Origin of the sequence: Hydrogenophaga sp. RAC07 (assembly GCF_001713375.1) — a bacterium.
Taxonomy (GTDB): Bacteria; Pseudomonadota; Gammaproteobacteria; order Burkholderiales; family Burkholderiaceae_C; genus Hydrogenophaga.
In genome coordinates this window covers 114408-170317 of sequence record NZ_CP016449.1, presented here as the reverse complement: position 1 = coordinate 170317, position 55910 = coordinate 114408, and the positions used below count along the sequence as shown (strand labels likewise).

Below are 55910 nucleotides of genomic sequence, written 5' to 3'. Positions count from 1 at the left end.
TCGCTGGAGGTCACATCCACATCGATCAGGCGCCCGTCTTTCGAGGCGTGCTGCCAGCGCCGGGTCAACCGTAAGCCGTCGGCGCCCACAGGATCGCTGTCGATCTGCTCGGCGGTGAGGCGCTGGCCCTGCGGTGAGCGGCGGATGTCCAGAACGGTGAGCCGCAGGAATTCGTCGCGCGCGTAGCCGTAGCGCGCGATGGCCGCTGCGTTGACGGCCAGCAGACGTTTGCTGGCCTGGTCGAACACCCACATCGGCTGGGGATGGGCGTCGAACAGCAGGCGGTAGGTGTTGTCTCCCTGCGGAGCGGCATCGGTGGGAGACATGGGCGTCATTGTGCGCGCCGCCGGCACACTCAGGGTGACAACCGCTGAACCGGCCCCGCCAGGCCCGCCCGCTCCAGCCACCCGAACGCCGAGTCCACCGTCACCGTCTCGATGCGGTCGGCAAACCGCTTGTCATTGGGGTGGTCGTCGAACGCGATGTGGGCAGAGCTCACGCGCGCGCCGAGCCGCGTGAGCGCGCCCAGCTGCAGTGTGGTCGCCTGGTAGCCCTTGAAGCGCAGCCAGGCCTGGGCCTGCTCGCGGCTGCGCACGCCCGGCTCGGCGGCCGAGGCCAGGGTCTCCAGCGCCCACTGGTTGGACTGCTGGTAACGCGTCGCCCACGGGTAGCTCAGCATGTTGTAGGCCCGGGTGTGCAGCGCGGTGCTGCGGGCCGGGTCGGTGAGCACGGCGTGCAGGGGGGCCTGCAGCGCGGGCGCGGGCACCATCCACGCGGCCTCGAAGCGCCAGAGGTCGTCGAGAAAAAACTCGCCCAGACCTTGGCGGTAGAGCGCGCCTTCGGCCGAGCCGCAGCGGTTGAGCTTGTGCAGCACGCGCCACGGGCCTTCGGGCGTTTTGTAGGCCCAGCCCAGATGGGAGTAACGCAGCTGGTACTTGCTCAGGTCTTGCCCGGCGCGGGCCAGCACCACCACGCGCGCTCCGCTGCGGGCGTGTTCGGCGTCCAGCGCCTGCGAGGTGCGCAGCGCGAGGTCCATGCCCTGCTCGATGCTGCGGGCGGTGAGCGGTCGGGCGTCGCAGGAGCGGCCGGCGTGGGCGGCGGGTGCGGTCAGCAGTGCGCAGGCGGTGGCGAAACTGGCGAACCATCGCCAGACAGTGGCTTGCGTCATGACCGGCTCCTCAGTGCGTGATGCGTTCGTTGTGCAACAGCGCACGGCCCAGCTCGTTCGGAATGAAGGCCAGCACCTCCCCGGCGGCCTAGAGCAGCACGCCGGTGCCGATCACGCTGACCACCACCGCCGTGCCCACGCCCACCGACACGGCCGAGGCCGCGCGGCCCGAGACCTCCACGCTGGCGCGCGCGCCGTCCGACACCCGCTCCAGCACATAGACCGTGCCGCTGGCGGTGACCTCCACCGCTTTGACCACCAGCGCAGCCCCGGCCACCGAGAAGGCCACCGGCACCACGCTCACCGCCGCCGCCCCCACCGATGCAGCCCCCACCACCGAGGCCACCGGCAAGGCCGACAGGGCCACCGAGGCTTCGCTCTGCGCGCGGGCCGGACCGGTCGCCAACGCCGCAGCCATCGCCAGGGCGGCGCTCAGTGCGCGCCATGAAAAACGCATCGTGTTCATGTTCAAGCTCCTTGAAGAATATGGATGGGAATTCATTCGGCAGCGCGTTCGTTCAGCACTTGCTGGCGGCCCGCCATCTCGCCGCGCACGCGGGCTTCGCTCAGGTCGGCCTCGTGCCGGTCGCGCAACGTCTTGGCCAGCGTGAAGGCCGAAGTCACCAGGTAGAGCCAGCTCACACCGAGGTAGGCGCGGTAGGTGTCGTTGATCTCCATGCGCAGCAGGCCCCAGCCGGTCAGCCCCATGGCCACGGCAAAACCGCCCCACACCACCAGGCGCCACATCGGCGTCTCGGGCACACCGGAGAGCGTGGCCTGGTGGCCATCGCGCACGGCCTTGGACAGCAAGAACACGGTGGACAGACAGAACACATAGCCCATCACCATGAAGGCCCGGTCCAGCGCCTGACCCGGCAGGTAGGCGAGGCCCGTGGCGCACAGGAAAACCGCCACGCCGAACGAGGCCCAGACCTGGAACTGCCAGGCGCGGGTGTCGCGCATCACGATGAGGGGGGATCGGTTCGAAGCCATGAAAAACCTTTGCGGTTGTTGAAGGTGGCGCGATGGTGGGACGACTCCCGTCGAAGAGTCGCAAAATCCTGACCTGGTAGATCCAGACATGCAGCCGGGTATCGAAAAACGCAACTTTTTGGGATCGGCGAGGGCCTTGTGATCTTTGGTCTACTCGCCAGACAACTTTGCCGCCCGCGCGGTGTCTCATGGCACATATGAAAAAACTTCTGCTCTGTCTCTCCTGCCTGCTGTTCACCGCAGGCGCATCGGCACAAGCGCTCTGGCAAGGAGTGCCCGTGGGCGCCACGCCGGCCGAGGTGCGCGCGCGGGTGCCCGAGGCACAGGCGCCCGCCACAGCCCCCGCATCGAACAGCGACGGTGTGCAGCTGGAGATCCCCGCCTTCGAGCTCGCCGGGGCGCCGTTCAAGGTGTCGTTTGTGTTCAAGGCCGACCAGTTGCAGCGCATCACGCTGCTGGCCAATGCCGGCTCGGCCGACGAGGCCCGCGCGCTGGCCCAGCGCCTGACCACCTCGCTGCGCTCGCGCTACGGGCTGGAGATGAGCACCAAAAGCCGTGGTTCCACCTCGTCGCTGACCATCGACCGCCAGTGGAACTTCCGGCGCACCGTCGTGCATCTGGAGGTGGTGGACGGGTCTTTCGTGCGGCTGGACTACAGCGGCCAGGCACCCGTGCGCAACAACCGTCTGTGACGAGTTGCAGCTGTCGCGGCCATGTAACCGCTTTCACAGATAATTGAAACCAAATTACACCCGGGCCATGTGAAGCCCGGCCATCCACCGACAGGAGACACCCTTCATGCCCATGCGCGCCACCAAGATCGTCGCCACCCTCGGCCCCGCTTCCAGTCACCCGGACCTGCTCGAAGCCATGATCCGCGCCGGGGTGAACGTGGTGCGGCTGAACTTCTCGCACGGCACGGCGCAAGACCACATCGACCGCGCCACGCTGGTGCGCGAAGCGGCTCAGCGCGCAGGGCGCGAGGTCGGCATCATGGCCGACCTGCAGGGCCCCAAGATCCGCGTGGGCAAGTTCGCCGACGGCAAGGTGATGCTGGTGCCGGGCGAAAAATTTGTGCTGGACGCGTCGCGCACCGAACCCGGCAACCTCGAAGGTGTGGGCCTGGACTACAAGGAACTGCCGCGCGATGTGAAGGCCGGTGACACCTTGCTGCTCAACGACGGCCTGATCGTGCTGACCATCGACAAGGTGGTGGGCCCGGCGGTGCACACCACGGTGAAGCTCGGCGGTGAGCTCTCCAACAACAAGGGCATCAACAAGCAAGGTGGTGGTCTCACCGCGCCGGCGCTGACCGCCAAGGACATGGACGACATCAAGACCGCCATGGGCCTGATGGCCGACTACGTGGCGGTGAGCTTCCCGAAGAACGCCACCGACATGGAGCTGGCGCGCCAGCTGTGCAACGTGGCCGGTGCGGCCACCGGCCACAAGCCCGCGCTGATCGCCAAGATCGAACGCGCCGAGGCGATCCCGGAACTGGCCAACATCCTCAAGGTGTCCGACGGCATCATGGTCGCGCGCGGTGATCTCGCGGTGGAAGTGGGCAACGCGGCGGTGCCCGGCCTGCAGAAGCACATGATCAAGATGGCGCGCGAGATGGACAAGGTGGTGATCACCGCCACGCAGATGATGGAATCGATGATCGTCAACCCGGTGCCCACACGCGCCGAGGTGAGCGACGTGGCCAACGCCGTGCTCGACGGCACGGACGCGGTGATGCTGAGCGCCGAGACGGCCGCCGGCAAGTACCCGCTGGAAACGGTGATGGAGATGGCCAACATCTGCTCGGAAGCCGAGAAAGCCGAGTACAGCGAACTGTCGGCCGACTTCAAGGGCAAGACCTTCCGGCGCATCGACCAGTCGATCGCCATGGGTGCGTTGTTCACCGCGCACCATCTGGGCGCCAAGGCCATCGTGGCACTCACCGATTCGGGCTCGACCGCGCTGTGGATGAGCCGGCACAACGTGCGCATGCCGATCTACGCCATGACGCCCAACCTCTCGACCCAGCGCCGCATGACGCTCTACCGCAACGTGCGCCCGCTGCTGATGGACAACAGCGCCGACCGCGACTCCGCGCTGGCCGATGCCGAAGCCCACCTGAAGAAGCGCGGCATCGTGCAGTCGGGCGACGTGTACGCCATCACCGTGGGCGAGCCCATGGGCCAGGCCGGCGGCACCAACACACTCAAGATCTGCCAGGCTGGGTGAAGCAAGCACCCCCCTGCGCCGCTGACGCGGCTTCCCCCCTCGCTGCCTCTGGGTGGAGGCACCTCGCTCACTGCGTTCGCTTCTGAATCCGTTGACTGACAGCCTGCGTACACCTGGGATGACTTCTCCGCAACCCGCACCCCCATTGCCATCTGGCCGCCGCCGCTGGCTCACCCTGCTGGGCCTGGCGCCTTTGCTGCAGGCCTGCTCGCCGCTGCGGCTGATCAACGCCACCGTGCCGTCGAACACCCACACGGTGCTGCGCGACGAGGCCTACGGCAGCGCCGGGCGCCAGCGCATGGACGTCTACTTGCCGGTGAACGCCGAGCCCGGCGCGCCCATGGCGGTGTTTTTCTACGGTGGCAGCTGGAGCAGCGGTGAACGCGCCGACTACAAGTTCGTCGGTGAAGCGCTGGCCTCGCGCGGCATCGTCACCGCGATCGCCGACTACCGGCTGAGCCCCGAGGTGCGCTACCCGGTGTTCCTGCAGGACTGCGCGCAGGCCGTGCGCTGGTCGCGCGACAATGCCCTGCGACTGGGTGCATCGCCGGATCGCCTCTACGTCACCGGCCACAGCGCGGGCGCCTACAACGCCGCCATGCTGGCGCTGGACGCGCGCTGGCTTTCGGAGGTGGCCATGCAACCGGCCGACCTCGCGGGCTGGGCGGGTCTGGCAGGCCCCTACGACTTCCTGCCCATCGGCATTCCCGCTGTGCAGCGCGCCTTCAACTGGCCCGACACGCCGGCGAATTCGCAGCCGCTGTTTCATGCCCCGGCCGGCAACGGTCTGAAACACCGTGTGCTGCTGCTGGCCGCCAAAAGCGACACGCTGGTGAACCCGCAACGCAACACCCTGGCCATGGCGCAGGCCCTGCGGCAGCGCGGCACACCGGTGGAACTGGAGCTCTTCGACCGGGTGAGCCACACCACGCTGATCGGGGCCATGGCCCCGCCGCTGCGCGGCCTGGCGCCGGTGCTGGACCGGTTCAGCACATTTCTGCAGCAACGCCCGACCTGACGCCATTGGGCACGGCGCCGCGAGCGCCGTAAAATCCCCGGTTACCAACCGGTTACCAACTGACTTAAGGGATTCTCATGGCGCTCGTTTCCATGCGCGAACTGCTCGACCACGCCGCGATCCACGGCTACGGCATTCCAGCGTTCAACGTCAACAACCTCGAACAGGTGCAGGCTGTGATGGCCGCCGCCCACGAAGCCGGCGCGCCGGTGATCCTGCAGGCCAGCGCCGGTGCGCGCAAATACGCCGGCGAGCCCTTCATCAAACACCTGATCCAGGCCGCGGTGGAGTCTTATCCACACATCCCGCTGGTGATGCACCAGGACCACGGCCAGAACCCGGACGTGTGCCGCGGCGCGATCGACCTGGGCTTCAGCTCGGTGATGATGGACGGCAGCCTGGAAGGCGATGGCAAGACCATCGCCAGCTACGAATACAACGTCGACGTCACCCGCAAGGTGGTCGACATGGCCCACAAGCTGGGCGTGACCGTTGAAGGTGAACTGGGCTGCCTGGGCAGCCTGGAAACCATGCAGGGCGACAAGGAAGACGGCCACGGCACCGACGCGGTGATGACGCGCGAACAGCTGCTGACCGACCCCGAGCAGGCCGCCGACTTCGTCAAGCGCACCCAGCTCGACGCGCTGGCCATTGCCATCGGCACCAGCCACGGCGCGTACAAGTTCACCCGCAAACCCACCGGCGACATCCTCGCGATCGACCGCATCCAGGAAATCAACCGCCGCCTGCCCAACACCCACCTGGTGATGCACGGCTCCAGCTCGGTGCCGCAGGACCTGCTGGCCGTGATCAACCAGTACGGCGGCAAGATCAAGGAAACCTACGGCGTGCCGGTCGAAGAGATCCAGAAAGCGATCCAGTTCGGCGTGCGCAAGATCAACATCGACACCGACATCCGCCTGGCCATGACGGCCGCGGTGCGCAAGTTCCTGGCCGAGAACCCCGAGAAGTTCGACGCCCGCGAATGGCTCAAGCCCGCGCGCGAAGCCGCCAAGGCGATCTGCAAGCAGCGCTACATCGAGTTCGGCTGCGAAGGCCAGGCCGGCAAGATCAAGGGCGAATCGCTCCAGGTCGTGGCCGCGAAGTACGCCAAGGGCGAACTGGCCCAGGTCGTGCACTGAACGGTTTTCGGCTCAAGCGCCCGTCACAACGCCACCCTCGCGGTGGCGTTGTGCATTCAGTCCTCCCAACCAGCCGCCTGAATGGCCGCCACGATGTCGCGGCCTGTTTTCACGAGCGCCGGGCCGAAGTCGTCGTGCAGCAAGGCACCTTGCAATCGCGAGGCCGGCCCACCCACGGTGAGCGCCAGCGGTTCGCGGCCATCGCCCAGGTCCAGCCCCACGCCGATGGCGGCAATCTCGCTTTCCCACTCCGACTCGGACACCGCGTAGCCGCGCTCGGTCCAGTCGATTTCGGCTCGCCGGAGCCCGGCCTCGCGCGCTGGCCAGCGCTCGGGGTCCTGCGCCCGCAGGCGCCGCGCCACCACCGCCTGCATGCCCGGCGAGGCCGAGCACCAGATGGCGCGGCCCATGGCGGTTTCCGCGAACGGCAGGCGCGTGCCCACATCGAGCCCGAGGATGAGGCGCGCTGTGCTGCGGCAATGCGCCACATAGACCACCGAGGTGTCGTGCCGCAAACCCAGGGAAATGGCGGCCTGCGTGTGTTCGGCCAGCGTTTCCATGAAGGGCCGCGCGATGTGCCCGATCTGGAAGTTGGACAGCACGCTGAAGCCCAAGGACAGCACCGCCGGGCTCAGCGCGTATTCGCCGGTGGCCGCTCGGTGACGCAAATAACCCAGGCTGGTGAGCGTGAAGGTGAGGCGAGACACGGTGGCCTGCGGCAGGCCGGTGCGCCGCGCCAGCTCCTGGTGTGCCAGCCAGCGGTCGGCCGGGCTGAAGCAGCGCAGCACCGTGAGGCCGCGCGAGAGAGCGGTGACGAAACGGCGGTCGTCGGCCGGATCGGCCTCGGCGAGCGGGGTGGGTGGTGTCTGGCGCTGGCGCCCCATGTGGGTCCTGTTTTCTGCAGATCGGAATATGCGGCGACCAGGACGCGCCCTGTATTCCGCAGAACGGAATTTTGAACGACCACTGGAGCGGTCGGCATGCTCGCTTTCCCTGATCAGCGTTTACATGGGATGGGGGGCACCGTATATTGGTTTGCACGACAGTCAATTTTCCGCCCAGCGGAATGTCAGAGATTTTCCGCACCGCCACCCGCATGACGTCCCCCACCCCGGCCCACTGGCCACCCGGCCTGCCGCAGCACCTCGCGCTGCCGCAGACCCACGTCTTCTACAACCTGGAAGTCTCGGCCCGGCGTTACCCCGACAAGCCCTTCATCGTGTTTTACGACTCGGTGCTCACCTACGCGGGCTTCCTGCGCGAGGCCGAACACCTCGCCGGCCACCTGCAGCAGGTGGGCGGCGTGCGAGCCGGCGATCGGGTGTTGCTCTGCATGCAGAACAGCCCGCAATGGGCGCTGGCGTTCTACGCCATCCTGCGCGCGGGCGCTGTGGTCGTGCCGGTGAACCCGATGAACCGCGTGGAAGAGCTGCGCCACTGCGTCACCGACAGCGGTGCACACGTGGCCCTGGTGGCGCAAGACCTGCTGCCGCAGGTGCGTCCCTTGCTGACGGCCGACGGCGACGGCCTGCGCCATGTCGTCGTGGCCACCTACAGCGATCACCTGCACGTGCCCACCGACCTCGCGGTGCCCGACTTCGTGGCCGCGCCGCGCCAGCCGTTGAACGAGCCCGGCCTCGTGGCCTGGGCCGACGCGATCGCAGCCGAACGGACCCCAGGGCCGCTCGCCACCGGCCCCGAAGACCTCTGCGCCATGCCCTACACCTCGGGCACCACCGGCCTGCCCAAAGGCTGCATGCACACGCACCGCAGCGTGATGAGCACCTTGGTCGGCGGCGTGCGCTGGTTCGGCACCGCCACCGACGCGGTCTGCCTCTCGGTGCTGCCCTTCTTCCATGTCACCGGCCTCACCGGCAGCCTGAACGGCCCGCTCTACGTGGGCGCCACCATCGTCGTGCTGGCACGCTGGGACCGCGAAGTGGCGGCCATCTGCATGCAGCGCTACCGCGTGACGATGTGGCAGGCCATCAGCACCATGGTGATCGACTTCCTGGCGCACCCACAACTGGAGCGGTTCGACCTGAGCAGCCTGCGCTGCGTGCGCGGCGGCGGCGCGGCCATGCCCGAGGCACTGGCCGCCCGCCTGAAGGCGTTGACTGGGCAGGACTACATCGAGGGTTACGGCATGTCCGAAACCATGGCCGCCACCCACATCAACCCCACGCACCGGCCCAAACGGCAGTGCCTGGGCATGCCGGTGTTCGACGTGGACGCGCGCGTGGTCGACCCCGACACGCTGGCCACGCTGCCTCCCGGTGAAACCGGCGAGATCGTGGTGCACGGCCCCCAGGTGATGCAGGGCTACTGGCGCAACCCGAAGGCCACCCAGGACGCTTTTGTCACACTCGACGGCCTGCGTTTCCTGCGCACCGGAGACCTCGGCCACGTGGACGAAGACGGCTACTTTTTCATGACCGACCGTCTCAAACGCATGATCAACGCGAGCGGCTACAAGGTCTGGCCGGCGGAGGTGGAAGCGCTCATGTACCACCACCCCGCGATCCAGGAAGCCTGCGTGATCGGCGTGCGCGACGCGCGCCGCGGTGAGAGCGTGAAGGCGCTGGTGGTGCTGAGGCCCGAGCACCGCGGCCACGTGACCGAACAGGACGTCATCGACTGGGCGCACGGCCACATGGCCGCCTACAAGAGCCCGCGCACCGTGGAATTTGTGGAGACGCTGCCCCGCTCGGGCAGCGGCAAGGTGATGTGGCGCGAATTGCAGGAACAGCAGGCCGCGCGCGATGCCAACGCCCTTCCCCCGTAGCCCCTCCCACCCGACACCCCATTGATCACCCGCGCGGCGCGAAGCGCCGCAACCACCGCCAGAACGGCATTCCCCCAGAAGGAGACCAGCATGAAGAACACACCATCCATTCCCCCGTCCAGCGGCCGTCGCGCGCTGCTGCTCGCCGCGGTCACCGCCACGGCCGCGGCCGGCGTTGCGCCCTGGAGCGTGGCCAACGCGCAAGCCCAGGCCTACCCCAGCCGACCGGTCACGCTGATCATCCCGTGGCCCGCCGGCGGCTCCACCGACCGCCACCTGCGCACCCTGGCCGAACTCGCCTCCAAGCACCTCGGCCAGCCCATCGTGGTGGAAAACAAGCCCGGTGCCGGCGGCACCCTGGGCCCGAGCACCATGGCGCAGACCGCCAAGCCCGACGGCTACACCATCGCCCAGTTCCCGCTGGGTATGTTGCGCATGCCGCACATGCAGAAGACCAACTGGAACCCGCTGACCGACTTCAGCTACATCATCGGCGTCTCGGGCTACACCTTCGGCCTCACGGTGAAGGCCGACTCGCCCTACAAGACTTTCAAGGACTACGTGGAGGCCGCACGCAAGCAGCCCGGCACGATCAACTACGGCTCCACCGGCACCGGCAGCAGCCCCCACCTGCTGATGGAAGAGGTGGCCGACAACGCCAAGGTGCAGTTCATCCACGTGCCGTTCAAGGGCAACGCCGACCTGCAGTCCGCCCTGCTGGGTGGCCACGTGATGGCCCAGAGCGATGCCACCGGCTGGGACAAGTTTGTCGACAGCGGCGAGATGCGCCTGCTGGTGACCTTTGGTGAGCAGCGCACCAAGCGCTGGCCCGATGTGCCCACCGCGCAAGACCTGGGCTATAACGTGGTGTCGACTTCGCCTTACGGTCTGGTGGGCCCCAAGGGCATGGACCCGGCCATCATGAAAACGCTGCACGATGCGTTCAAGAAGGCCATGGACGAACCGCGTCACCTGGAAGTGCTGGGTCAGCTCAATCAGGCCATGTGGTACCGCAACGGTGACGAGTACCGCCAATGGGCAGCCACCACGTACGCCAAGGACAAGGCCCTGATCGAGCGGCTGGGCCTGGCCGCGAAATAAGGGGTGGCCCGGGGGCTCGTCAACTTGCGATAATCCTTCGGAATGGTTCAAAGCCCGTTGGCTGTTCAACGGGCTTTTTTCTTGTCCCGCCTTTCCCCGATCCGATCATGACCACTGCCCTGCACACCTCGGCCCTCACCTCCCTGCCCTTGCTCGCACGCGGCAAGGTGCGCGACAACTACGCCGTGGGCGACGACCGCATCCTGATGGTGGCGAGCGACCGCATCAGCGCCTTCGACGTGATCATGGGCGAGCCGATTCCCGGCAAGGGCGAGCTGCTCACCAAGCTGTCTTTGTTCTGGTTCGACAAGCTCGGCCCCCAGGGTCTCGACATCTGCCCGATCCACCTCACCGGCGACGCGCCCGAGAGTGTGGTTTCCGCAGCCGAAGCACCCCAGGTCACCGGCCGTTCGATGCTGGTGCAGCGCTTGAAGCCCATTCCGGTGGAAGCCGTGGTGCGCGGTTACCTCGCTGGCAGCGGCTGGAAGGAATACCAGGACAACCAGGCCGTATGCGGCGTGAAGCTGCCCGCCGGTTTGCAAAACGCATCGAAGCTGCCCGAGCCGATCTACACACCGGCGGCCAAGGCCGAGATGGGCGAGCACGACGAGAACATCACGTTTGAGCAGACCGTGGCCATGATCGGCCCCGAGCTCGCCGCGCAGATCCGCGACGTGTCGATCGCGCTCTACAAGGCCGCGGCCGACATCGCGCTCCAGAAGGGCATCATCATTGCCGACACCAAGTTCGAGTTCGGCCTGGACAAGGCCGGCAAGCTGGTGCTCATGGACGAGGTGCTCACGCCCGACAGCTCACGCTACTGGCCGGCCGAGAGTTATGTGGTGGGCCAGAACCCGCCCAGCTACGACAAGCAGTTCCTGCGCGACTGGCTGGAGACAGCGCAAGTGGGCGGCAAGCCCTGGGACAAGACGCCGCCCGCGCCGCGTCTGCCCAAAGAGGTGATCGAGAAGACCGCTGCGAAATACCAGGAAGCCCTCACGCGCCTCATGGGCTGAACGTCGCCCCCACGCTCCGCCGCTGCGCGGGTCGCTGCCCCCCAAGGGGGCTGATCCGGCTTGGGGCGGCCCTGCGCCGGATCTAGCTCAAGACGACCGAAGAAAGACGGCGCCGGTAAGTCGCCACCGTCGGGTCTTCCGGGGGCACCTGGCCTTCGGCCACCTTGGGTTTGGGCGGCTCGATGATGTCCAGGATGGCGATGAAGGTCTTGCGCGCGAGGTCTTCGCTCCAGGCCTTGTCGCGCATCAGGATTTCCAGCAACTCGTCCATCGCAGGCACCCACTGACTGTGCGCCATCAGCAACTGCGCGAGTGCAAAGCGCGAGGCAAAGTCGCGCTTGTTGGTGGCAATGGCGGCCTGCAGTTCCGCAGCGCGGGCTTCGGGGTCGGCCACATCGGCCGCTGCGTCGCGCGCAGCCATCCAGCGCTGCAGCGAATCGAGCCGGCGCACCGCGGCGGCCTTGGCGATCACGGGCGCAAACGCCACCTTGGCGTCGTCGTCCAGGCCCAGCTCCAACTGCAGCTTCACCAGATCGAAGCGCGCGTCGTCGTTGTTCGGGTCGGTTTTCACCGCCTCCTGCAGTTTTTCCAGCGCACCTTCGAGGTCGCCCTCTTCAATGGCATCCAGCGCTTCCTCTTCCACCGCCACCGCTTCGAGCTCGTTGGCAGCAGGCAGGTGCTTGTCGAGGAATTCCTTGATCTGGCCTTCGGGCAATGCGCCCATGAAACCGTCGACCGGCTGGCCGTTCATGAGCAGCACGCAGGTGGGGATGCTGCGGATGCCGAAGGCGGCGGCGAGTTGTTGCTCCTGGTCGGAGTCGATCTTGACCAGCTTGAAGCGCCCGGCGTAAGCGGTTTCCACTTTTTCCAGCAGCGGGCCGATCACCTTGCAGGGGCCACACCAGGGGGCCCAGAAATCGACCAGCACGGGCGTGTGGTGCGAAGCCTCGATGACCTCGGCTTCAAAATTGGCGATGGTGACGTTGATCATGGGGAGGGGGCCTGAAGGAGAAGCGGGGCGCTGTGGAGCGACCCGTAAAATCGACACTTTACCGGAGAGCGCCATGCCTGTTCATGCGCGCCACCGGGCACCGCTCCCGACGGGGCGCATTGGCCAAAGGCACTTCATGAACCCCATCCAGGTGGGCGTGGTCATGGGCTCCAGCAGCGACTGGGACACCATGCAGCACGCCGTGCAGATCCTGCAGGAATTCGGCATTTCGTTCGACGCCCGTGTGGTCTCGGCGCACCGCATGCCCGACGACATGTTCACCTACGCCGAAAGCGCGGCCGGCAGGGGCATGAAATGCATCATCGCGGGCGCGGGTGGCGCGGCCCACCTGCCCGGCATGCTGGCAGCCAAGACGGTGGTGCCGGTGCTCGGTGTGCCGGTGGCCAGCAAACACCTGAGTGGCGTGGACTCGCTGCACAGCATCGTGCAGATGCCCAAGGGTGTGCCGGTGGCCACGTTTGCCATCGGCGCGGCCGGTGCGGCCAACGCAGCGCTGTTCGCCGTGGCCATGCTGGCCAATGAAGACGCCGCGCTGCGCGAGAAGCTCGAAGCCTTTCGCGCCCAGCAGACCGCCGCCGCACGCGGCATGACCCTTCCCTTGTGACACCACGCCCATGAGCCTCAAGACCATCCTCCCCGGCAGCACCTCGCCCACCGGCCAGCAGATCACGCTCGGCGTCATGGGCGGCGGCCAGCTCGGGCGCATGTTCGTGCAGGCGGCCCAGGCCATGGGTTACTTCACGGCGGTGCTCGATCCCGATCCCGCCAGCCCGGCCGGCCTGATCAGCCACTTCCACATCCAGACGCCGTTTGATGACGAGCAGGGCCTGGCCCAGCTGATGCAGCGTTGCGAAGCCATCACCACCGAGTTCGAGAACGTGCCCTCGCCCGCCCTGGTCACGCTGGGCGCACACCGTCCGGTGGCGCCCTCGGCGAGCTGCGTGGCGGTGGCGCAGGACCGCATCAAGGAAAAAGCGCACTTCGTGCAGTGCGCACCGGTGAGCGGCGTGTTCCCGGCGCCCTACGCAGGCATCACCACCGACGCGCTGCTGGCCGCGGTGCCGGCCGACCTGCTGCCCGGCATCCTGAAAACGGCGCGCCTGGGCTACGACGGCAAGGGCCAGGTGCGCGTGTCCACGCGCGAAGAACTCGCCGCCGCCTGGGTTGGCCTGAACAAGGTGCCTTGCGTGCTGGAAAAGCTCATGCCCTTGCGCGGCGAGTGTTCGGTGATCGTTGCGCGCGGCGCCGATGGCCAGACCGTGAGTTTCCCGGTGCAGAAGAACACGCACCACGACGGCATTCTCGCCATCACCGAGGTGTACGAGGGCGCGCTGGACCCGGCCCTGGCTGCGCGTGCGCAGGCCAGCACGGTGGCCCTGGCCAACCACCTCAACTACGTGGGTGTGTTGTGCGTGGAGTACTTCCTGGTCGACACCGCCAACGGCGTGGACCTGATCGTCAACGAGATGGCGCCGCGCCCGCACAACAGCGGCCACTACACCCAGAACGCCTGCGACATCTCGCAGTTCGAAGCGCAGGTGCGTACCCTCGCCGGCCTGCCGCTGCCCACACCGCGCCAGCACAGCCAGGCCATCATGGTCAACCTGCTGGGCGACCTGTGGTTTGCGCCCAATGCCGTGCGCGAGAAAGTGAGCGAACGCGGTGTGTCGCCGCCCTGGGCGCAGGTGCTCGCTCTGCCGGGCACCCACCTGCACCTCTACGGCAAGCTGAGCGCACGCCCGGGTCGCAAGATGGGCCACCTCAACATCACCGCGCCCACCGTGGCCGAGGTGCGCGAGACCACGGCCCAGGTGCTCAAGCTGCTCGGTCTGCCCCCGCTGGACGCCTGACCCATCCATGCCGCTGCTGTTGAACGCCACCGATGCGTCCGCCGTGGCGCAAGCAGCGCAGCGGCTGGCGGCGGGCTCGCTGGTGGGCATGCCGACCGAAACCGTGTATGGCCTGGCGGCCAATGCCGACAACGCCACCGCGGTGCACCGCATCTTTGAAGCCAAGGGCCGCCCGGCCGACCACCCGCTGATCGTGCACCTGGCGCCCGGCACCGGCGCACAAGGCTGGCGCGCCGGGGTGGACCACTACGCGCGGGACGTGCCGGCTTTTGCCGTTGCACTCATGAACGCCTTCTGGCCCGGCCCGCTCACGCTCATCCTGCCGCGCCGCGAAGGCGTGGCCGCCGTGGCCGCTGGCGGACAGGATTCGGTGGGTCTGCGCTGCCCGGCCCACCCGGTGGCGCAAGCGTTGCTCACGGCGGCCGCCGCGATGGGGGTGAACGGCGTGGCCGCGCCCAGCGCCAACCGATTTGGCCGCGTGAGCCCGACCACCGCCGCCCATGTGTCCGAAGAATTCGCGGCGCTGTCGGACGCCGACCTGCTCATCCTGGACGGCGGTGCCTGCCCGGTCGGCATCGAGTCCACCATCGTCGACGCCACGCGCAGCCACCCGGTGCTGCTGCGACCCGGCATGGTCACGGCAGCGCAGATCGAGGCCGTCTGCAAGCAGCCTCTGCGCGAACGCGACGACGCTGCGCCCCGCGCCTCGGGCACGCTCGAATCGCATTACGCGCCGCGCGCCAAGGTGCGGCTGATGGACGCCAAGCCGCTGCAGGCCGCGCTGGACTTGCTGGGATCGGATGCGCGCCACATCGCGGTGTACGCCCGCTCGCCCATCACGGCCGCGCGCGGTGTGACCGTGCGCCGCATGCCGACCGACGCGGCGCGAAGTGCCCAGGAACTGTTTGCCGTGCTGCGCGAGCTCGACGCCACCGGTGTGCGTCTGATCTGGGTGGAAACGCCGCCAGTCGACGCCGCGTGGGACGGCGTGCGCGACCGGCTGGTGCGCGCTGCGGCCTGATCAGCCAGGGGTTGAGCGCCCGTAGCGCAGCTTCATCACCAGGATCGACAGCGCCAGGGCCAGCGTGATGGTGTTGGCCACCACCACCGGCCACGCGCCCAGGCTCAGCCCGTAGACCAGCCACAGCGCCACACCCAGCGTGAACGCGCTGTACATGCCGAGCGAAATGCCGCTCACGTCGCGCGTCTTGAAGGTGAGCCAGGCTTGCGGCACGAAACTGGCCGTGGTGAGGAAAGCGGCACTGAAGCCGATGAGATCGCCGGACATGTTCAGTGGAACTCCATCAGTCTTGCTGCGCGGCGGCCCACTCCACCAGCGCCTCCAGCGCCGGACGCGCCGCGGGCGCGTTGGGGTGGTTCACAAAGCCCACCACCACGTAGCGCGCGCCATTGGCCGCGTTCACGTAGCCGGCAATGCCGGTGACGTCCTTGAGCGTGCCGGTCTTGAGCTGCGCGTTGCCGCGCGCCGCGCTGCCGGGCGCACGGGCCATGCGCGCAGCGGTGCCGTTGACACCGGCCACCGACAGGGAACTGGCGAAGCGCTCGCCTTGCGGGTGCCGGCTGGCGTGGCGCAGCAAATTCGCCAGGGCTTCGGGCGAGATGCGTTCTTCGCGCGAGAGCCCCGAGCCGTTGTCCATCACCGGCATGGCGCTGCGGATGCCGAAGGTGCGTTTCCACCAGGTTTCAATCACCTCGCGCGAGCGCTCGAAACGCGCAGGGCGCATGGGAATCAGGCTTCCGGCCACGCCGGGCGTCATCCCCGGCTGCGGTGCCGGCGTGGGCACCAGCCGGCCCAGCGTGAGATACACCTGCTGCGCCATCACGTTGTTGCTCCACTGGTTCACGTCCGTGATGATGTCCGAGAGCGGCAGCGACGCCGCTTCGTGCAGCAGCGTGGCGCCCGGCGGCGTGAGACCCGGGCGGGCGTGGCCGGTGATGGCACCACCGCTGGTGCGCCAGAGGCCTTCCAGGGCGCGCGAGGCGTAGCTGGCCGGGTCCTGGTAGGCCACGGGCCACTTGAGCTCGCCGCAGCTCTGCGGGTAACTTCCTTCAAACCGGATGCTGTTGGCGTCGTCAAAGCGGGCCAGCAGGCCACTGCGCCAATCGCCGCAGCGCGCGCCCACGCGGGCCAGTGGCACGGTGGCGTCAATCGCGAGACCCGCCATCGGCGGCTCGCTGATCACACGCGCCACGCCGTTGGCGCCGTCGGGCTGGAAGGTCAGCACGACCGACTTGAAATTGACCAGCAGCGCGTCGGGCGTGGTGTTGTACGGGCGCAGCGATTCGCCATCAAACGCACCGGGGTCGGTGGCCGCGATCTCGAAGGCGCTGTGGTCGAGCACGATGTCACCCATCACCACGCGCACGCCCTTGTCCTGCAAGGCCCAGAAAGCGCCCTGGATGCGTTCGAGCACGAACTTCGGGTCGCCATCGCCGCGCACGTACAGGTTGCCGCGCAGCACGCCCTGGTCGATCGTGCCGTCGGTGTAGAAGCGGGTGTTCCAGGTGTAGTCGGCGCCCAGCAGGTCGATGGCGGCGTAGGTGGTCACCAGCTTCATCACCGAGGCCGGGTTCACCGGAACGCTGGCGCGAAAGCGCAGCCGCTCCTCGGCCCGGTTGTCGACCGACACCACCAGCGCCGACAAGGCACCCGGCGGCACCTGAGCACGCTTGAGCGCGGCCACCACGGTGGGCGGCAGGGCGCCGTATTCCCCGGGCAGCTGGGCGCAGGCGGGCAGCGCGACCACGGCGGTGGCCAGCAGGGCGAACAGGGAGCGTGTGAAGGACATGTGTTTCATTATGAAACGGCACCGCGCCGCGAGCGACATTGCCCTTGTTCAATGGGCAGCGGGACGGACGACCGGCACGCTGGCCGATAATCCTGCGATGCCCGCCGCCCACCTCCCCCAGCATCGCCTGCTGGCCATTGAAACCAGCACCGACGCCCTCTCGGTGGCGCTGGGCACGGGTGAGCCCGGCGCACCGGTGTGGTCACGCGGTGGCCCCGGTGGCGCGCAGGCGTCCGGCACGCTGCTGCCCATGGTGCGCAGCCTGCTCACCGAGGCGGGCTGGTCGCTGGACACGCTGAGCGCCGTGGTGTTCGGGCGCGGACCGGGCTCGTTCACCGGCCTGCGCACCGCCTGCTCGGTGGCCCAGGGTCTCGCCTACGGCGTGCAAGGCATGGGCCGGGCCGGTGGTTTGCCGGTGCTGCCGGTGGACACGTTGCTGGCCCTGGCCGAAGAAGCCCGGCAGGCGCGGGGGAATGCGGGGCAACCGGTGCCAGGTGCCATCGTGGCACTGCTGGATGCGCGCATGGGCGAGATCTACGTGGCGCCCTACGCCTGCCGCGCTGCGGGTCCCGCAGGACTGACGCCGCTGGCGCCACCCCGCCTGTGCACGCCTGCCGATCTGCCCGCCTACCTGGACGGACTGGCTCCGGGTGAACGCCTGCTCACCGGCAACGTGTTCGACATGGAACCGCTGGCCGCGTTGGCTGGCCAGCGCCACACCGCCTTGCCCACGGCCGCGGCGCTGCTGCGCCTGGCCCCGGGTCTGCTGGCCGCTGGCCACGCGGTGGCGGCTCAGGACGCGCTGCCCCTGTATGTGCGCGACAAGGTGGCGCAGACCACGGTCGAGCGCGAAAGCATCCGTCTGGCCGCCGAGGCGGGCGCATGAACACACCCACACAAACCGCCGCCAAGGCCACCCTGCCCGCCTGGACCAACGGCCTGTGGCCCGCGCCCACCGAACCGCAGGTGCAGCCGCGCACGGCGTCCCGGCCCGAGCGCCTGATCGTGTTCGAACCCATGCTCGAGTCCGACCTGGACGCGGTGCAGGCCGTCGAGTCGCAGGCCTACGCACACCCGTGGTCACGTCGGCATTTCCACGATTCACTCAAGGCCGGCTACCCGGCCATGCTGCTGCTGTCCCAGGCGCTGCCCGGCGAAGTGGCGCATCCGCCGCGCGCCGACGGACGCGTGCTGCTCGGTTACCTGGTGGCCATGCCCGGCGTGGACGAAGTGCACCTGCTCAACATCACCGTGGCCACCGCCCACCAGCGCCAGGGCTGGGCGCGCTTCATGCTCGACGCGCTGGCCCTGTGGTCACGCGGCCAGGGCGCGCAATGGGTCTGGCTGGAAGTGCGGCAGAGCAACGCCCCTGCCCGCGCCCTGTACGAGCGCTACGGCTTCGCCCAGGTGGGCCTGCGCAAGGGCTACTACCCGGCGGGCCACTTCCAGCGCGAGGACGCGGTGGTGATGAGCCTGAACCTGGTGGCCGCCGCAGCCGGGGAACCCAACCCATGAGCGCCGCGCAGGGCCGCTCCCAAGCAAGCTCGCGCCGCAGGCTGCAGGGCAAAGGCACACCATGAGCGCCGCGCCCGACACTTCCTTCGTGCCCGAACTGGACGCGCGCCAGCGCGCCATGCTGGCCGAGATGGGCGTGCGGGTGTGGTCGCCCAAGCCCGCGCCGGCCAAGGCCCCGACCCCCGTTGCCCAGGAGCCCGAGCCCGCGGTGGCCAGCCCCGCAGCACCGGCGCCCAGGCCGGCGCCCGTGGCTGCACCCACTCGGACACCTTCCCCCACCCCGCCCGCACAGCACAGACCCGTCAGCCAGGTCGCCACACTCGACTGGCCCGCCCTGCGCGAGGCCGTGGCCGGCTGCCAGGCCTGCGGGCTGTGCCAGGGCCGCACGAACACCGTGTTTGGTGTGGGCGACGAACAGGCCGACTGGATGATCGTGGGCGAAGCCCCGGGCGAAAACGAGGACCTGCAGGGCGAACCCTTTGTGGGTGCGGCCGGCCAGCTGCTCGACAACATGCTCAAGGCGGTGGGCCGCAGCCGCTCCGGCAAGGGCGCACAAGGCGCCTACATTGCCAACGTGCTCAAGTGCCGCCCGCCCGCCAACCGCAACCCGCAGCCCGACGAGGTGGCGCAGTGCGAGCCCTACCTGGCACGCCAGGTGGCGCTGGTCAAGCCGAAGGTGATCGTGGCCATGGGCCGCTTTGCGGTGCAGGCCCTGCTCAAGAGCACCGAGCCCATTGGCCGCCTGCGCGGCCAGGTGCACCACTACGAAGGCGTGCCCGTGATCGTGAGCTACCACCCCGCCTACCTGCTGCGCACGCCCACCGACAAGGGCAAGGCCTGGGCCGATCTGTGTCTCGCGATGGCAACTCTGGAAAACACCCCCCTGCGCCGCTGATGCAGCTTCCCCCCGCTCTGGCGCGGCGGCGCTGCTGGGCAGGGGGACGCACCCTGTGGCCCGGCGAAGCCGGTTCCACGGGTGCTCTGGACGGGCTGACTCCGGTCAGGTCCTGCCTGGTTCAGCAGCGGAGCGTGCCGGCCACAACACAGAAGCGATGGCGACCATCACCAGCGCCACGGCCGCCCAGTCCTGCCAGTGCAACACCTCGTTCAACCACCACGCCCCGCTGAACACGCCCAGCACCGGAATGAACATCACCGACAAGGTGGACGCCACGGGCGGCAGGTCGCGTGCCATCATCAACCAGGCCACCTGCGCAAACGCAAACACGCCCAGCGCGTTGTAGACGATCGCGCCCCAGATGGCGGGTGTGGGCGCCACCCAGGCCTCCCGCTCGAACAGCACCGCGGCCGCCGTCATCCACAGCGTGGTGAACAGCGTCATCCAGAACGAGATGGCCAGCGTGGGCTGGGGCAAGGTGGTCCGGCGCAGCATCTGTGTGCCCAGTGCCCAGGCGGCCGCGGCGGTGAGCATCATCACCACGCCCAACGGCCTGCCGGTGAGCTGCGTGAGTTCGTGCCACAGCAGCAGCACCACACCCAAGGCCGCCGCGCCCACCCCGCCCCAGGCACGCGCGCCCAGCTTCTGCCCGAACCACCACGCGCCCACGATGGCCGAGAACACCGGCATGGTGTAGCCTAGGATCGCTGCGCGGCCGCTGGAAAGGGTCTGGATCGCGAGCACCGCCAGCGTGTGCCAGATCAGCATGTTGAACACCGTGAGCACGGCCAGCTCACGCCAGTGTTCGCGGCCGATGCGAAACGGTACGCGCCGCCACACCAGCACCAGCGCGAGCACCGGCAGGCCGATCCACATGCTGATGGTGCGAAAGGTGAGCGCCGGGAAACCCGTGACGCCGAGTTTCATGATGGGCCAGTTGACGCCCCACACCAGCGTGAGAAGAACGAGAAGGACGAGCTGTCGTCGCGAAAGGGCGTGCATGGGTGGCGATATTAGGGCCGGGCCAACAGGCGCCCACCTAAAATCCCCGCATGACCTTTCTCGACATGCTGCGCGGCGCCGAGCGCCAGAACCGCTCCCTGCTCTGCGTGGGCCTCGATCCCGACCCGGCGCGCTTTCCCGCCCGGCTCAAAGGCGACGCCAGCCGCATCTACGACTTCTGCGCGGCCATCGTCGACGCCACGGCCGACACGGCCATCGCCTTCAAGCCGCAAATCGCCTACTTCGCCGCGCACCGCGCCGAAGACCAGTTGGAGCGGCTCATGGAGCACATGCGCCGCACGGCGCCTCACGTGCCCACCATCCTGGACGCCAAGCGTGGCGACATCGGCAGCACCGCCCAGCAGTACGCCATTGAAGCTTTCGAACGCTACGGCGCCGACGCGGTGACGCTCTCGCCCTTCATGGGTTTTGATTCGGTGCAGCCGTACCTGCAGTACCACGGCAAGGGCGCGTTTCTCTTGTGCCGCACCTCCAACCCCGGCGGTGACGATCTGCAGAACCAGCGCCTGGCCTCGGTGGAAGGACAACCCCTCTTGTATGAACACGTGGCGCGGCTCGCCCAGGGGCCGTGGAATCTGAATGGCCAGCTCGGCCTGGTGGTGGGCGCCACCTACCCCGCCGAAATCGAACGTGTGCGCGCCATTGCGCCCACGCTGCCACTGCTGATTCCCGGTGTGGGCGCACAGGGCGGTGACGCCGTGGCCACGGTGCGCGCGGGCCTGCGTGCGCAGGGCGACACCACCACCGGACCCATCATCGTGAACTCGTCGCGCGCCATCCTGTACGCGTCCGATGGCGAGGACTTCGCGGCGGCGGCGCGGCGCGTGGCCCTCAAAACGCGTGATGAATTGCACGCTTCGCGCATCTGAATTTCGACCAGAGGCGCGACAAATACCCTCCGACGGTATGGCCGTTGGGCGGTTGCCGTGGCCGCGCCACAGCCACATGTAACTGATTGAAACCTGGCCAGGCCGACCAAAAGCCGCTGCCTAGACTCGCGCTCGTTCACTGGAGGAGAAGTCCACATGACGAACGTAGAAGCGCCAGATCAGGCCGCAACATCGGCAATCGACCCCGGGCCTGCCGATGCGGCACCCGACCATTCCAAGGCCCTGCTCGCGTCTGCCGCAGCCGCCACGGCATTGCTGGCCGCGTGCGGCGGCGGTGGTGAAAGTGGAGGCGGTGGCGGCGGCAACGACAGCTTTGCCGTCACGGTCGACTTCACCACAACCGGCTACGCCAACCCGACGCCCACCACCGATGCCGACGCAGCCCGCTTCCTGCAGCAGGCGCAGTTTTCATCCACGGTGGAAGAAATCGCCAAGGTCCGCAGCAACGGCTACGTGACGTGGCTGGCCACCGAGTTCTCCCGCCCGCTGGGCCCCACCGGGTGGGACTGGCTGGAGGCCCGCGGCTACGGCGTGGCCAACACCCACAGCTACTACTTCAACATGTACCCGGCCGAGTTCATGGTCTGGCAGCAGCTGCTCAGCGGACCGGACCCGGTGCGTCGGCGCGTGGCCCTGGCGCTCTCCGAGTTCTTCGTGGCGTCCATGAGCTCGGCCGAATTCACCTGGCGCAGCCACGCCTACGCGAGCTGGTGGGACACGCTCACACACAACGCCTTCGGCAACTTCCGCCAGCTGCTCGAAGACGTGACGCTGCACCCCGCCATGGGCTGGTTCCTCAACACCAAGGGCAACCAGAAAGAAAACACCAACACCGGGCGCGTGCCGGATGAGAACTACGCCCGCGAGGTGATGCAGCTCTTCAGCATCGGTCTGTACGAGCTCAACCTGGACGGCACGCTCAAGCGCAACAACGGCCAGCCCATCGACAGCTACACGCAGTCGGACGTGACCAACCTGGCGCGCGTGTTCACCGGCTACGACTTCGACACCTCGGACGGCGTGCGCATCCCGGTGGACAGCTACACCATCGAGTCGCGTGCGTTTGCGCGCAAGCCGATGTCGCTCAACGCCAGCCGCCACTCCAACCTGGCGGCCACCTTCCTGGGCACGACCATCCCGGCCAACACGCCGGGCAAGGCCGCGCTGGGCACAGCGCTGGACACGCTGTTCAACCACCCCAACGTCGGGCCGTTCTTTGCGCGCCAGATGATCCAGCGGCTGGTGACCAGCAACCCCAGCGGGGCGTACGTGGCGCACGTGGCCGCCGCCTTCAACGACAACGGCAAGGGCGTGCGCGGTGACCTCAAGGCGGTGTGGGCCGCGATCCTGCTGCACGACGAAGCGCGCGGGCCGCAAACGCTGGCCAGCAACACCTTTGGCAAACTGCGTGAGCCCATGCTGCGTTTCATCCAGTGGGCGCGCACCTTCGGGGCGCAGTCCGCGGCCGGCAGCTGGAAGATCTTTGAACTCGGCAACCCCGCCACACAGCTGGGCCAGAGTCCGCTGCGCGCACCCTCGGTGTTCAACTTTTTCCGACCCGGCTACGTGCCGCCCAACACCACGCTCACACCCTCGGGCGCCACCGCACCCGAGTTTCAGCTGGTCAACGAGACCACGGTGGGCGGCTACCTCAACTTCATGCAGGACGTGATCGAGCGCGGCATTCGCTGCCCCGAACCCGGTGTGCCGCAGGCGGCCTACACGAACTACCTGTACGACGTGAAGGCCACCTATTCCCGCGAGCTCTCGCTGGTGACAGACGCCACGGCGCTGGTGCGCCATCTCTCGCTGGTGCTGACCGCAGGGCAGATCGCACCCAACTCGGACAACGAGCAACTGATGGTGAACGCGCTGAACGCCACGCCGGTCACGGCCAGCAGCAGCGCCGACGTGAAGCTGCGGCGCGTGTGGGCCGCCGTGCTGATGATCATGGCCTGCCCTCAGTACCTGATCCAGAAATAAGGGGCGCACCATGCACTTCATCCGACCCGACCTGCACACCCGTCGCGCCTTCCTGCGCCGCTCCGGCCAGCTCGCGCTCACCGGTGTGGCCTTGCCCACCGCCATCAACCTCGCGGCCATGGGCGAAGCCGCGGCCTTCAACGCCACCGACTACAAGGCGCTGGTCTGCATCTTCCTCAACGGCGGAAACGACTACGCCAACACGGTGGTCAACTACGACACCACCACCCACGGGCAATACAGCGCTGTCCGCACCAACATCGCGCTCGGCCGCGATGCGCTGGCCGCGACCGCCCTCAACCCCACCACCCCCCTGCCCGGCGGCGTGCAGTACGCGCTGCATCCGTCCATGACCGGCCTGGCTGGCCTGTTCAACGCAGGACAGGCCGCCGTGCAGCTCAACGTGGGGCCGCTGGTGGCACCCATCACGCGCCAGCAGTACAACGCGCGCAGCGTGCCTACACCGCCCAAGCTGTTCTCGCACAACGACCAGCAATCGGTCTGGCAGTCGTCGGCGCCCGAGGGCTCGCCCACCGGCTGGGGCGGGCGCATCGGCGACCTCGCGTTGTCCAACAACGCCAACAGCACCTCGCTGTTCACCTGCATTTCCGTCACCGGCAACGCGGTGTTTCTGGCCGGCAACTCGGCCCTGTCGTACCAGGTGGGCACGGGCGGCCCGGTGCGCATCAAGGCCCTCAACGACAACAGTGTCTACAACTCGCAAATGGTGCGCGCGGCCATCACGGCGCTGGCAGTGCAGGAGCGCACCCACCGGCTGGAGAAGGAATACAACCTCGTCACCGGTCGCGCCAACGGGGCGTTCACCCAGATCTCCGACGCGCTGGCCAGCGTGCCCGCCAGCGGACCGGCCTATGCCACCTTCCCCACCGGCAACAACCTGGCCGACCAGCTCCGCATCGTGGCCCGGCTCATCGCCGCGCGCGCCGACCTGGGCACGAAACGCCAGGTGTTTTTCGTCTCCATGGGCGGTTTCGATCTGCACGACAACCTGATCAATGGTCAGGCCACCCTGATGGGACGCCTGAGCACGGCGATGACCGCGTTTTACGAGGCCACCGCGTCACTGGGCGTGGCCGACAAGGTGACCGCGTTCACCGCCTCCGACTTCGGCCGCACGCTCACCTCCAACGGCGACGGCTCCGACCATGGCTGGGGCAGCCACCACCTGATGGTGGGCGGTGCGGTGCGCGGCGCGGCGTTCTACGGCAAGGCGCCGCCGGTGAGCGTGACCAACAGCTCCACCGACGCCTTCGACCAATGGCACGTGGGCCAGGGCCGCCTGCTGCCCAGCACCTCGGTGGACCAGTACGCCGGCACGCTGGCCACCTGGTTCGGCGTGCAGGGCACCGAGATGAACGCCATCCTGCCCAACCTGGCCAACTTCAACTCCGGCGACTACCCGCGCGACATGGGCTTCATGCTGTAGAGCCCTGGCGTAGCCTGGGCGACAGGCCCCGTGAGCAGGTGCGGACCAGAATGCCGTTTGCTTGTTTCACGAGGCCCGCATGATCGACCTGTACACGGCGGCAACGCCCAACGGACACAAGGTGTCCATCGCGCTCGAAGAACTCGGGCTGCCCTACACGCTGAAGGTGCTCGACCTCACGAAGAACGAGCAGAAGACCCCGGCGTTTCTGGCGATCAACCCCAACGGCCGCATCCCCGCCATCGTCGACCACGAAGCCGATGGCTTTGCGGTGTTCGAGTCCGGCGCCTGTCTGGTGTACCTGGCCGAGAAGACCGGACGGCTGATGCCCACCGATGTCAAAGGCCGATCGCTGGTGATGCAGTGGCTGATGTTCCAGATGGGCGGCATCGGGCCGATGATGGGCCAGGCCAATGTGTTCTTCCGCTACTTTCCCGAGAAGATCCCGGCGGTGATCGACCGTTACCAGGGCGAGAGCAAGCGCCTGTTCCGTGTGCTCGACGCGCGGCTGAAAGACCACGAGTTTCTGGCCGGCGACTATTCGATCGCCGACATCGCCCACTGGGCCTGGGTGCGCACGCACCGGTGGTCGGGCGTGGACGTGGACGACCTGCCCCACCTGGTGCGGTGGCGCGATGCGATCCGCGCCCGCCCCGCCGTGCAACGCGGCATCGAACAACCCGCGTCGCGGGTGGACCTCACACGCGATGGCGACGAGGGAGCGAAGAAGTTTGCCGAGGAGGCTCGCACCATGGTCGAGATGGGGCAGAGCCTGAAGGGGTCCGCCCCGGTGAAAGGCACCCCATGAAGCTGTATGTGTCGCAACGCGCGCCCAACCCCCGGCGGGTGCAGATGTTCATCGCGGAAAAAGGCATCGAAGGCATCGAGCAGGTGGTGGTGGACCTCAATGCCCAGGAGCACCGCACGCCGGCTTTTCGCGCCAGAAGCGCGCTGGCCCGCATCCCGGTGCTGGAGCTCGACGACGGCCGCACGCTCAGCGAAACCCGCGCCATCTGCACCTGGCTGGAAGGCCGGCACCCTCTACCCAACCTGATGGGTGAAACGGCGGAAGAACGGGCGTTCATCGAGATGGCCGACCGGCGCATGGAGTGGTACCTGATGCTGCCCCTGGCCAACGCCATCCGCCACACCCACCCCGGCCTCGCCCCGCTGGAGCAGCCGCAGTTTCCCGACTTTGGCCACTCGCAACGGCTCAAAGCCATGGAGACGGCGGTCTGGCTGGACGCCGAACTGCAACGCCAGCCCTGGGTGGCCGGTGAGCGTTTCACCATCGCCGACATCACCGCTTTCTGCACCGTGGAATTCGGCAAGCTGATGCGTTTCAAGCCGGCAGAAGAAGGCCTGCACGCCTTGCAGGCCTGGCGCGACAAGGTGGCCGCGCGACCCAGCGCGCAGGCCTGAGCTCCAGGCGCTCAGCCCCAGGGCGTCGGCGTTTTCTCCAGCAAGCGCTCCATCGCCGGCAATTCGAGCAAGCCGGCGTCCAGCCGGGCCTGCAGGGACTGCTGCCAATGCACCACCAACGCCGACGCAGGCCCCGCGGCCACGGCACCCAGCAAGGCGTGTGCGGTGCTCAGGTCGTTGAGCCGCCCCAGCAGTTCCTGCGCGTTGGCCAGCACCGCGGTGCTGCGCGCCACGCGTTTGGGTGGCAATACGCTGGCGAGAAACTCCTGCGCATAGCGCAGCTTCTTCAGCGAGATGCGCAGGGCGTGACGGCCTTCGGGTCCGAGGCGCCGTGCAGCACGGGCCTCCTGCCGAAGCGCCGCGTGGCGTTCGCTCAAAGTCGCCCGGGCCCACACCGCCAGCCCGTCATCCGTTGACGCTTCGGTCGGCGCCGGGTCGGCCGGCTGCAGACACAGCACCGCCCGGGTGAAGGCCAACAGACGCAGCGCGTGTTCGGGGCTGCCCAGCGCGTCGGCCGCACGTTGCCACGCGGCGCTGCGCTGTTGCTGCACCCAGTCTTCGAGCGCCTGGGTCGACCCATCGGCAAGGCACCCCGCCGGCCCGCGGCCCGCCAAGAGCTCAGGCATCCATTCGGTGGCAAACACATCCCAGTTGCGCGCATCACCGAGCTGGTTCGTGAGCAGCTTCCATTCGCCAGACCAGTGCGCAGCAAAGCGCCGGGGCAGGGCCGCGCGAAAGATGCGCAAGCCGGTGCGCAGCCGCCGCAAAGCCACCCGCGCCTGGTGCACGAATTCCGGGTCGGGCAGCGCGCCCTCGGTGCCGGGGTGCAGCACACAGGCTTCGTTGGCCTGCAGGTGGGCCAGGCAGCTCAGCGCCGCCGCGCGAAAGGCCTGCACAGGATGCATGCCGGCCTGCAGTTGCAGTTTTTCCGCCTTCACCGGCTGCAACCGCTCCCCCATGTAGAGCGCATAGCCGCGTTCGGCCTTGCTGCGGTTGGCCGGCAGCAGACGCAAGGCCGTCGCCGCTTGTCCCTGGGGACCCAGCGCGAGGGTGTGCGCCAGGTCGAGCAGGGCGTCCACCGGGCCCTCCAGCAGCTCCAGTTCCAGCTCCAGAATCGGCTGGCGGTGGTTGCCCTGCGCGTTGCCGGTGGCGATGAAGCCCTGATCCAGCGCCACCTCCACGCGGGCCGGCCCGTGCTGCAGCACCCAGCTGCGCCGGGTGAAGTCGGTGCGGAACACCGGCACCAACTGCCAGGCCACGCTGGCGAGTTGCGCGGCCAGGGCGGCGTCGTCCACCAGCGCCGTGAAATCAAACGCGCCGGGCCGGGCAGGTGCTTCCCACTCACCGCGCTGCGACAAGCCGCCCACCGACTGTCCTGCGGTCTTCACCGTGAGCAGCGTCTGGCGGCCCACGCGGCGCTCGCGCACCGCCATGCGCTGCGCGCGCAGCGCCAGCGTGGACGTGTCGAAGTAGGTGTTGAACAAGCGCTCGCGCCGGGCGGACCGGGCCTTCAGCAGCGGGTGCTTCAGCAGCGCTGCCAGGTCTTGCGGGTGCACTTCCAGCTTGAGTTCGGTTTCTTGCGACATGGCGGGCGGCAGACGGTGGTGGTGAGGCGACGAACTGCCGAGTCTGACAGCCCTTGAAGCCACGACGCAACACCAAGACCCTTCGCACACAAGCGGTCACCAGTGCAGGGCCTGTGGACGGCACAATTCCACTCAGGGACAAACGCTTTCAACAAAACCCCACACACGGACCCCACCATGAACAATTCCTTGAAACACACCGTCCGCTCCCTGGTGCTGAGCCTGGCCGCCGGCTTGTGCATGGCGCCCGCCATGGCCGAGAAGCCGGCCCATGCGGGTGGCGGCAAGCACGACAAGTGGGAAAAATCGGACAAAGGCGGCAAGAAGGACCGCGACGACCAGCCGCGCTACACCCAGGGTTCGGGCGATCGCTCGTCGACCAACGTCGCCGTGCAGATCAACATCGGCGGCTACTTCCAGGACAGCCAGCGCGTCGCGGTGCGCGAGTACTACGAACCACGTTTCCGCGCCGGCAACTGCCCACCCGGCCTGGCCAAAAAGAACAACGGCTGCATGCCTCCAGGCCAGGCCAAGAAGTGGCGCAAGGGTTACCGACTGCCATCCGACGTGGTCTTTTACCCCGTGCCCAACGACATCTCGATCCGCCTGGGTGCGCCACCATCGGGTCACAAATACGTGCGTGTGGCGGCCGACATCCTGCTGATCGCCGTGGGCACCAGCATGGTGATCGATGCCATCGAAGACCTGAGCCGCCTCTGACCTCCATGCCATGGCCCGCCTGACGCTCCTCCCTTGCGCCCTGTTCCTGGCGTCGTGGGCCACAGCGGGCCTTGCCCAGGTGGCCGAGCCGGTAGCGCTCGAAGCCAGCCGCGACTACCTGCTGGGCGCCTCGCTCTCCAGCGGACGCGATCCCTTCGGCACCAGCGAGCAGAAGCTTGGCCTGCGCCCGATCTGGGCCTTTCAGCTCGGGCGTTTCCGCTTTGCCACCTCGGGCGCCAGCGCGCTGCTCGCGCAGGGCCGTGAGTCGGTGGACAGCGGCGTGAGCACCGTGCTCACGCGCAGCGACCTGGTCTCGCTCAGCACGTCCCTGTCCATCGACGAAGGCCGTTCGTGGAAAGACGACCCGGTGTACAGCGGCCTGCCGCGCGTGCGCGACACGGTCCGCGGGCGTGTCACGGCGGGCTTCACGCTGAGCACGCGCTGGAGCGCTTCGCTGCGCGCCTCGCAAGACCTGCTGGGCCGCGACGGCGGCCTGCGGCTCGACTCGGGCCTGAACTACCGCCACCCGCTGTCACCCCAAACGCATTGGGACTTGTCGCTGGGGCTCGGCTGGGCCAACGGCACCTACCGCCAAACCCATTACGGCATTGCGCCCACCGCCGCCGCAACCACCGGCTTGCAGGCCTACGCGCTGGGTTCGGGCTTCGACGGAGCCTCGCTGGGCTGGCGCATGACGTCGGCACTGAACCGCAACTGGGTGGCCTACGGCGGTTTGAGCGTGTACCAGCTGCAGGGCGCGGTGGCGCGCAGCCCGCTGGCCACACGCACCACCACGTTTGGCGCCACGTTGGGGCTGGCTTACCGCAACAACTGAAACCTCAGGCGGCCTGCGGCAGCGTCAGCAGGCGCCGCAGGTAATGCCCGGTGTGGCTGCCCGCATGCGCCGCCACCGCCTCGGGCGTGCCCTGCGCCACCACCATGCCGCCACCCGACCCACCTTCGGGCCCCATGTCGATCACCCAGTCGGCGGTCTTGATCACGTCGAGGTTGTGCTCGATCACCACGATGGTGTTGCCGGCGTCGCGCAGCTGGTGCAGCACCTGCAGCAGCAGCTCGATGTCGGCAAAGTGCAGGCCGGTGGTGGGTTCGTCCAGGATGTAGAGCGTGCGACCGGTGTCGCGCTTGCTCAGCTCCAGCGCGAGCTTCACGCGCTGCGCCTCGCCGCCCGAGAGCGTGGTCGCGCTCTGGCCGAGCTGGATGTAGGTCAGGCCCACGTCCATCAGCGTCTGCAGCTTGCGGTGCAGCGTGGGCACGGCCGCGAAGAAGGTGTGGGCCTGCTCCACCGTCATGTCCAGGATCTGCGCGATGTTCCTTCCCTTGTATTGCACGTCCAGTGTTTCGCGGTTGTAGCGCTGGCCGCCACACACCTCGCAGGGCACGTACACGTCGGGCAGAAAGTGCATCTCGACCTTGACCACGCCGTCGCCCTGGCAGGCCTCGCAGCGGCCACCGGCCACGTTGAAGCTGAAGCGGCCCGGGCCGTAACCGCGCTCGCGCGCGGTCGGCACCTCGGCCATGAGTTCGCGGATGCCGGTGAAGAGGCCGGTGTAGGTCGCCGGGTTGCTGCGCGGCGTACGCCCGATGGGGCTTTGGTCGACGTTGATGACCTTGTCGAAATGTTCGATGCCTTCGATCGCTTCGTGCTCGGCGGGCTCGTCGTGCGAGCGGTACAGCGTGCGAGCCACGGCGGCGTAGAGCGTGTCGTTGACCAGGGTGGATTTGCCCGAGCCGGAAACACCGGTGACGCAGGTGAGCAGGCCCACCGGAAACGCCACGCTCACGCCCTTGAGGTTGTGGCCGGTGGCGTTGACCACGCGGATCTCCTGCAGCTCGCCCAGCGAGGCCTGATGCGCGGCTTCGCGCGCGGCACGGCGTTCGGCCGCCGGGCTGGGTGCGAAGCGCGGCTTGAAGGCAGGCGCCGTGCTCCTGACCACCGGCAGCCAGGGCGTGCGCCGCGACGGCACCGCGATGCTGCGCACGCCGCTGAGGTACTCGCCGGTGAGTGAACCCGGCGTGGCCATGACGGCCGCGCAGGTGCCTTGCGCCATCACGCGCCCGCCGTGCACACCGGCGCCGGGGCCCATGTCGATCACATGGTCGGCGGTGCGGATCATGTCTTCGTCGTGCTCAACCACCAGCACGGTGTTGCCCAGGTCGCGCAGGTGCTGCAGCGTGGCGATGAGCCGGTCGTTGTCGCGCTGATGCAGGCCGATGCTGGGCTCGTCGAGCACGTACATCACGCCGGTCAGTCCGCTGCCGATCTGGCTGGCCAGGCGGATGCGCTGCGCCTCGCCACCGCTGAGCGTGTCGGCGCTGCGGTCCAGGCTCAGGTAGTTCAGGCCCACGTCGTTCAAAAACTTCAGGCGCTGGCGGATTTCATTGATCACGCGCGCTGCGATGTCGCCCTTGGTACCGCGCAGCTCCAGCTTCTGGAAATAGGCCAGCGCATCGCCGAGCGTGACGTGGCTGATCTTGTAGATGGGCTGCTTGTGCTCCCCATCGCCCACGAACACGTGGCGCGCTTCGCGGCGCAGTCGCGCACCGCCGCAGTCGGGACACGGCTGCACCGCGCGGTAGCGGGCCAGCTCTTCGCGCACGGCCGCGCTGTCGGTCTCGCGGTAGCGGCGTTCGAAGTTGCGGATGATGCCTTCGAAGGGGTGCTTCTTGCTGATCTTCTTGCCCGCGCGCTCGCCGGATTCGAGCGCGTAGCTGAACTTGATCTCTTCTTCGCCCGAACCATAGAGCAAAGCCTGCTGCACCGGTGCGCTGATCGCGTCCCAGGCGCCTTCGGCGTCGAACTTGTAGTGCGCGGCCAGGCTTTCGATCATGGCGAAGTAGTAGCCGTTGCGCCGGTCCCAGCCCTTGATGGCGCCGCTGGCCAGGCTCAGGGTGGGAAACGCAACCACGCGCGCCGGATCGAAGAACTCGGTGTGCCCCAGGCCGTCGCAGGTCGGGCAGGCGCCCATGGGGGAGTTGAACGAGAACAGGCGCGGTTCCAGCTCACCCACGGTGTAGCTGCACAGTGGGCAGGCGAACTTGGCCGAAAACGCCGTTTCCACTCCGGTGTCCATGTCCACGGCCAGTGCCCTGCCATCGGCCAGGCGCAGCGCGGCCTCGAAGCTCTCCGCGAGCCGCTGGCGCAGCGGGTTCATGCCCTCTTCCTCACCATCGGTGCGCACCTTGATGCGGTCGATCACCACGTCGATGTTGTGCTTCTCGGTCTTCTTCAAGGCCGGCAAAGCGTCGAAGTCCAGCACGGTCTGGTTGATGCGGAAACGCACATAGCCCTGCGCCTGCATGTCGGCGAACAGTTCGAGGAACTCACCCTTTTTTTCCCGCGCCACCGGCGCCAGGATCATCAGGCGCGTGCCCTCGGGCAAGGCCAGCACGGCGTCCACCATCTGCGCCACGCTTTGCGCGGCCAGCGGCAAATCGTGCTCGGGGCAATGCGGTGTGCCGGCGCGGGCGAACAGCAGGCGCAGGTAGTCGTGGATTTCGGTGACCGTGCCCACGGTGGAGCGTGGGTTGTGGGACGTCGCCTTCTGCTCGATGGCGATCGCCGGCGACAGGCCTTCGATCAGGTCCACGTCGGGCTTGTCCATGAGTTGCAGGAACTGCCGCGCGTAGGCCGAGAGGCTTTCCACATAGCGGCGCTGACCCTCGGCGTACAAGGTGTCGAACGCCAGGCTCGATTTGCCCGAGCCGGACAGGCCGGTGATCACCACCAGCGAGTGCTTGGGGATGTCCAGGTCGATGTTCTTGAGGTTGTGCGTGCGGGCACCGCGCACCGACAGAAAGGGGCTGGCGTGGCGCAGGTGGACCGCGCTGATGCGGTTCAGCAGCGCTTGTTCGTCGGGCTCCACCGGCGCGTCGGCGCCGGTCAAACTCGGCAGATTCAGGTCCGGGGGCAGGTTCTGGTTCAAGGCGCGGTGGGTGTGTTCAGGGCAACCCGGCATGATAAGCCGCGCCGCGTTTTCGCGCCTGGCCGCCCGGCGCGCGCGGGCCCATCAAGCACAATACCGGCTTTGCCCGGCGCCGCCTTGTCCTCCCTCAGCACCGCTCCCTCCGACACCCCCGCTCCCCAGGCGACCGTGCGCATGACGCCGACCGAGCGGCGCACCAGCGGCGCGCTGGCGTCCATCTACGCGCTGCGCATGCTGGGGCTGTTTCTGGTGCTGCCGGTGTTCGTGCTGCAGGCCCACACCTACCCCGGCGGTGACGATCCCTTCCTGGTGGGCCTGGCCATGGGCATCTATGGCCTCACCCAGGCTCTGCTGCAGGTGCCGTTCGGCATGGCCTCCGACCGGCTGGGGCGCAAACCCGTGATCCAGGCCGGCCTGGCGCTGTTTGTGGTGGGCAGTTTGATCGCCGCCTGGGCGCCCAGCATGGTGTGGCTGGTCATCGGCCGTGCACTGCAGGGCTCCGGCGCCATTTCCGCCGCCGTCACCGCCCTGCTGGCCGACCTCACGCGTGACGAGGTACGCACCAAATCCATGGCACTGGTGGGCATCAGCATCGCACTCATGTTCGCGCTCTCGCTGGTGCTGGCGCCGCTGCTGGTGCCCCTCATCGGCCTCGCGGGCCTGTTTGCGCTCACTGCGGTGCTGGCCGCCATCGGCATGGCGGTGGTGGCCTGGGTGGTGCCGCCCGAGCCACCCGTGCAACACGCGCAGAACCGGGGCGGTCTGCGGGAGGTGCTCGCCGATGTGGAGTTGCTGCGCGTCGACTTGGGGGTGTTCGTGCTGCACGCGGTGCAGATCGCCATGTGGATGTCGGTGCCGGCCTTGTTGCAAGAGGCCGGTCTGGCCAGCGCCGAGCAGTGGAAGGTGTACCTGCCGGCCGTGCTCGCGTCGCTGCTCATCATGGGCGGGCTGCTGTTCCGGCTGGAGCGCATGGGCTATTTCAAGCAGGTGTACCTGGGGTCCATCGCGCTCATCGTGCTGGCGCAGCTCGGCTTCTGGCTCAACCTGCAAACGCCTTCGCTGTGGGCGGTGGGCGCACTGCTCTGTGTGTATTTCATCGGCTTCAACACCCAGGAGGCCAGCCAGCCGAGCCTGGTGTCGCGCCTGGCCGAGCCGCGCCAGCGCGGGGCGGCACTGGGTGTCTACAACACCCTGATGTCGCTGGGCATCTTCGCCGGAGGCAGCCTGGGCGGCCTGGTGATCAAGACCTGGGGCAGCACCGGCATCTTCTTCGTCAGCGCCGGACTGATGCTGCTGTGGATGGCGCTGGCCTGGCCGATGAAATCGGCGTTCAGACGCTAGCGTCCCACAGGATCGGGCAGCGGTGCAGCGCCGGTGCGATCGCGCAACGACCGCATCATCAGCAACGACATGGTGCTGTAAAGCGGGCGGCTGATCATGCGCGACACCAGGCTGGCCAGCAACGCGCACGCCATGAGGCTGAGCACCATGCTGTGGCCATCGGTCATCTCCATCACGATGATCATGGCGGTGATGGGCGTTTGCGTCACCGCCGCCAGGAAGCCGCACATGCCCAGCGCAATCAGCGCCGCGCCGTGGGGTGAATTCAGCAGCCACGCCACGTCGGCCCCCACGCCGGCGCCCAGCGACAGGCTGGGCCCGAAGATGCCGCCGGGCACGCCGGCCCAAGCCGACAGCCACGACGCCAGAAACTTCAGGCCGGTGAACACCAGGGGCTGGTGCGCGGCGCCGGGGTCGGCAGCCTGATCCAGCAAGACCTTGGTGTGCTCATGCCCCACACCCACGGCCGCACCATCGCTCACCACTGCGATCACCGCCACCACAAAACCGCAGGCCGCGGCAAACCTGACCGGACGCTTGCGCCGGTAAGCACAAAACCGGTCGGGCAAACCGGTGAACGAGGCCAGCAAGAGGCGTGAAAGCAACCCGCCCAGCAAACCACAGGCCAGCGCCACCAGCGCACCCGGCGCCAGCAGGCTCCACCAGGACAGTGCATCGGCCCGCACCCGCCCAAAGTAAGACAGGTTGCCGAACGCCGACACCGCCACCAGACCGGCGACCACGATGGCCGCCAGCATCAGTCCGCTGCTGCGGTCCTGAAGGCGGCGCGAGAGTTCTTCGATGGCAAACACGATACCGCCCAGCGGGGTGTTGAAGGCCGCGGCAATGCCGGCAGCGCCCCCGGCCACGAGCAGTTCGCGGTCGCTGATGCCCGAGGCCGGCGACAGCCAGCGCCGCGCATGCAACATCACACCGGCCGCCACCTGCACCGACGGGCCCTGCCGGCCCACCGACAACCCGGCCAACAGCCCGCCGGACACGCCCAACACCTTGGCGCTGCTGAGTTTGAGCGACACAAAGCGCGAGCGCTCGCTCAACGGGGTTTCGGGCGCCAGCGCCGTGAGCACCTGCGGCACGCCCGAACCCACCGCACCGGGGGCCCAACGCCGGATCGTCCATACGATCAGCGCGGTGAGCGCCGGCGTCCAGACCAGTGGAGCCCACCACCAGCCACTGCGCAGGCGGCTGTAAAGGTCGATCGCGGCGTCGGCCAGCAGCGTGAACCCCACCACCGCGAGGCCGGCGAGCACGGCGTAGGCAATCACGACCGCGCGGTCCAGCCATTGCCGGCCGCCGCCCATTTCGTCGCGCAGGTTCTGGAGGAAGTCCGGTTCGCCTTTCATGGGGTGGCAGTGTAGGCCCTGGGGTATTCAGGTTCCGCTTGGCTTGCGCCACCGGCCCGCCAGCGGTCAGTTGCGGCACAATGACTGACCGTTTTTCGGGCCCGCCCGCACGGGCCGCCCCACTCTCTACAGGACATCACCATGGCATCCGTCAACAAAGTCATCCTCGTCGGCAACTGCGGCCGCGACCCCGAGATCCGTTACCTCCCCTCAGGTCAGGCGGTGGCCAACGTGAGCGTGGCCACGACAAGCCGTCGCAAGGACCGCGCCTCCGGTGAAATGGTCGAGGAAACGCAGTGGCATCGCGTCACGTTCTTCGAGCGGCTGGCCGAGATCGTGGGCGAATATGTCAAGAAGGGCAGCCCCATCTACGTGGAAGGCCGCCTGACCTACCGCAAGTACACCGACAAGGACGGCATCGAGAAGAACGCCACCGACATTGTCGCCAGCGAAATGCAACTGCTCGGTGCGCGCCAGGGCATGGGCGGTGGTGACGAGGGCGGTGGCGGCGGCGGTGGTGGCAGTTATTCGCGCCCGGCGGCTGCACCGCGCGCACCGGCACCCGCCGCGCGACAGGCTCCTGCGGCCGCGCCCGCGCGTCAGTCCAGCGGCTTCGACGACATGGACGACGACATTCCGTTCTGACCCCCACATGCCGAGCCGTTGAAGGACGGCCCGGTGCTCACTCCTCCAACCGAGGCTCACCATGATCAAAGTTGTTGTTGCGGAAGATCATGCGCTGGTTCGACAGGGCATCAGCATGCTGCTGGCAGCCACCGGCGGATTCGAGCTGGTGGCCGAAACCGCGTTGGGCAGCGAGGTCGAGGTGCTGGTGGCCTTTCACTCGCCCGACCTGCTGCTGCTGGACCTCGCGCTTGGCGACAGCTCGGGTATCGAGGTGACCCGCAAGGTGAAGAAGGTTGCGCCCGGCACCAAGGTGTTGATCGTCACCGGCAACGTTTACCCGGGATCGGTGGCCAACGCGTTTGCCGCAGGGGCCGACGGCTTTGTGCTCAAGCACGAACAGGGCTCCGAACTGCTCGAAGCCATCCAGGCGGTGCTGGCGGGCAAGCGCTATGTCAGCCAGCAGGTCTCCAGGAGTCTGGACAACTCAGTCAACGGACGCTCCAGTGGCCATGGCCTGACGCAAACGCTGACCCAACGCGAGCAACAGATCGTCCGCATGATCGCCAAGGGCGGCAGCAATCAGGAAATCGCAGACACCCTGCACATCAGCGTGCTCACAGCGCGCAAACACCGGCAAAACGTGATGCTCAAACTGGGGCTGCACAACGGTGCCGAGATCGCCGCCTATGCCATCCAGTCGGGACTCGCCGCAGCACCCGACGTCGACAGCAACTTGTAGTCCAGGCTGATCAACAGCTCGGTTTTCGCAAAATAGTGCTCATGCATTATTGGGGGTGGGGGTATCCGGGCGAGATACTTCTTCTCATGGTGAACGCATCTTCGGTCACCGAGCCAACCCCCAGAGAAACGAGGCAGATCATGAGCATGGCCGCATTGACGTTGGGAGTCATCAAGCACTTTGGTCGCAAGAACGAGGCAAAGGTGCAGAACGACGATGAAGTCGATTCCGAGATCTTGCCTTCCTCGATTTCGGACGATTACCAGGCACTGATTCAAGACTGCTTTCGGGCTCTGGGCCTTGATGGCGGCCAGGTTCGAGTCATGGTCCGCTCGGTCGGCCTGAACCCCGGCGGCCTGGAGATCTACGCCGCCTTCATCAAGGTGGTCCATTGGGACAACCGGGTGGTGGACTTGCTCGGCAGACTGCCGACGATCGAAAAGAAGATCGATCGTCGCGTGCGCCAGAGTTCGATGTTGCGCTACAGCGCATTTGCGGGTTTGTGGTTTCGTTCACCGGCCAATGCCACAAGCGCGGTCGCCACGATGCACTGAGTCACCCCAGGACAACGGCCAAAACAACAAGGGCCTTGCCGTATCGGCAAGGCCCTTGTTGTTTGGCACAAACAGATCGGCGTGCCGAGGTCTCGCTGTGACGCTCAATGCCAGGTCAATGGCCCGACGAGACCGAACTGTTTTGGCAACAAACCCGCCAACGAATACAGCTGGTGCTTGGCAGCAAGCCTGCGCGCCTGCAGCGCCAGCACGGCGTGCATGCGTCGGCTCTCTTCCAGAATCGCATCGGCGAAGTGAAGGGCACTCCCGGAGCCGTGGCGAAACCCGGTCTCGGCGGTACGACGCAGGGACCGCGCCCTCACAAAACCGGCATGCCCCCGATCCAGGTTGAGGGCAGCGTCCAGATAGGCCTCTCGGGCCGATGCAAAATCCGCAGCCGCCTGGGCTCTGCCTTCCTCCATGCGCGCAATCCACTCACGGAAGCCCTCCGGTCCACGGCCTGGCTCTGTGGTCATCCCGACTTGCCAATCGGCGGCGCGAGCTCGCTGGCGAAGGCTGAAATGCACGTCTGCGTGTGTCAACAGACACGCCTCGGCCAAACGGTCCATTTCGTCGGGCGGAAGTGGTCCCAGGGTATCGACGACCGGCTCCAGTTGTGCAGGCAGCAAGCGCGTGTGCTGGGTGAAGCGCCGACCGATCCGGTTCCACTCCCGCACCGCCTCGGACACCGCCTCGCGCTCGGCCATCAGAAGCGTCGTGATTCGGCGGTGATCGGTTTGGTGCGCCTGCCCGGCTTCCACGCGGGCGGCCACCATCTCGAGCACGGCTTCCAGTTCACGCTGTGTGGATATCGCGTTCTGAAGCTGCAACCGCGCGGTGTCGAGCTGAAGGCAAATGTCCAGCGTGGTTCCGAGGAGTTTGTTCATCCGCCGCAGTGCGGATTCGTCGGTCACGGCCAACGAAGGATCCGGCGGGCTTGCAACGAGCGGGCCTTCCACACGGGACGTCCCCGACGTCGTCGGCAGCGCCGCGCCCGTGTGCGTGGCGCTTCCGCTGCCCTGTTCGAGCACCAGCACATGGCGCAACACCGTGGCAAGCGTCATGGGCTGGTGGGCTTTGCCAGCCCCGCGCTGTGCAGCGGACTCAACCCCACGGGCTTCACCCAACCTGGGGGACGTCGAAACGGCCGGGGACTCCGCTGGAGGCGAAGGGCTGGTAGGGCCGTGTTGCACGGCCGGTGCGGAACGCTCTGTCATGCTCGGCTCTTCCAAACTGGAGTGGTAAGCCTGCAGTCTCTGGGCTGGCGCGTGGCGTCTCAATAATGCCGGGGCAGTATTTTCCGATGGGGCTGTAGCCAACTTCACAGGTCGGCCATGGATTTTTCCAAACACCGCGACTACGATGGGCGCCCTTGGCATCGCCATCGAAGGACACGTCTGGATCCCATGCGAAACCCCGACTCGATTCCCTGGAGCCGACTCCCTGGTCTGTCGGCCGCATTGGGAGACGACGGTGCGCTGCTGGGCGCTTCGCCATCCTTTGTGGAACTCTTTCGCGTGCAAGACGCGCCCGTCCACTGGATTGACCGCCTCACAACGGCATCGCGCGCGCAGCTGACCTCGAGCCTGCAGCGCAAGGCCGACTTCGATGGCCTCATCGAACTGGCGGCAACGCCACCCCGGTGGCTCACATGCAACGCCCACTGGGTACCTGCCCACGGTCACCATGTGTGCCACTTTGCAGACACCACGTCCATCGAAGAAGCTCGCCTGCACGCGAAAACACTGGTGGAGCGCGTCCACCTCATCTTCAAGAAGCTGCCTGTGATGGTGGCCCACTTCGGCCCGCGCCCGCACAACCGTTGTCAGTTTGCCAACCTGCAATTCGCTGCACTTTTCGGGCATGACGAACAGTCGATCATCGGTGTCCCGGCGCTTGATCTCATCGGCAAGAACCTGCGGGAAGCATTGGTACCCTTTCTGCGGCGTACGCTCAGAGAACACGGGCCCGTGACCTTTCCCTTTGAGTTCATCGCCGCCAACGGCATCCCGTTGCGGCTTGAAGTGACCGTGACCTTTTCCGGGGATGCGCGGGACAGCGGCGCCGACAGAGGATTTTTTTACCTGATCTCCGACATCACCGAGCGCCACAAAGCAGAGCTCGCCCTGCGCGAATCCGAAGACCGCTTGTCGCGTTTCATGAATGCCAGCGAAGAGGGCGTGGTGTTCCACCGCGATGGTTTGATCACCGACGCGAACCCGGCCACCAGCCATCTGCTGGAGACACCGTTGCACAAGTTGCTGGGTCGTTCGGTGCTGGAGCTGGTGGCGCCGGAGTACCGGTCGCGCGCGATCACCGTGATCGCCTCTGGTGCAGACGCGGCCTACGAGAGCGAGGTCTTCAACGCCCGCGGCGAACGCATCCCGGTGGAGATCATCGGGCGCTCCATGATGCGCAACGGCGAGCGCCTGCGCATGGCCGTCGTGCGCGACATCCGCGACCGCCGCGAGGCCCAGGCCCGCATCCACGAACTCATCGAAGGCCTGCGCTCCGAGAAAGACAAGGCCGAGGCCGCCGACCGCGCCAAGTCCGTCTTCCTGGCCGCCGCCAGCCACGACCTGCGCCAGCCCATCCACGCACTCAGCCTCTTCCTCACCGCCCTGCGCTCCATGTCCCAGTCCCGCAGCGTGCGCACCGCCGATCTCGCCGAGATCTGCCGGCGCATGCAGGCCTCCCTGGACGGCCTGGGCCAGTTGCTCAACATGCTGCTGGACGTCTCCCGCCTGGACGCCAACGCCGTGCAGGTCGAGCGCGCCCCCACCAGCGCCCAGCGCCTGCTCGAAGAACTCGACCAGGACTTCCACCAGCTCGCCGCCGAGAAGGGCCTGCGCCTGCACGTGGCCCGCTCGCGCCTGTGGGTCGACACCGACCCCACCGTGCTGCGCCGCATCCTCGTCAACCTGGTCTCCAACGCCGTGCGCTACACCTCGCGCGGGCGCGTGCTCATCGGCTGCCGCCTGCGCGGTGCCGAGGTCGAGTTCCAGGTCTGGGACAGCGGCATCGGCATCCCCGCGGAGCAGCGCGAGGCCATCTTTGGCGAGTTCTTCCAGATCGGCCAGGCCCAGGCCGCGGGCCACGAGTCCCATGGCCTGGGCCTGGGCCTGTCCATTGTCAAACGCTCGGCCTTGCTGCTGGGTGCGCCGCTGGACCTGCGCTCCACCCCCGGGCGCGGCTCCATGTTCAGCATCCGCGTGCCGCGCTGCGAAGCCCCAATGCACACCGCCCCCGCCCTGCACGAGCCAGCCTACCCCCAGGCTGCCGCCCGCAAGGGCGTGCTGGTGATCGATGACGACGAGCAAGTGCTCGCCGCCATGCGCAGCGTGCTCGGCGTCTGGGGCCACCACGTCTTCTGCGCCACCTCCCCCGACGAAGCCGTCGTCATGGCCATCTCCCACGCCAGCGACATCGACCTGCTCATCTCCGACTACCGCCTGGGCGGCAACGTCACCGCCATCGACGCCATCCGCGCCGTGCACGCATGCCTTCCTCGCAGCGTGCCCACCTACATCCTCACCGGCGACACCTCTCCACAGCGCATCCTGGAAGCCTCCGAACTCGGCTTCCCGCTCCTGCACAAACCCATCGACGCAATCACCCTGCGTGACATCCTCAAGCTGTGAGCGGCGGCCTCCCGGGTGCTCAGTCGATCAAAGCGCGCACCCGGCCCTGCAGGCTCTCCAGCGTGACCGCCGAAGCCACCTGCGGCTCACCCACCCGAAGGCCGACGCGACTGAACACCCCGCGGCGAAAGGGCCGCACCATGGCCACCGCTTCACCGTTGCGCACCTCGACCCGGCTGAAGTACGAACCCCAGAGGTTGCTCAGCCCCATCGGGATCACGGCGGGCTGCAAACCTTCGCTGGCGGCCATCTCCAGGATCTTCACCACGCCGCCCTTGAACGGTTGCAGCTGGCCGTCGCGTGTGATGCCGCCCTCCGGAAAGATCGCGAGCAACTCGCCGTCGCGCAGCACCGCCACCGCCGCCTCGAACGCCGCCTCGTAGGCCTGCGCATCTTCCTTCTGCGGCGCGATGGGAATCGCCTTGGCGAGCTGGAACAGCCAACCCAGCAAAGGCACCTTGAAGATGCGGTGATCCATCAGGAAGCGGATCGGTCGCGGACTGGCGGCCATGAGCAACACCGCGTCGACAAAGCTCACGTGGTTGCACACCAGCAGTGCCGCGCCCTGCGTGGGAATGTGTTCATCGCCCTGCACCTTGAAGCGGTAGACCAGGCGCGATGCGATCCAGGCCACAAAACGCAGCAGGTATTCGGGCACCAGCATGAAGATGTAGAACGCCACCAACGCGTTGGCCAAGCCCACCAGCAGAAACATCTGCGGGATGGTGAAGCCCACCGAGAGCAAGGCCCCGGCAATCACGGCGCTGGCGATCATGAACAGCGCGTTGAGGATGTTGTTGGCCGCGATGATGCGGGCGCGGTGCGTGGGCAGGCTGCGCATCTGGATCAGCGCGTACATGGGCACGCTGTACAGACCCGCGAACAGGCTGAGCAAGGTGAGGTCGGCCAGCACACGCCAGTGGATCGGCATGGCCATGAATTCGATCAGGCCCAGCGAGCCGGCCGGTGGCAGGCCGCTGGACGCAAAGTGGAGGTCGATCGAGAACACGCTCATGCCGATGGCGCCCAGCGGCACCAGGCCGATCTCCACATGGCGGCGCGAAAGCACCTCGCACAACAGCGAACCGGTGCCGATGCCGATGGAGAACACGATCAGCAGGAGTGAGGCCACCTGCTCGTTGCCGTGCAGCACCTCCTTGGCAAAACTCGGAAACTGGCTGAGGAACACCGCGCCGAAGAACCACATCCAGCTGATGCCCAGCACCGAACGGAACACCACCGTGTTGCCATGCGCCAGCTTCAGGTTGCGCCAGGTCTCGGTGAAGGGGTTCCAGTTGATGGTGAGCCCGGGGTCGGTGGCTGGCGTCGGCGGCACCGCCTGCGCGGTGATGCGGCCGATCAGGGCCAGCGCGACACAGCTGAAACCGACGTGGTGCGCGCCGATCTCGGGCACCGCGATGATCAGACCGCCGGCCAGGTTGCCCAGCAGGATCGCCACAAAGGTGCCCATCTCCACCATGCCGTTGCCCCCCGTGAGTTCACGCTCGCTCAGGTGGTTGGGCAGGTAGGCAAACTTCACCGGACCGAACAGCGTGGAGTGCAGCCCCATCAGGAAGGTGCACAGCAACAAGAGCGGAATGTTCGTGGTGAAGAATGCCCCGGCGGCCAACGCCATGATGCCGATCTCCAGCCGTTTGACGAGGACGATCAGCGTCTTTTTGTCCAGCTTGTCGGCCAGTTGACCGCTGGTGGCCGAGAACAGCAGAAACGGCAGGATGAACAGGGCCCCGATCACCAACCCGGCCAGCGCCGGTGGAAGCCAACTCACCTGCAGCTGGTAAGTGACCAGCACGGTGAATGCGAACTTGAACAGGTTGTCGTTGGCCGCGCCAAGAAACTGCGTCCAGAAGAACGGCGCAAAGCGGCGCTGGCGCAGCAGGGCAAACTGACCACCCTCGGCGGGGTGCGATGGGGACACGGACATGGCTGGCTTCTCCAGAGGTTGTGAGTCGGCTCTCAGCCCATCGCCGCGGGATGGACGGGCGCATTGTCACCGAGCCCACGCCGCCTCAACCCCACCAGTATCGGCAGCGCGGCACAAGCCGCCGCGGCGTGCTTGAGGCTGTGGCCCGACACCCATTCACCCGTGGCGCGGAACACGGCCTCGTCACCGAACTCCAGCAGCTTGGCCACGGCATACCACGCGATCAGGCCAGCCAGTGACACACCGAGGGCGCCTTGCACGGGCCTGCGCGTCGCCGCCCACACCACCAGCCCCATGCCGCCGAACTGCACCACCGCCCAGGGCAGCACATTGCCCTGCAGGTGAGGCAAGACCGCCGAAACCAGCCCCAACACCAACACGGTGGGCAGAAACCAGCGCGCCTCTTGCTGCCCGACTCGCTCGGCCACCGACAGCGTCAACACGCCGCCAAAGGCCACCGCCATGCCCAGGCGATCGATCACCAGCGAGCCGGCGTCGGGCGCCCAGTGGTAGGTGGCCGAGCCCAGGCCCGAGAGGATCAGACCGGCAAAAAAGACACGCAGTGCGTGGCCTGTGGACGGGTCCGGCGTGCGCCCTCGCAAACACCAAAACCCCGCGACGCCAGCGATCACCAGCGGCAGATTGCTCAACACGTCCAGCGTGTTGGGCACGCCCCACCAGCCGCGGGCATCCACGAAGGGGTGTCCGTGCGCATGCAATGGCGCATGCCCCTGCGGGTTGAGCGAGAGGTCCAGCAACGAGGCCACGGTGGGCCCGAGCAGCCACGCGAAGACCCACAGCGTGAGCAGGCTGCCGGCCATCAGGGTGAACACCGCCGGTGAAAAGGGACCGCGAGTCGGGGGAACAGAGAAGACAGGCGAAGTCGGGAACATGTGTCGAACTCCAGATGAACAGCCGCAAACTGGCTGGCGGGAGTGTCTTGCGGCGGCGGCCACAAGGTCTCGAATTCCGATACAGTGACCAATCCATCACGAACAAGTATCGATCAGTGATACCCGATGGGACGACAACCATGAGCACCACCACCGACCTCGTCACCGCCCTCAAGCTGGAACTCAAGGCCGCGCGCATGACCTACGCCGACCTGGCGCAGGCCATGGGCATGGCCGAATCGAGCGTGAAACGCATGTTGGCCAAGGGCGACATGTCGCTGTCCAAGGTGGACGCGATCTGCCGCGCCATGCGGCTGGACTTTGCCGACCTCGCGCGTCGCGTGGCCGACGCCCAGCCCCTCTTGCGCGAAATGACGCAGGAGCAGGAGCGGGCGGTCGTGGCCGACAAGAAGCTGTTGCTGGTGGCCATCTGCGTGCTGAGCCAATGGACGCTGGAGCAGATCACCGCGCGCTACCGCCTGAGCGAAGCCGACTGCGTGAAGAGCCTGGCGCAGCTCGACCGCATCGGCATCATCGAACTGCGCCCGCTCAACCGATACCGGCTCAAGCTGGCCAAGACCTTCCGCTGGCGGCCGCACGGCCCGGTGATGAACTACTTCCGCGACCACGCCCTGCTCGACTACTTTCGCGGCGGCTTTGACGGCACGGGCGAGGGCCTGATGCTGGTGCACGGTTCGGTGAGCCGCACGCTCGCGCCCATGTTCATGGAGCGCTTGCAGCGCGTGGCGCAGGACTTTGCGCAGCAGCACCAGACCGACCAGAAGCTGGCAGAGAAGGACCGCGAGGGCTACACCCTGGTGCTGGCCATGCGCAGCTGGGAATTCGAAGCGTTTGGACAACTGCGGCGCTGATGCAGCCCGGCTGGCATGATGTCGGGCTTTGCTCGACCGCCTGAATGCAGGACACCATGAATCCGAACGCTTCCGAACCCACCGACGCCGCAGCGCCGGCGCCCGCCGAATCCGACACCGGGAACCGCCCACCTGCTCGCGGCGGGCGCAACCGCCGTGGCCCTGCGCCCCAGGGCGCACAGCGCGGCGGTGCCAAACCACCCACCGGCGCCCCTCACCCCATGCTCGACCAGCTGGCGGCGCTGTACCCGGCGCTGTTCGGCGCCGAGTTTCTGCCCATGAAACGCGGCATCTTCCAGGACCTGCTCGAAGCGCACCCCGACACGCTGGACAAGGACGGCCTGAAAGCCGCGCTGGCACTGCACACGCGCTCGACCCGTTACCTCACCGCCGTGGCCAGCGGCCACCCGCGCTGCGACTTGAGCGGCCAGCCGGTGGAAGACCTGGCGCCTGAGCATGTGCACCACGCGCTGGTGGAGGTGTTTCGCCGCCGCCAGGGCCGCGCACCGCAAGACCTGCGGCCCAAACTGCGCCAGCGCATCGAGCAGGCGTTTGAAGCCTCCGGCCTGGGCGCAGAAGCCTACGCTGCGCTGGTGCTGACGCGCGATGAAGCGGTGAACGCGCTGACCCAGGAAGCGCTGGACGCGGTGGTCGCCCGCGCGGCCAAGGACGCGGCGCTGCTGCGCGCGTTTGAAGCCAGCGGCAAAACGGTGGACGAGTTCGCCGAGATGTACGGCATGGGCGGGGCCGACGCGAACCGCACGCTGGAGCGGGCGCGCGCACGCGCCGCCAAACCCGCCTGATCGTCAACGAAGGGTTCAGGCCGCCGGCATGGTGAACACCGTCAGCACGCCGGTGTACCCGTAGAGCCGGTGGTGCGCGATCTCGCCTCCGGCAAAAAAGCCCACCAGCGGAACGTCGCCCAGGGCGCGCCGCACCACCTGCAGCTCGGCGCTCGGGCTGCCGAAATGCGGCCCGCCCCGGCCGGCACAGCTCACGTAGATGGCGCCCGCGATGCGCCGCGCCAGGTGCGGCGAGGCCTCTGCCTCGGCGGCGGTCAGCGCGCTGGCCATGGTCAGGCTGAGCTCTTCGGGCTCGAGTTCTTCGCGCACCTCCGAACACACGCGGATCAGGTCGGCCCGCGCGGCCTGCACGTTGCGTTCGCAAAACGCCAGCCGCGTGCCCTCGGGCACCACATCACCAATGGCCACGCCGCGGCGGCCCGGGTCCAGGCCGATCAGGTGGCGCACCATGACCTCGGCACCGAACTGGCCCCGCAGGTGCGGGCCGCTGGCCGGCAGTTCAACATCCACATCGGGATGCGGCTGCGTGAGGCCCACCAGCGTGGCGCGCAGGCGTGGCATGGCCCGCTCGGGCTGCTCCAGTGAAATCTCGAGTTCGCGCAGCAGCACATCCAGCGCAGGCTCACCATCGAGCTCAAGCACCAGGTTGCCGTCGGACGCAGTGACGGTGCGTTCCTTGTCCACCGGCTGCGCGCCTTGCGTCACGCGCGAAACGATGCCGACGTCAGGCCCGAAGGCCACGCCGCTCAAGCCACCATGAAACACGCCGCTGGACGCCCCCTGCCCGCGCAGGTTGCCCGCGCTGCCAAGCGAGAACTGCACGCTGGTGGCGCGGCTGCCCGCCAAGCCACCAAACACATAGCCGCTGGTGGTGCGGTCGGCCACCTCGGCGATCAACTCGTTGAGTTCGGGCGTGCCGCCGTCGGCGTGCAACAGCGCTGTGTGGGCCACGAAGCCGCCCGATCCGGCCGCGCGTCCGCTCGCCGCGAGCGGCGCCACACCGCTGAACACGCGGTACTGGTCGTGGCTCAGGTCGCACAGCATCACGCACAGGGCGGGTTCGTCGAAATACTCCACGTTGTTCGCCGACACCCCCACCCCCACCGTGCCGGCCCAGTCGGTCACCTCGGGCAGCTCGGCGCTCAGGTGCTCCAAGATAGCCTGGGCGTCAGCCGCGTAGTGGTCGGTGATGTAGAGCAAGGCCAGCGAGGGCGCCTTGGCGTGGTCGGGCAGGGCCATCTGGCCGCGCAGCTGTGCCAGCACCAGGGCGGCGGCCATGCGCCATTGCGGGTGGGTGGCGTGGGCGTGGGGAAAGAGTTTCATCGGAAGTCGACCCGCCAAAAGCGCAAGGGTTCAGCGCCGGCGGTTGGATTTGGCAGCTGCGGTTTTGCGGGCAGCGGGTTTCGGGGATGTGGTCTTGCGGGCGCCGCCTTTTTTGGCAGCGGCTTTGCGTGGGGGTCTGGCCTGCGGCGCAGCAGGCTGCAGTGCGGCAAAGCCGGGGAAAAACGCGGTCGGCATGGTCCAGTCGCCCGCGGCCATGGGTTGCGCCGCGGCAGCGCGGGTCGGCGTCTTGGCCGCTGATGCGCGCGTGGGCGCTTTCTTGGCCGCCGGCCGGGGCGCTGCCTTTTTGGCGGGCGCGGTCACGGCCCTCGCAGCCGCGCGGCCCACGCCGGCGGCTGTGCCCACGTTGCGCGCCACCGAGCCGCCGATGCTGCGCGCGGCCTTGCCGGCCATGCCGGTGGCGGCTTTCACCGCCTGGTCGGTCAGGCCCGAGGCCACCTGGCGCGTGGTGTCCAGCGCGGTCTGTTTGGCCACGTCTTTCATGGCGTTGCCGGCGATCTGCTGGAACTGCTGCGAAATGGCGCCCCACCACTGCATCGGGTCGACCACGCCACCGGTGGCCGGCGGTGCGGCGGCAGCCGTTTTTCGGACCTTGCTGCGCGGTGCCGGCTCCGGCGCTGGTTCTTCCTCTTCTTCCTCTGCGGCCTCATCGGGTTCGGCCACAGGCGCGTTGCCGTAGGTGCGCGGCGGAATCTCGAGCCCCGCGAACTGGGCGGGCGCGGCAGGCGCGGCACCCGTGAAACTGGCCAGCGTGTCGGCCGCCTTGATCTTCAGCGCGTTGGCCACATCGCCCATGCTGAAGTTCATGCTCTTGAGGGTGGAGAGCGTCATCTTCTGCACTTCGAGCGCCTGGATCGTGGCGCCCAGGGCCTTGGAATTCTGGTCGAGCCAGAAATGCACCGCCTTGAGTTCCTCGATGCGTTTTTCCAGGTCTTCCACGTTGAAGGTGGGGGCCACCCAACTGCCCAGGTTGGGCAACTGCGGGATGTTCTGTCCGATGCCCTGGGCCACGCCACCGGCGGCCTGGCCCGCGAGGTTTTGAAGGAACTCGAAGCCGGGCACGAACTTGCCAAAACCACTGCTGGGCGCGTCGCTCATGGGTGTCTCCTGTGGGGGTTCAGGGGCGACTGCCGTGCTGCCGGGTCTCAGCCGTCCACGCCGTAGCGGGGGGCTCGACGTTCACGCAAGGATGCCACACCTTCGCGCACGTCGGGACCGGCAAAACCCATGAATTCCAGTGCGAGCGAGGTGTCGAAGGCAGGCCCGGCCTGGCGCAGCCAGTTGTTGAGCGAATACTTGGTCCAGCGGATCGCGGTCTGGCTGCCGCTGGCCAGCCGGTCGGCCACTTCATAGGCCTTGTCGAGCAACTGGTCTTCCTCCACCGCCAACGACACCAGCCCGATGCGCTCGGCTTCTTCGCCGCTGATGGGGTCGCACAGCAGCAGGTAGTACTTGGCCTTGGCCAGGCCGCACAAAAGTGGCCAGACGATGGCCGCATGATCCCCTGCGGCGACACCCAGGCGTGTGTGGCCGTCGACGATCCTGGCGCTCTTCGCGGCGATCGAGATGTCGGCCAGCAAGCCGGCCACCAGGCCCGCGCCCACGGCCGGGCCGTGCATGGCGCTCACGATGGGTTTGTCGCAGTTGATCACGTTGTAGACCAGGTCGCGCGCCTCCTTCCACACGCGTGTGCGCACCTCGAAGTCGGTCGCCATGTCTTGCACCAGCGCAAGATCACCCCCACCCGAAAAGCCGAGGCCGCTGCCGCGCAGCACAGCGCAACGCACGCTGTCGTCGCGTCCCACGTCGCGCCAGATCTCGCTCAGTTCCCAGTGGCCCTCATGGCCGGCGGTGGGCAGCTTGCCGTTGCCGCCGGGTCCGTCGGCGCGCATGCGGATGTCGAGCACGGAGGGCACACCGTCCACGTCGGGTCCTCGGCGGGTGATGTCCAGGGTCTGGTAGCGGCTGTAATCCACGGTGGTCATCAGGGTCTCCTCGGGGAATCGGGTTATGAATCAGGGGTACGTTGCGCACCCTTCCAGCCGGTCGATTGTGATTGACGTGCATCAAGGCGGGCGGGCGCTGAAAGGCGCAACATGAAACATGCACAAGGTCATCACACGGCCTGCATTTCTTGAGGAGAACCGAATGACCGCCCACATATCCGACACCTTCACCGCCCAGCTTCAGGAGATGCGCACCGACTTGCTCGCCCAGTTGCGCGCCCAGCACGGCGGGGCCATGAGCCGGGCGGAATCGGCGGCCGAAGCGCTCGGCAATGGCAGCGACGACCAAGCCCAGGCCAACACCGAGCGCGAGCTGAGCTTTGCACTGGAGGAGCGCGAGTCGGCCGAACTGATCGAGATCGACGCCGCGCTCAAGCGCATCGCCGACGGCAGCTTTGGTCTGTGTGTCGATTGCGGTGTGTCCATCCCCGCCGCACGACTGCATGCCAACCCCACGGCCATGCGCTGTATTGACTGCCAGACCAAGGCGGAGCACTGAGGCCTGCCGCGACTGGGTATGCTGACGGCATGAACGACCCAGCCACCACACTGTCCACCCGAAGCCTGTTCCATTTCGCCTTCCATGTGACCGACCTGATGGAGGCGCGCCGCTTCTACGGCGGTGTGCTCGCTTGCACCGAGGGGCGCAGCACCGACACCTGGGTCGACTTTGACTTCTTCAGCCACCAGATCTCGCTGCACCTGGGCGAACCGTTCAAGACCACGCGCACCGGGCGTGTGGGCGAGCACCTGGTGCCCATGCCGCACTTCGGTCTGGTGTTGTTGCTGCCCGAATGGAAAGCGCTCGCCGAACGCCTCGAGCAAGCCGGTGTCGAGTTCGTGCTGCCGCCCCAGGTGCGCTTTGAAGGGCAACCAGGCGAGCAATGGACGATGTTCTTCTGCGACCCCTTCGGCAACCCGATCGAGGTCAAGGGGTTTGCTTCGCTCGACGCGGTTTACGCCAGCTGACTGACTCCCCCCGCCGCGCTGCGCGCGACCCCTCCAGGGGCGGCACTGGCGGCCCGGCAAAGCCGGTTCCGCGGTGCCCTGGGATGGTCATGCCAGCGGTGAAATCTTCTGGTCGATCGCACCGAAGATGCTCTGACCGTCCTTGCCCTTCATCTCGATGCGGATGGTGTCGCCGAACTTCATGAAGGCGGTGGATGGCTGGCCATCAAGGATGGTTTCGATCGCGCGCTTCTCGGCGATGCAGCTGTAGCCCTTGGGCCATTCCTTGCGGCCGTCCACCTCCACGCTCTTGTTGCTCACCGTGCCGCTGCCCACGATGGAGCCGGCGCGCACGTTGCGCGTCTTGCAGATGTGGGCGATCAGTTGCCCGAAGTGGAAGGTCATCTCGGGGCCGGCTTCGCACATGCCGACCTTGCGGCCGTTCCAGGTGCTTTGCAGCGTGAGGTGCACACGCCCACCCTGCCAGGCGTCGCCCAGCTCGTCGGGCGTGATGGCCACCGGGCTGAACGCCGTGGCCGGTTTGCTCTGGAAGAATCCGAAGCCCTTGGCGAGCTCGGCCGGGATCAGGTTGCGCAGCGAGACGTCGTTGGCCAGCATCAGCAGGCGGATGCCGTCCAGCGCCTGCTCGGGTGTGGCTCTCATGGGCACATCTCCGGTCACCACCGCGATCTCGGCCTCGAAGTCGATGCCGAAGTCTTCGCTGGCCACCACCACGTCGTCGACAGGCCCGATGAAGTCGTCGCTGCCGCCCTGGTACATCAGCGGGTCGGTGTAAAACGACTGCGGCACCTCGCTGCTGCGCGCCGCGCGCACCAGCTCCACATGGTTGATGTAGGCCGAGCCGTCGGCCCACTGGTAAGCGCGGGGCAGCGGCGCCATGCACATGGCTGGATCGAAAGGAAACGCGTGGCGCGCCTTGCCCTGGTTGAGGGTCACGTAGAGGTCGTGCAGTTGGGGACTGATGAAGTTCCAGTCGTCCAGGGCCTGCTGCAATTTGTGCGCGATGCCGGTCGCATAATGCGCCGTGCTCAGGTCGCGCGAGACCACAACGAGCTGTCCGTCGCGTGAGCCGTCTTTGTAGGTGGCGAGTTTCATCAGAGTCTCCTGCTGGTTGCGTTGAAGTTTGGCCGGTGGTTACGTTTAGTGAAATCGATTAACCTATTCGTAAACTAGGATTCTAGGCGATGACCTGCCAAGCCGGGTGGCAAGGCACACATTGTGTTGAACCTGTTCGCCCGCCGACCGTCTTACCTGCTCAACGTCGCCCATGTCCACCACCCAACCCAACGCCCTCCTGCCCCCCACCGCCCCGGAAACGGACGAGGACGAGCCGCAACGCGCGGGCATCCAGTCGGTGGAGGTGGGCTTCGAGTTGCTCAACGCCTTGTCCGAAGCGCCGGGCGCGCTGATGTTGCGAGACCTTGCTGCAGCCGCCGGCATGAGCGCGGCCAAGGCGCACCGCTACCTGGTGAGCTTCCAGCGCATGGGCCTGGTGGTGCAGGACCCCGTGAGCACCCGCTACGACCTCGGCCCGGCGGCGTTGCGCCTGGGCCTGGCCAGCCTCTCGCGCATCGACGCGGTGAAGCTGGCGCGCGAGCGCATGGACTCCTTGATCAGCAAGACTGGCCACACGCTGGCCATTGCGGTGTGGGGCAACCAGGGACCGACCATGGTGCACTGGATCGAAGCCCCCCAGACCGTGCCGGTCACGCTGCGCCTGGGCGACGTGATGCCATTGCTCACTTCGGCCACAGGCCGTTGTTTTGCCGCCTTCATGGGTGACGAAGGGCGGGACGCCCAGCGCATCGGCCCCATGGTGCGCGACGAACTGGCCCGCCTGAAAAAACTCCCGCGCAGCGGCCTGCCGCTGGTGGATGTGCCGCACAGCCCTCAAGAGGTGCAGGCGCTGATGGACGAGACACGGCGTCGCGGCCTCGCGCGTGTGGTGCACAGCTTGCTGCCCGGTGTGGGGGGGTTCTGTGCGCCGGTGTTCGACGCGCAAGGTCGCCTGGCACTGGGCCTGGTGGTGCTGGGCTCGGTGGCCACGCTGGACACCGAGTGGACGAGCGCCCCGGCCGCCGCCGTGCTCCAGTGCGCCCACCAGCTCAGCGCCGACCTCGGCTACCGACCGCCCGCCCAGAGCCCATGAGGCCTGCGCGCACTCCCGCCCCGGCACCGCGCTGGCCCATCCTGCTGGCGCTGGTGGCCACCGTGGCGGGCGTGCACCTGGCGCTGCTGCTGGGACCGGTGTCATGGAGTTCGGCCACTGCGTCGGCGCCTGTGCTGCCCACTGCGACCGCCGCACAGGCGAGCGCTCATGGCGACCGTGCAATGCCAGCGCCCGAGACATCGCATCTGCCGGCGACGCGCGTGAGCACCGTGCGCTGGATCGTGCCGGCAAAGGCTGCGGAACCCGCTGCTGCACGCGCGAAACCGACGCGCGCAGCAGCCCCGATCCCGATCCCGATCCCGGCCCCGACCCTGGCCCCGACATCCAGTCGCGAAGTGCCGGCCGAACCACCACCGTTGCTCGTTGAAGTGACACCCGACGTGGCGCCAACGGCGTTGAGCGATGAACGGCCCAACGCGGACATCGCACCCGCCGAGGCGGAGGCCGTGGCAGGGGCGGAAGTTGCCACGACCGACCCCACGCCCGAACCGGCGCCAGCGCTCGAAACCACAGCGAACGACGAACCGGCTTTGGCTCCTGACGACGAGCTGCTGGCCGCCGCAGGCGTGAAGAAGCGCGCGTCGCCCCCCGCCACCCGCACCCTTCCCCCGGCCCAGCCGCCCGCCAGCACACGGCTCGACTACGCCGTGACCGGCCGCATCAAGGGTATTTCGTACAACGCGGAGGGCCAGTTGGACTGGACGGTGGCTGAAGGCCGTTACAGCGCCCGCATGGAGATGAAGGTGTTCCTGCTGGGCAGCCGGGTGCAGACCAGCACGGGCAAGGTGGGCCCCGCCGGCCTGAGCCCCGAGCGCTTCGCCGACAAGAGCCGAAGCGAAAAAGCCGCCCACTTCGACGCCCAAACCAACCGCATCCGCTTCAGCAACAACGCACCCGAGGCCGTGTTGCTGCCCGGCGCGCAGGACCGCCTGAGCCTGTTTCTGCAGATCGCCGGCCTGCTGCAGGCCAGACCGCAGGCCTACGCCAGCGGGCAGACCATCGAGATGCCCGTGGTCGGCACCGGCGACGCCGACATCTGGCGGTTTGCGGTGGGCGATGAAGCCACGTTGTCGCTGCCCGCGGGCGAGATGCGCGCCAGGTTGATCAAACGCCTGCCGCGCAAGGAATTCGACAGCACGGTGGAGATGTGGCTGGCGCCCGAGCTGCAACACCTGCCGGTGCGCCTGCGGGTGACCCAGGCCAACGGCGACGTGGCCGACCAGCAGCTCAGCCGGATGCCGTAGTCCTTGGGCCTCATTTGTGCCGAAAAACACACGCCTCTTGAAATGAGACGGAACGTTGCCACGTAAAGAGCACTCAGAACTTCAAGTCGGCCCGTTTTTGCCGATATAAGTGATACCGGAAGCCGGCTTTTGCAACACAAGGAATTTCAGTCATGAACATGCTCTACGACTCGGATGCCTTCGCTGTGGTCCACATCCTGGCCAACGCACCCGCCGAAGGTGAAGACACTTCCGCACAAGGTCCTCAGATCCCGCGGCACGGCTTCGAGATCGTGGACAAGCGCTCGGGCAAAGAGGTATATCTCGACGGCTCCTGGGCCGAGATGTTCCAGATCCAGATCACCGCCTGGCAGCAAAGCACCCCTTCGCAGGAAGAGGTGGAAGACACGCTGGAAGGTTATGCCGAGCTGGCCCAGATGCCGGTGGTCATGCACTGAAAGCGTCCCACGCTTGCTCCGACAGCCCGGCTTGTCCGGGCTTTTTCACGTCCGGCCTTCACGTCTGACGGTATCGCCAGCGGTACACCGGCTCCGCCAGCACCAGCACCGCCACCAGGCGGCAGACCTGGAACGCCGTGACCACGGGCACGCCCAGTTGCAACACCTTGGCGGTGATGGCCATCTCGGCAATGCCGCCGGGCGCGGTGCCGAGCAACAGCGTGGCGGGGTGCAGGCCGGTGGCCTTGGACAAGAGCCATCCAAAGAGCGCACAGATGCCCATCATGAAAAAGCTGGCGAAGGCCACCGAGGCCAGCCAGCGCGGTGCCGTGCGCACGAACGCCGGCGTGAAGCGCACGCCCAGGCTCACGCCGATGACGAGCTGGGCCGCGTTTGAAAGCGGCTGCGGAATGGCGGACAGGCTCACGCCCGAGAGCGTGACCACCATGGTGACCACCAGGGCACCCATGAACCACGGATTGGCGCGGCCCAACCACTGCATGAACAGCGCACCCACCAGCGTGAGGCCGGCGAGCATCAGCAGGCCGGAGACCTGCACCTCGCGCAGACCCAAGGTGAGCGTGTCCAGCCCATTCACGCCCCAGAACTGCAGCGCAAACGGAATGGTCAGCGTGACCAGCAACACCCGCAGGCTGTGCGCAGCGGCCACCAGATCGGTGCGGGCGCCTTGGCGTTCGGCGATCAACGTCATCTCCGACGCTCCACCGATGGCCCCGGCGAAGTAGGTGGTGCTGAGCAACTGCGCGGGTGACAGGTGGGCCAGATGCCCGGCGTGCAGCCGGCGCAACCACGCGCCAAAGCCCAGGCCCAGCAGCAGCGCCCAGGTAATGCCCAGCGCAATGGCCCACCACAGGCTGGCCACCAGCGCGCCCACGGCGGGCGTGAAATACAGCCCGAGCGCGGTGCCGATCACCCATTGCCCGCTGTTGCGAAACGGCGTCCAGCTCTCGGTGGGCGCACCCAGCACCGAGACCAGCGAGGTCGCCAGCAGCGGGCCGATCATCCAGGGGATGGGCGTGCGCAGCCACACGCACAGGAGCGCAGCCGCCAGTGCAAGCAACAGGGTGAGGAGAACGCGCGGCCACGAAACGGGGCCGAAAGAGGCAAAGGCAGGCAAGGGAGGCACTCGGGTACGGATGTGAAGCACCTGCCCAGCGCGGCAGGCCGCTTAGTATCCGTGGATGAACTGTCGATCTGCTGTCTCCCTGGCTTTGAGCGTGGCGCTGCTGGCCGCCTGCGCCCATCCAACGCCTGCGTCCGTGCCCGCCTTGCTGGCCGGTGTGATGCCCACACCCGTCCTCATGCTCGGCGAACAGCACGACGCGCCCGAACACCAGGCGCTACAGCGCGACGTGGTACAGGCCCTGGCGGCGCGCGGGCAGCTGGGGGCGCTGGTGATGGAAATGGCCGAACAAGGCCGCCAGACCACCGGCCTGCCCGTCGACGCCAGCGAAGCGCGCGTGCGCGAGGCGCTGAACTGGACCGACCAGGGTGGATGGCCCTGGCCGGCATACAGCGCCGTGGTGATGGCCGCGGTGCGCGCCGGCGTGCCGGTGCTGGGGGGTGACCTGCCGCGCAGCCAGATGACCCCCGCCATGGCCACCGATGCGCTGGAAAGCCGCATCGGCAGCGCGGCCCTGCAGGAGCAGCGTCAGGGCATCCGCGAAGGCCACTGCGACCTGCTGCCCGAGAGCCAGATCGGCCCGATGACCCGCATTCAACTCGCACGCGACGACACCATGGCCCGAACCGTGGTGGCCACCGTGGAGAAGGCCGGCGCGGGCAAGACGGTGGTGCTGGTGGCCGGCAACGGCCATGTGCGGCGCGACCTGGGTGTGCCGCTGTACCTGCCCAAAACACTGGGCCACCGCGTCGTGATGGCCCAGGCGGGTGCCGCCAAGACAGCTCCGCCGGCCGATGCCGTGTGGCCCACGCCCGCACGGCCACCGCGCGACCACTGCGCCGAACTGCGTCAGCAGTTCAAGCGCTGAAGAGCACGCTCAAGCTGCGCGCTTGATGGCGTCGGCGAGCGTGCCGACCATCGTTTCGATCTGGGATTTCTCGACGATGTAGGGCGGTGCGAACACCAGGTTCTCGCCTGCGTTGCGCACCAGCACGCCACGGTGGTAGCAGTCCATGAACACATCGAAGGCGCGTTTGCCCGGCAGCCCGGCGATGGGGGCCAGCTCGACCGCCGCGGCCAAGCCCAGGCTGCGGATGCCGATCACGTTGGGCAGACCCATGAGCGCAGCGTGCATCGCGTCGCCCAGCACCGGGCCCATCGCGCCGGCGCGCTTGAAGAGGTCTTCTTCGCGGAACAGATCGAGCGTGGCAATGGCCGCCGCGCAGGCCACCGGGTGCCCCGAGTAGGTGTAGCCGTGGAAGAAC

At 67.5% G+C, this 55910-nt stretch carries 53 protein-coding genes and 1 pseudogene (2 of these 54 cut by a window edge); 33 read left to right on the top strand and 21 right to left on the bottom strand.

Annotated elements, in window-relative coordinates:
- From BSY239_RS00710 to BSY239_RS00695, 4 genes and pseudogenes are all read right to left on the bottom strand, one after another.
- Window positions 1-326: the 5' portion of a PAS domain-containing protein gene (locus tag BSY239_RS00710; RefSeq protein WP_172823052.1), read on the bottom strand. Its footprint begins 682 nt before the window's first position; only the first 326 of its 1008 coding nucleotides appear in the window; its start codon is at window positions 324-326; the stop codon falls past the left edge of the window.
- Window positions 327-355: 29 nt separating this feature from the next.
- On the bottom strand, window positions 356-1168 hold the full coding sequence (locus BSY239_RS00705; protein ID WP_069045146.1) for a DUF2145 domain-containing protein: 813 nt from the start codon (window positions 1166-1168) through the stop codon (window positions 356-358).
- 10 nt (window positions 1169-1178) lie between these two features.
- A pseudogene (locus tag BSY239_RS00700) lies at window positions 1179-1625 on the bottom strand (hypothetical protein).
- A gap of 41 nt (window positions 1626-1666) precedes the next feature.
- Window positions 1667-2161: a YiaA/YiaB family inner membrane protein gene (locus BSY239_RS00695; RefSeq protein WP_069045145.1), complete on the bottom strand. Its 495-nt coding sequence runs from the start codon at window positions 2159-2161 to the stop codon at window positions 1667-1669.
- A 197-nt stretch (window positions 2162-2358) separates the two neighbouring features.
- On the opposite strand from BSY239_RS00695, the gene BSY239_RS00690 reads away from it, so the two are divergent.
- From BSY239_RS00690 to fba, 4 genes are all read left to right on the top strand, one after another.
- The gene (locus tag BSY239_RS00690) at window positions 2359-2853 is read left to right on the top strand and encodes a hypothetical protein (RefSeq protein ID WP_069045144.1); all 495 of its coding nucleotides are present in this window, start codon (window positions 2359-2361) and stop codon (window positions 2851-2853) included.
- 106 nt (window positions 2854-2959) lie between these two features.
- Window positions 2960-4393, top strand: coding sequence for a pyruvate kinase (pyk, locus tag BSY239_RS00685; RefSeq protein ID WP_069045143.1), 1434 nt, complete (start codon window positions 2960-2962; stop codon window positions 4391-4393).
- A gap of 145 nt (window positions 4394-4538) precedes the next feature.
- Complete coding sequence (locus tag BSY239_RS00680) at window positions 4539-5411, top strand: alpha/beta hydrolase (RefSeq protein ID WP_069045142.1); 873 nt, start codon at window positions 4539-4541, stop codon at window positions 5409-5411.
- A gap of 77 nt (window positions 5412-5488) precedes the next feature.
- On the top strand, window positions 5489-6553 hold the full coding sequence (fba, locus tag BSY239_RS00675; RefSeq protein ID WP_069045141.1) for a class II fructose-bisphosphate aldolase: 1065 nt from the start codon (window positions 5489-5491) through the stop codon (window positions 6551-6553).
- 56 nt (window positions 6554-6609) lie between these two features.
- On the opposite strand, the gene BSY239_RS00670 is transcribed toward fba, so the two are convergent.
- Entirely contained in the window at window positions 6610-7437 is an 828-nt protein-coding gene (locus BSY239_RS00670; protein WP_069045140.1) for an IclR family transcriptional regulator, read from the bottom strand.
- 212 nt (window positions 7438-7649) lie between these two features.
- On the opposite strand from BSY239_RS00670, the gene BSY239_RS00665 reads away from it, so the two are divergent.
- The 3 genes from BSY239_RS00665 (at window position 7650) to BSY239_RS00655 (ending at window position 11455) form a co-directional block, all read left to right on the top strand.
- Window positions 7650-9338, top strand: a complete 1689-nt coding sequence (locus BSY239_RS00665; protein ID WP_069048687.1) for a long-chain fatty acid--CoA ligase — start codon at window positions 7650-7652, stop codon at window positions 9336-9338.
- Window positions 9339-9446: 108 nt separating this feature from the next.
- Window positions 9447-10439 carry a tripartite tricarboxylate transporter substrate binding protein gene (locus tag BSY239_RS00660; RefSeq protein ID WP_156775570.1) on the top strand — a complete coding sequence of 331 codons (993 nt, stop codon included), beginning with the start codon at window positions 9447-9449 and terminating at the stop codon, window positions 10437-10439.
- A 107-nt stretch (window positions 10440-10546) separates the two neighbouring features.
- Entirely contained in the window at window positions 10547-11455 is a 909-nt protein-coding gene (locus tag BSY239_RS00655; RefSeq protein ID WP_069045138.1) for a phosphoribosylaminoimidazolesuccinocarboxamide synthase, read from the top strand.
- A gap of 82 nt (window positions 11456-11537) precedes the next feature.
- Here the strand turns inward: BSY239_RS00655 and trxA are convergent, their stop codons facing one another.
- The gene (gene trxA, locus BSY239_RS00650; RefSeq protein ID WP_069045137.1) at window positions 11538-12446 is read right to left on the bottom strand and encodes a thioredoxin; all 909 of its coding nucleotides are present in this window, start codon (window positions 12444-12446) and stop codon (window positions 11538-11540) included.
- A gap of 136 nt (window positions 12447-12582) precedes the next feature.
- Here trxA and purE point away from each other — a divergent pair, with 136 nt between their 5' ends.
- The 3 genes from purE to BSY239_RS00635 are packed head-to-tail and all read left to right on the top strand — an operon-like array spanning window position 12583 to window position 15338.
- Complete coding sequence (gene purE, locus BSY239_RS00645) at window positions 12583-13071, top strand: 5-(carboxyamino)imidazole ribonucleotide mutase (RefSeq protein WP_069045136.1); 489 nt, start codon at window positions 12583-12585, stop codon at window positions 13069-13071.
- Window positions 13072-13081: 10 nt separating this feature from the next.
- Window positions 13082-14317 carry a 5-(carboxyamino)imidazole ribonucleotide synthase gene (locus tag BSY239_RS00640; RefSeq protein WP_069045135.1) on the top strand — a complete coding sequence of 412 codons (1236 nt, stop codon included), beginning with the start codon at window positions 13082-13084 and terminating at the stop codon, window positions 14315-14317.
- A 13-nt stretch (window positions 14318-14330) separates the two neighbouring features.
- Window positions 14331-15338: an L-threonylcarbamoyladenylate synthase gene (locus BSY239_RS00635; RefSeq protein WP_069048686.1), complete on the top strand. Its 1008-nt coding sequence runs from the start codon at window positions 14331-14333 to the stop codon at window positions 15336-15338.
- Here BSY239_RS00635 and BSY239_RS00630 read toward each other — a convergent pair whose 3' ends face one another.
- Window positions 15339-15605 (bottom strand): SemiSWEET transporter, encoded by a 267-nt coding sequence (locus BSY239_RS00630; RefSeq protein WP_069045134.1) that lies wholly within the window; start codon window positions 15603-15605, stop codon window positions 15339-15341.
- Between the two features lie 16 nt (window positions 15606-15621).
- Window positions 15622-17127 (bottom strand): D-alanyl-D-alanine carboxypeptidase/D-alanyl-D-alanine endopeptidase, encoded by a 1506-nt coding sequence (dacB, locus tag BSY239_RS00625; protein ID WP_069045133.1) that lies wholly within the window; start codon window positions 17125-17127, stop codon window positions 15622-15624.
- A 97-nt stretch (window positions 17128-17224) separates the two neighbouring features.
- Here dacB and tsaB point away from each other — a divergent pair, with 97 nt between their 5' ends.
- From tsaB to BSY239_RS00610, 3 genes are all read left to right on the top strand, one after another.
- Complete coding sequence (gene tsaB, locus BSY239_RS00620; protein WP_069045132.1) at window positions 17225-18013, top strand: tRNA (adenosine(37)-N6)-threonylcarbamoyltransferase complex dimerization subunit type 1 TsaB; 789 nt, start codon at window positions 17225-17227, stop codon at window positions 18011-18013.
- Between the two features lie 131 nt (window positions 18014-18144).
- Complete coding sequence (gene rimI / locus BSY239_RS00615) at window positions 18145-18642, top strand: ribosomal protein S18-alanine N-acetyltransferase (RefSeq protein WP_069048685.1); 498 nt, start codon at window positions 18145-18147, stop codon at window positions 18640-18642.
- 61 nt (window positions 18643-18703) lie between these two features.
- Window positions 18704-19537 (top strand): uracil-DNA glycosylase, encoded by an 834-nt coding sequence (locus BSY239_RS00610; protein ID WP_069045131.1) that lies wholly within the window; start codon window positions 18704-18706, stop codon window positions 19535-19537.
- A gap of 105 nt (window positions 19538-19642) precedes the next feature.
- Here the strand turns inward: BSY239_RS00610 and BSY239_RS00605 are convergent, their stop codons facing one another.
- Entirely contained in the window at window positions 19643-20542 is a 900-nt protein-coding gene (locus tag BSY239_RS00605; protein ID WP_069045130.1) for a DMT family transporter, read from the bottom strand.
- A gap of 50 nt (window positions 20543-20592) precedes the next feature.
- Between BSY239_RS00605 and pyrF the strand changes: the two genes are divergently transcribed.
- From pyrF to BSY239_RS00580, 5 genes are all read left to right on the top strand, one after another.
- Entirely contained in the window at window positions 20593-21432 is an 840-nt protein-coding gene (pyrF, locus tag BSY239_RS00600) for an orotidine-5'-phosphate decarboxylase (protein ID WP_069045129.1), read from the top strand.
- Between the two features lie 156 nt (window positions 21433-21588).
- Window positions 21589-23436: a DUF1800 domain-containing protein gene (locus BSY239_RS00595; protein ID WP_069045128.1), complete on the top strand. Its 1848-nt coding sequence runs from the start codon at window positions 21589-21591 to the stop codon at window positions 23434-23436.
- A 10-nt stretch (window positions 23437-23446) separates the two neighbouring features.
- On the top strand, window positions 23447-24883 hold the full coding sequence (locus tag BSY239_RS00590; RefSeq protein ID WP_069045127.1) for a DUF1501 domain-containing protein: 1437 nt from the start codon (window positions 23447-23449) through the stop codon (window positions 24881-24883).
- 79 nt (window positions 24884-24962) lie between these two features.
- The gene (locus BSY239_RS00585; protein ID WP_069045126.1) at window positions 24963-25691 is read left to right on the top strand and encodes a glutathione S-transferase family protein; all 729 of its coding nucleotides are present in this window, start codon (window positions 24963-24965) and stop codon (window positions 25689-25691) included.
- Window positions 25688-26305, top strand: a complete 618-nt coding sequence (locus BSY239_RS00580; protein ID WP_069045125.1) for a glutathione S-transferase family protein — start codon at window positions 25688-25690, stop codon at window positions 26303-26305. Before BSY239_RS00585 ends, BSY239_RS00580 begins: the two co-directional genes overlap by 4 nt.
- Window positions 26306-26316: 11 nt before the next feature.
- Here BSY239_RS00580 and BSY239_RS00575 read toward each other — a convergent pair whose 3' ends face one another.
- Window positions 26317-27891, bottom strand: a complete 1575-nt coding sequence (locus BSY239_RS00575; RefSeq protein WP_069045124.1) for a CYTH and CHAD domain-containing protein — start codon at window positions 27889-27891, stop codon at window positions 26317-26319.
- 177 nt (window positions 27892-28068) lie between these two features.
- On the opposite strand from BSY239_RS00575, the gene BSY239_RS00570 reads away from it, so the two are divergent.
- Together BSY239_RS00570 and BSY239_RS00565 are read left to right on the top strand one after the other, a co-directional pair.
- Complete coding sequence (locus tag BSY239_RS00570; RefSeq protein ID WP_069045123.1) at window positions 28069-28611, top strand: hypothetical protein; 543 nt, start codon at window positions 28069-28071, stop codon at window positions 28609-28611.
- A 10-nt stretch (window positions 28612-28621) separates the two neighbouring features.
- Window positions 28622-29446, top strand: coding sequence for a MipA/OmpV family protein (locus BSY239_RS00565; protein ID WP_083239731.1), 825 nt, complete (start codon window positions 28622-28624; stop codon window positions 29444-29446).
- Between the two features lie 4 nt (window positions 29447-29450).
- Here BSY239_RS00565 and uvrA read toward each other — a convergent pair whose 3' ends face one another.
- Complete coding sequence (gene uvrA, locus BSY239_RS00560) at window positions 29451-32474, bottom strand: excinuclease ABC subunit UvrA (protein ID WP_236944224.1); 3024 nt, start codon at window positions 32472-32474, stop codon at window positions 29451-29453.
- A 255-nt stretch (window positions 32475-32729) separates the two neighbouring features.
- Between uvrA and BSY239_RS00555 the strand changes: the two genes are divergently transcribed.
- Window positions 32730-33896 carry an MFS transporter gene (locus BSY239_RS00555; RefSeq protein ID WP_069048683.1) on the top strand — a complete coding sequence of 389 codons (1167 nt, stop codon included), beginning with the start codon at window positions 32730-32732 and terminating at the stop codon, window positions 33894-33896.
- Here the strand turns inward: BSY239_RS00555 and BSY239_RS00550 are convergent.
- A complete protein-coding gene (locus BSY239_RS00550; RefSeq protein ID WP_069045121.1) occupies window positions 33893-35260 on the bottom strand; it encodes a chloride channel protein in 1368 nt (455 codons plus the stop codon). The genes BSY239_RS00555 and BSY239_RS00550 overlap by 4 nt on opposite strands.
- 141 nt (window positions 35261-35401) lie before the next feature.
- Here BSY239_RS00550 and ssb point away from each other — a divergent pair, with 141 nt between their 5' ends.
- The 3 genes from ssb (at window position 35402) to BSY239_RS00535 (ending at window position 37180) form a co-directional block, all read left to right on the top strand.
- Entirely contained in the window at window positions 35402-35905 is a 504-nt protein-coding gene (gene ssb, locus BSY239_RS00545; protein WP_069045120.1) for a single-stranded DNA-binding protein, read from the top strand.
- Between the two features lie 61 nt (window positions 35906-35966).
- On the top strand, window positions 35967-36626 hold the full coding sequence (locus tag BSY239_RS00540) for a response regulator (RefSeq protein WP_069045119.1): 660 nt from the start codon (window positions 35967-35969) through the stop codon (window positions 36624-36626).
- 140 nt (window positions 36627-36766) lie between these two features.
- On the top strand, window positions 36767-37180 hold the full coding sequence (locus tag BSY239_RS00535) for a hypothetical protein (protein WP_069045118.1): 414 nt from the start codon (window positions 36767-36769) through the stop codon (window positions 37178-37180).
- Window positions 37181-37284: 104 nt separating this feature from the next.
- Here the strand turns inward: BSY239_RS00535 and BSY239_RS00530 are convergent, their stop codons facing one another.
- Window positions 37285-38244, bottom strand: coding sequence for a hypothetical protein (locus BSY239_RS00530; RefSeq protein ID WP_069045117.1), 960 nt, complete (start codon window positions 38242-38244; stop codon window positions 37285-37287).
- 342 nt (window positions 38245-38586) lie between these two features.
- Here BSY239_RS00530 and BSY239_RS00525 point away from each other — a divergent pair, with 342 nt between their 5' ends.
- Window positions 38587-40821 carry a PAS domain-containing hybrid sensor histidine kinase/response regulator gene (locus BSY239_RS00525; protein WP_172823050.1) on the top strand — a complete coding sequence of 745 codons (2235 nt, stop codon included), beginning with the start codon at window positions 38587-38589 and terminating at the stop codon, window positions 40819-40821.
- A gap of 19 nt (window positions 40822-40840) precedes the next feature.
- Here BSY239_RS00525 and BSY239_RS00520 read toward each other — a convergent pair whose 3' ends face one another.
- Both BSY239_RS00520 and BSY239_RS00515 read right to left on the bottom strand, forming a co-directional pair.
- Window positions 40841-42766, bottom strand: coding sequence for an MFS transporter (locus BSY239_RS00520; RefSeq protein WP_069045115.1), 1926 nt, complete (start codon window positions 42764-42766; stop codon window positions 40841-40843).
- A gap of 32 nt (window positions 42767-42798) precedes the next feature.
- Complete coding sequence (locus BSY239_RS00515; protein WP_083239729.1) at window positions 42799-43599, bottom strand: hypothetical protein; 801 nt, start codon at window positions 43597-43599, stop codon at window positions 42799-42801.
- 200 nt (window positions 43600-43799) lie between these two features.
- On the opposite strand from BSY239_RS00515, the gene BSY239_RS00510 reads away from it, so the two are divergent.
- Both BSY239_RS00510 and BSY239_RS00505 read left to right on the top strand, forming a co-directional pair.
- The gene (locus BSY239_RS00510; protein WP_069045114.1) at window positions 43800-44531 is read left to right on the top strand and encodes a helix-turn-helix domain-containing protein; all 732 of its coding nucleotides are present in this window, start codon (window positions 43800-43802) and stop codon (window positions 44529-44531) included.
- A gap of 56 nt (window positions 44532-44587) precedes the next feature.
- Window positions 44588-45334: a ProQ/FINO family protein gene (locus tag BSY239_RS00505; RefSeq protein ID WP_236944122.1), complete on the top strand. Its 747-nt coding sequence runs from the start codon at window positions 44588-44590 to the stop codon at window positions 45332-45334.
- Window positions 45335-45349: 15 nt separating this feature from the next.
- On the opposite strand, the gene BSY239_RS00500 is transcribed toward BSY239_RS00505, so the two are convergent.
- Genes BSY239_RS00500 through BSY239_RS00490 form a run of 3 tightly spaced genes read right to left on the bottom strand, consistent with a single transcriptional unit; the run spans window position 45350 to window position 48651 of the window.
- Entirely contained in the window at window positions 45350-46657 is a 1308-nt protein-coding gene (locus BSY239_RS00500; RefSeq protein ID WP_069045112.1) for an FIST signal transduction protein, read from the bottom strand.
- 30 nt (window positions 46658-46687) lie between these two features.
- Window positions 46688-47773 (bottom strand): PhaM family polyhydroxyalkanoate granule multifunctional regulatory protein, encoded by a 1086-nt coding sequence (locus BSY239_RS00495; protein WP_069045111.1) that lies wholly within the window; start codon window positions 47771-47773, stop codon window positions 46688-46690.
- A gap of 47 nt (window positions 47774-47820) precedes the next feature.
- Entirely contained in the window at window positions 47821-48651 is an 831-nt protein-coding gene (locus BSY239_RS00490) for an enoyl-CoA hydratase/isomerase family protein (protein WP_069048681.1), read from the bottom strand.
- Between the two features lie 172 nt (window positions 48652-48823).
- On the opposite strand from BSY239_RS00490, the gene BSY239_RS00485 reads away from it, so the two are divergent.
- Together BSY239_RS00485 and BSY239_RS00480 are read left to right on the top strand one after the other, a co-directional pair.
- The gene (locus tag BSY239_RS00485; protein WP_069045110.1) at window positions 48824-49180 is read left to right on the top strand and encodes a TraR/DksA family transcriptional regulator; all 357 of its coding nucleotides are present in this window, start codon (window positions 48824-48826) and stop codon (window positions 49178-49180) included.
- Window positions 49181-49209: 29 nt separating this feature from the next.
- Entirely contained in the window at window positions 49210-49650 is a 441-nt protein-coding gene (locus tag BSY239_RS00480; RefSeq protein WP_069045109.1) for a VOC family protein, read from the top strand.
- Window positions 49651-49737: 87 nt separating this feature from the next.
- Here BSY239_RS00480 and BSY239_RS00475 read toward each other — a convergent pair whose 3' ends face one another.
- Window positions 49738-50745: a fumarylacetoacetate hydrolase family protein gene (locus tag BSY239_RS00475; protein WP_069045108.1), complete on the bottom strand. Its 1008-nt coding sequence runs from the start codon at window positions 50743-50745 to the stop codon at window positions 49738-49740.
- Window positions 50746-50917: 172 nt separating this feature from the next.
- On the opposite strand from BSY239_RS00475, the gene BSY239_RS00470 reads away from it, so the two are divergent.
- The 3 genes from BSY239_RS00470 to BSY239_RS00460 all read left to right on the top strand — a co-directional run bounded on the left by BSY239_RS00470 (window position 50918) and on the right by BSY239_RS00460 (window position 53501).
- Complete coding sequence (locus tag BSY239_RS00470) at window positions 50918-51799, top strand: IclR family transcriptional regulator (RefSeq protein ID WP_069045107.1); 882 nt, start codon at window positions 50918-50920, stop codon at window positions 51797-51799.
- A complete protein-coding gene (locus tag BSY239_RS00465; protein WP_083239728.1) occupies window positions 51796-53064 on the top strand; it encodes a DUF3108 domain-containing protein in 1269 nt (422 codons plus the stop codon). The genes BSY239_RS00470 and BSY239_RS00465 overlap by 4 nt, the downstream gene beginning before the upstream one ends.
- A 152-nt stretch (window positions 53065-53216) precedes the next feature.
- Entirely contained in the window at window positions 53217-53501 is a 285-nt protein-coding gene (locus tag BSY239_RS00460; RefSeq protein ID WP_069045105.1) for a BTH_I0359 family protein, read from the top strand.
- Between the two features lie 58 nt (window positions 53502-53559).
- Here the strand turns inward: BSY239_RS00460 and BSY239_RS00455 are convergent, their stop codons facing one another.
- Window positions 53560-54582 (bottom strand): AbrB family transcriptional regulator, encoded by a 1023-nt coding sequence (locus tag BSY239_RS00455; RefSeq protein WP_335583414.1) that lies wholly within the window; start codon window positions 54580-54582, stop codon window positions 53560-53562.
- A gap of 121 nt (window positions 54583-54703) precedes the next feature.
- On the opposite strand from BSY239_RS00455, the gene BSY239_RS00450 reads away from it, so the two are divergent.
- The gene (locus tag BSY239_RS00450) at window positions 54704-55513 is read left to right on the top strand and encodes a ChaN family lipoprotein (RefSeq protein WP_069045103.1); all 810 of its coding nucleotides are present in this window, start codon (window positions 54704-54706) and stop codon (window positions 55511-55513) included.
- 9 nt (window positions 55514-55522) lie between these two features.
- On the opposite strand, the gene BSY239_RS00445 is transcribed toward BSY239_RS00450, so the two are convergent.
- Window positions 55523-55910 carry the final stretch of an aminotransferase class III-fold pyridoxal phosphate-dependent enzyme gene (locus BSY239_RS00445; RefSeq protein ID WP_069045102.1) on the bottom strand. The gene runs 953 nt beyond the window's last position, so 388 of the gene's 1341 nt are visible here — the last part of the coding sequence; its start codon lies off the right edge, out of view; it ends in the stop codon at window positions 55523-55525.

Excerpts from the sequence above, each read along its gene's own strand:
- BSY239_RS00705 (WP_069045146.1), bottom strand. The coding sequence starts at position 1,168 with ATGACGCAAGCCACTGTCTGGCGATGGTTCGCCAGTTTCGCCACCGCC.
- BSY239_RS00695 (WP_069045145.1), bottom strand. The coding sequence starts at position 2,161 with ATGGCTTCGAACCGATCCCCCCTCATCGTGATGCGCGACACCCGCGCC.
- BSY239_RS00690 (WP_069045144.1), top strand. The coding sequence starts at position 2,359 with ATGAAAAAACTTCTGCTCTGTCTCTCCTGCCTGCTGTTCACCGCAGGC.
- pyk (WP_069045143.1), top strand. The coding sequence starts at position 2,960 with ATGCCCATGCGCGCCACCAAGATCGTCGCCACCCTCGGCCCCGCTTCC.
- fba (WP_069045141.1), top strand. The coding sequence starts at position 5,489 with ATGGCGCTCGTTTCCATGCGCGAACTGCTCGACCACGCCGCGATCCAC.
- BSY239_RS00670 (WP_069045140.1), bottom strand. The coding sequence starts at position 7,437 with ATGGGGCGCCAGCGCCAGACACCACCCACCCCGCTCGCCGAGGCCGAT.
- BSY239_RS00665 (WP_069048687.1), top strand. The coding sequence starts at position 7,650 with ATGACGTCCCCCACCCCGGCCCACTGGCCACCCGGCCTGCCGCAGCAC.
- BSY239_RS00655 (WP_069045138.1), top strand. The coding sequence starts at position 10,547 with ATGACCACTGCCCTGCACACCTCGGCCCTCACCTCCCTGCCCTTGCTC.
- trxA (WP_069045137.1), bottom strand. The coding sequence starts at position 12,446 with ATGATCAACGTCACCATCGCCAATTTTGAAGCCGAGGTCATCGAGGCT.
- purE (WP_069045136.1), top strand. The coding sequence starts at position 12,583 with ATGAACCCCATCCAGGTGGGCGTGGTCATGGGCTCCAGCAGCGACTGG.
- BSY239_RS00640 (WP_069045135.1), top strand. The coding sequence starts at position 13,082 with ATGAGCCTCAAGACCATCCTCCCCGGCAGCACCTCGCCCACCGGCCAG.
- BSY239_RS00630 (WP_069045134.1), bottom strand. The coding sequence starts at position 15,605 with ATGTCCGGCGATCTCATCGGCTTCAGTGCCGCTTTCCTCACCACGGCC.
- dacB (WP_069045133.1), bottom strand. The coding sequence starts at position 17,127 with ATGTCCTTCACACGCTCCCTGTTCGCCCTGCTGGCCACCGCCGTGGTC.
- tsaB (WP_069045132.1), top strand. The coding sequence starts at position 17,225 with ATGCCCGCCGCCCACCTCCCCCAGCATCGCCTGCTGGCCATTGAAACC.
- rimI (WP_069048685.1), top strand. The coding sequence starts at position 18,145 with ATGCTCGAGTCCGACCTGGACGCGGTGCAGGCCGTCGAGTCGCAGGCC.
- BSY239_RS00610 (WP_069045131.1), top strand. The coding sequence starts at position 18,704 with ATGAGCGCCGCGCCCGACACTTCCTTCGTGCCCGAACTGGACGCGCGC.
- BSY239_RS00605 (WP_069045130.1), bottom strand. The coding sequence starts at position 20,542 with ATGCACGCCCTTTCGCGACGACAGCTCGTCCTTCTCGTTCTTCTCACG.
- pyrF (WP_069045129.1), top strand. The coding sequence starts at position 20,593 with ATGACCTTTCTCGACATGCTGCGCGGCGCCGAGCGCCAGAACCGCTCC.
- BSY239_RS00595 (WP_069045128.1), top strand. The coding sequence starts at position 21,589 with ATGACGAACGTAGAAGCGCCAGATCAGGCCGCAACATCGGCAATCGAC.
- BSY239_RS00590 (WP_069045127.1), top strand. The coding sequence starts at position 23,447 with ATGCACTTCATCCGACCCGACCTGCACACCCGTCGCGCCTTCCTGCGC.
- BSY239_RS00585 (WP_069045126.1), top strand. The coding sequence starts at position 24,963 with ATGATCGACCTGTACACGGCGGCAACGCCCAACGGACACAAGGTGTCC.
- BSY239_RS00580 (WP_069045125.1), top strand. The coding sequence starts at position 25,688 with ATGAAGCTGTATGTGTCGCAACGCGCGCCCAACCCCCGGCGGGTGCAG.
- BSY239_RS00575 (WP_069045124.1), bottom strand. The coding sequence starts at position 27,891 with ATGTCGCAAGAAACCGAACTCAAGCTGGAAGTGCACCCGCAAGACCTG.
- BSY239_RS00570 (WP_069045123.1), top strand. The coding sequence starts at position 28,069 with ATGAACAATTCCTTGAAACACACCGTCCGCTCCCTGGTGCTGAGCCTG.
- BSY239_RS00565 (WP_083239731.1), top strand. The coding sequence starts at position 28,622 with ATGGCCCGCCTGACGCTCCTCCCTTGCGCCCTGTTCCTGGCGTCGTGG.
- BSY239_RS00555 (WP_069048683.1), top strand. The coding sequence starts at position 32,730 with ATGACGCCGACCGAGCGGCGCACCAGCGGCGCGCTGGCGTCCATCTAC.
- BSY239_RS00550 (WP_069045121.1), bottom strand. The coding sequence starts at position 35,260 with ATGAAAGGCGAACCGGACTTCCTCCAGAACCTGCGCGACGAAATGGGC.
- ssb (WP_069045120.1), top strand. The coding sequence starts at position 35,402 with ATGGCATCCGTCAACAAAGTCATCCTCGTCGGCAACTGCGGCCGCGAC.
- BSY239_RS00540 (WP_069045119.1), top strand. The coding sequence starts at position 35,967 with ATGATCAAAGTTGTTGTTGCGGAAGATCATGCGCTGGTTCGACAGGGC.
- BSY239_RS00535 (WP_069045118.1), top strand. The coding sequence starts at position 36,767 with ATGAGCATGGCCGCATTGACGTTGGGAGTCATCAAGCACTTTGGTCGC.
- BSY239_RS00530 (WP_069045117.1), bottom strand. The coding sequence starts at position 38,244 with ATGACGCTTGCCACGGTGTTGCGCCATGTGCTGGTGCTCGAACAGGGC.
- BSY239_RS00525 (WP_172823050.1), top strand. The coding sequence starts at position 38,587 with ATGCGAAACCCCGACTCGATTCCCTGGAGCCGACTCCCTGGTCTGTCG.
- BSY239_RS00520 (WP_069045115.1), bottom strand. The coding sequence starts at position 42,766 with ATGTCCGTGTCCCCATCGCACCCCGCCGAGGGTGGTCAGTTTGCCCTG.
- BSY239_RS00510 (WP_069045114.1), top strand. The coding sequence starts at position 43,800 with ATGAGCACCACCACCGACCTCGTCACCGCCCTCAAGCTGGAACTCAAG.
- BSY239_RS00505 (WP_236944122.1), top strand. The coding sequence starts at position 44,588 with ATGAATCCGAACGCTTCCGAACCCACCGACGCCGCAGCGCCGGCGCCC.
- BSY239_RS00500 (WP_069045112.1), bottom strand. The coding sequence starts at position 46,657 with ATGAAACTCTTTCCCCACGCCCACGCCACCCACCCGCAATGGCGCATG.
- BSY239_RS00495 (WP_069045111.1), bottom strand. The coding sequence starts at position 47,773 with ATGAGCGACGCGCCCAGCAGTGGTTTTGGCAAGTTCGTGCCCGGCTTC.
- BSY239_RS00485 (WP_069045110.1), top strand. The coding sequence starts at position 48,824 with ATGACCGCCCACATATCCGACACCTTCACCGCCCAGCTTCAGGAGATG.
- BSY239_RS00480 (WP_069045109.1), top strand. The coding sequence starts at position 49,210 with ATGAACGACCCAGCCACCACACTGTCCACCCGAAGCCTGTTCCATTTC.
- BSY239_RS00475 (WP_069045108.1), bottom strand. The coding sequence starts at position 50,745 with ATGAAACTCGCCACCTACAAAGACGGCTCACGCGACGGACAGCTCGTT.
- BSY239_RS00470 (WP_069045107.1), top strand. The coding sequence starts at position 50,918 with ATGTCCACCACCCAACCCAACGCCCTCCTGCCCCCCACCGCCCCGGAA.
- BSY239_RS00465 (WP_083239728.1), top strand. The coding sequence starts at position 51,796 with ATGAGGCCTGCGCGCACTCCCGCCCCGGCACCGCGCTGGCCCATCCTG.
- BSY239_RS00460 (WP_069045105.1), top strand. The coding sequence starts at position 53,217 with ATGAACATGCTCTACGACTCGGATGCCTTCGCTGTGGTCCACATCCTG.
- BSY239_RS00450 (WP_069045103.1), top strand. The coding sequence starts at position 54,704 with ATGAACTGTCGATCTGCTGTCTCCCTGGCTTTGAGCGTGGCGCTGCTG.